41 protein-coding genes, 1 tRNA gene and 6 pseudogenes are annotated in these 41,229 nt (G+C 41.5%); 21 read left to right on the top strand and 27 right to left on the bottom strand.

What is annotated here, in order from left to right:
* Positions 1-1,413: 1,413 nt before the first annotated feature.
* Positions 1,414-1,498, bottom strand: a tRNA-Leu gene (locus tag AC0QT1_RS06965).
* A 209-nt stretch (positions 1,499-1,707) separates the two neighbouring features.
* Between AC0QT1_RS06965 and AC0QT1_RS06960 the strand changes: the two genes are divergently transcribed.
* From AC0QT1_RS06960 to AC0QT1_RS06950, 3 genes are all read left to right on the top strand, one after another.
* Positions 1,708-2,316 carry a YqaA family protein gene (locus tag AC0QT1_RS06960; protein ID WP_473199702.1) on the top strand — a complete coding sequence of 203 codons (609 nt, stop codon included), beginning with the start codon at positions 1,708-1,710 and terminating at the stop codon, positions 2,314-2,316.
* Between the two features lie 12 nt (positions 2,317-2,328).
* Positions 2,329-2,901: a disulfide bond formation protein B gene (locus tag AC0QT1_RS06955; protein ID WP_473201958.1), complete on the top strand. Its 573-nt coding sequence runs from the start codon at positions 2,329-2,331 to the stop codon at positions 2,899-2,901.
* 249 nt (positions 2,902-3,150) lie between these two features.
* Positions 3,151-3,687 (top strand): type II toxin-antitoxin system PemK/MazF family toxin, encoded by a 537-nt coding sequence (locus AC0QT1_RS06950; protein WP_473201960.1) that lies wholly within the window; start codon positions 3,151-3,153, stop codon positions 3,685-3,687.
* Between the two features lie 322 nt (positions 3,688-4,009).
* Here AC0QT1_RS06950 and AC0QT1_RS06945 read toward each other — a convergent pair whose 3' ends face one another.
* On the bottom strand, positions 4,010-4,243 hold the full coding sequence (locus AC0QT1_RS06945; RefSeq protein ID WP_473201957.1) for a hypothetical protein: 234 nt from the start codon (positions 4,241-4,243) through the stop codon (positions 4,010-4,012).
* A 233-nt stretch (positions 4,244-4,476) separates the two neighbouring features.
* Here AC0QT1_RS06945 and AC0QT1_RS06940 point away from each other — a divergent pair, with 233 nt between their 5' ends.
* The 4 genes from AC0QT1_RS06940 (at position 4,477) to AC0QT1_RS06925 (ending at position 6,501) form a co-directional block, all read left to right on the top strand.
* Positions 4,477-5,301 (top strand): VIT1/CCC1 transporter family protein, encoded by an 825-nt coding sequence (locus tag AC0QT1_RS06940; RefSeq protein WP_473201956.1) that lies wholly within the window; start codon positions 4,477-4,479, stop codon positions 5,299-5,301.
* A gap of 164 nt (positions 5,302-5,465) precedes the next feature.
* Complete coding sequence (gene dut, locus AC0QT1_RS06935) at positions 5,466-6,020, top strand: dUTP diphosphatase (RefSeq protein WP_473200004.1); 555 nt, start codon at positions 5,466-5,468, stop codon at positions 6,018-6,020.
* A gap of 33 nt (positions 6,021-6,053) precedes the next feature.
* The gene (locus AC0QT1_RS06930; protein WP_473201955.1) at positions 6,054-6,308 is read left to right on the top strand and encodes a dCTP deaminase/dUTPase family protein; all 255 of its coding nucleotides are present in this window, start codon (positions 6,054-6,056) and stop codon (positions 6,306-6,308) included.
* Positions 6,271-6,501 (top strand): hypothetical protein, encoded by a 231-nt coding sequence (locus AC0QT1_RS06925; protein WP_473200034.1) that lies wholly within the window; start codon positions 6,271-6,273, stop codon positions 6,499-6,501. The genes AC0QT1_RS06930 and AC0QT1_RS06925 overlap by 38 nt, the downstream gene beginning before the upstream one ends.
* 128 nt (positions 6,502-6,629) lie before the next feature.
* Here the strand turns inward: AC0QT1_RS06925 and AC0QT1_RS06920 are convergent, their stop codons facing one another.
* Both AC0QT1_RS06920 and AC0QT1_RS06915 read right to left on the bottom strand, forming a co-directional pair.
* Positions 6,630-7,130: a biopolymer transporter ExbD gene (locus AC0QT1_RS06920; protein ID WP_473201954.1), complete on the bottom strand. Its 501-nt coding sequence runs from the start codon at positions 7,128-7,130 to the stop codon at positions 6,630-6,632.
* Positions 7,127-7,984: a MotA/TolQ/ExbB proton channel family protein gene (locus AC0QT1_RS06915; protein WP_473199708.1), complete on the bottom strand. Its 858-nt coding sequence runs from the start codon at positions 7,982-7,984 to the stop codon at positions 7,127-7,129. Before AC0QT1_RS06915 ends, AC0QT1_RS06920 begins: the two co-directional genes overlap by 4 nt.
* A gap of 648 nt (positions 7,985-8,632) precedes the next feature.
* Between AC0QT1_RS06915 and AC0QT1_RS06910 the strand changes: the two genes are divergently transcribed.
* Positions 8,633-8,959, top strand: coding sequence for an ElaB/YgaM/YqjD family protein (locus AC0QT1_RS06910; RefSeq protein ID WP_473200005.1), 327 nt, complete (start codon positions 8,633-8,635; stop codon positions 8,957-8,959).
* A gap of 3 nt (positions 8,960-8,962) precedes the next feature.
* Entirely contained in the window at positions 8,963-9,406 is a 444-nt protein-coding gene (locus tag AC0QT1_RS06905; protein WP_473199709.1) for a hypothetical protein, read from the top strand.
* A 968-nt stretch (positions 9,407-10,374) separates the two neighbouring features.
* Here the strand turns inward: AC0QT1_RS06905 and glmM are convergent.
* From glmM to AC0QT1_RS06870, 7 genes and pseudogenes are all read right to left on the bottom strand, one after another.
* Positions 10,375-11,754: a phosphoglucosamine mutase gene (gene glmM, locus AC0QT1_RS06900; protein WP_473201953.1), complete on the bottom strand. Its 1,380-nt coding sequence runs from the start codon at positions 11,752-11,754 to the stop codon at positions 10,375-10,377.
* A gap of 517 nt (positions 11,755-12,271) precedes the next feature.
* Positions 12,272-14,470 carry an ATP-dependent zinc metalloprotease FtsH gene (gene ftsH, locus AC0QT1_RS06895; protein ID WP_473199711.1) on the bottom strand — a complete coding sequence of 733 codons (2,199 nt, stop codon included), beginning with the start codon at positions 14,468-14,470 and terminating at the stop codon, positions 12,272-12,274.
* A gap of 117 nt (positions 14,471-14,587) precedes the next feature.
* A pseudogene (locus AC0QT1_RS06890) lies at positions 14,588-15,520 on the bottom strand (PP-loop family protein); the annotation flags it as partial.
* A 165-nt stretch (positions 15,521-15,685) separates the two neighbouring features.
* A pseudogene (gene tilS / locus AC0QT1_RS06885) lies at positions 15,686-16,126 on the bottom strand (tRNA lysidine(34) synthetase TilS); the annotation flags it as partial.
* Positions 16,101-17,945, bottom strand: a complete 1,845-nt coding sequence (locus AC0QT1_RS06880; RefSeq protein ID WP_473201952.1) for a tol-pal system YbgF family protein — start codon at positions 17,943-17,945, stop codon at positions 16,101-16,103. The pseudogene tilS and the gene AC0QT1_RS06880, both read right to left, overlap by 26 nt.
* Before the next feature lie 27 nt (positions 17,946-17,972).
* Entirely contained in the window at positions 17,973-18,491 is a 519-nt protein-coding gene (gene pal, locus AC0QT1_RS06875) for a peptidoglycan-associated lipoprotein Pal (protein WP_473201951.1), read from the bottom strand.
* A 207-nt stretch (positions 18,492-18,698) separates the two neighbouring features.
* Entirely contained in the window at positions 18,699-19,424 is a 726-nt protein-coding gene (locus tag AC0QT1_RS06870; RefSeq protein ID WP_473199714.1) for a DUF1013 domain-containing protein, read from the bottom strand.
* 388 nt (positions 19,425-19,812) lie between these two features.
* Between AC0QT1_RS06870 and AC0QT1_RS06865 the strand changes: the two genes are divergently transcribed.
* The gene (locus AC0QT1_RS06865; protein WP_473199715.1) at positions 19,813-20,559 is read left to right on the top strand and encodes a YebC/PmpR family DNA-binding transcriptional regulator; all 747 of its coding nucleotides are present in this window, start codon (positions 19,813-19,815) and stop codon (positions 20,557-20,559) included.
* 485 nt (positions 20,560-21,044) lie between these two features.
* Here AC0QT1_RS06865 and AC0QT1_RS06860 read toward each other — a convergent pair.
* The 12 genes and pseudogenes from AC0QT1_RS06860 to ruvC form a co-directional block, all read right to left on the bottom strand.
* Positions 21,045-21,283: pseudogene (locus AC0QT1_RS06860) on the bottom strand (integrase); the annotation flags it as partial.
* A gap of 179 nt (positions 21,284-21,462) precedes the next feature.
* Positions 21,463-22,785 carry a Tol-Pal system beta propeller repeat protein TolB gene (gene tolB, locus AC0QT1_RS06855; RefSeq protein WP_473201959.1) on the bottom strand — a complete coding sequence of 441 codons (1,323 nt, stop codon included), beginning with the start codon at positions 22,783-22,785 and terminating at the stop codon, positions 21,463-21,465.
* 43 nt (positions 22,786-22,828) lie between these two features.
* A complete protein-coding gene (locus AC0QT1_RS06850) occupies positions 22,829-24,208 on the bottom strand; it encodes a cell envelope biogenesis protein TolA (protein WP_473201950.1) in 1,380 nt (459 codons plus the stop codon).
* A 75-nt stretch (positions 24,209-24,283) separates the two neighbouring features.
* Positions 24,284-24,733: a protein TolR gene (tolR, locus tag AC0QT1_RS06845; RefSeq protein ID WP_473199717.1), complete on the bottom strand. Its 450-nt coding sequence runs from the start codon at positions 24,731-24,733 to the stop codon at positions 24,284-24,286.
* 11 nt (positions 24,734-24,744) lie between these two features.
* Positions 24,745-25,458: a protein TolQ gene (gene tolQ / locus AC0QT1_RS06840; protein WP_473199718.1), complete on the bottom strand. Its 714-nt coding sequence runs from the start codon at positions 25,456-25,458 to the stop codon at positions 24,745-24,747.
* 152 nt (positions 25,459-25,610) lie between these two features.
* A complete protein-coding gene (ybgC, locus tag AC0QT1_RS06835; protein WP_473201949.1) occupies positions 25,611-26,051 on the bottom strand; it encodes a tol-pal system-associated acyl-CoA thioesterase in 441 nt (146 codons plus the stop codon).
* Positions 26,052-26,249: 198 nt separating this feature from the next.
* The gene (gene ruvB, locus AC0QT1_RS06830) at positions 26,250-27,344 is read right to left on the bottom strand and encodes a Holliday junction branch migration DNA helicase RuvB (protein ID WP_473199720.1); all 1,095 of its coding nucleotides are present in this window, start codon (positions 27,342-27,344) and stop codon (positions 26,250-26,252) included.
* A gap of 13 nt (positions 27,345-27,357) precedes the next feature.
* Positions 27,358-27,975, bottom strand: coding sequence for a Holliday junction branch migration protein RuvA (gene ruvA / locus AC0QT1_RS06825; protein ID WP_473201948.1), 618 nt, complete (start codon positions 27,973-27,975; stop codon positions 27,358-27,360).
* Positions 27,976-27,988: 13 nt separating this feature from the next.
* Positions 27,989-28,111: pseudogene (locus AC0QT1_RS06820) on the bottom strand (crossover junction endodeoxyribonuclease RuvC); the annotation flags it as partial.
* Between the two features lie 64 nt (positions 28,112-28,175).
* On the bottom strand, positions 28,176-28,349 hold the full coding sequence (locus tag AC0QT1_RS06815) for a hypothetical protein (RefSeq protein ID WP_473201947.1): 174 nt from the start codon (positions 28,347-28,349) through the stop codon (positions 28,176-28,178).
* Between the two features lie 13 nt (positions 28,350-28,362).
* A pseudogene (locus AC0QT1_RS06810) lies at positions 28,363-28,485 on the bottom strand (crossover junction endodeoxyribonuclease RuvC); the annotation flags it as partial.
* A gap of 64 nt (positions 28,486-28,549) precedes the next feature.
* Positions 28,550-29,059 carry a crossover junction endodeoxyribonuclease RuvC gene (gene ruvC / locus AC0QT1_RS06805; RefSeq protein ID WP_473199723.1) on the bottom strand — a complete coding sequence of 170 codons (510 nt, stop codon included), beginning with the start codon at positions 29,057-29,059 and terminating at the stop codon, positions 28,550-28,552.
* Positions 29,060-30,374: 1,315 nt separating this feature from the next.
* On the opposite strand from ruvC, the gene AC0QT1_RS06800 reads away from it, so the two are divergent.
* From AC0QT1_RS06800 to AC0QT1_RS06785, 4 genes are all read left to right on the top strand, one after another.
* On the top strand, positions 30,375-30,734 hold the full coding sequence (locus tag AC0QT1_RS06800) for a helix-turn-helix domain-containing protein (RefSeq protein WP_473201946.1): 360 nt from the start codon (positions 30,375-30,377) through the stop codon (positions 30,732-30,734).
* 391 nt (positions 30,735-31,125) lie between these two features.
* On the top strand, positions 31,126-31,485 hold the full coding sequence (locus AC0QT1_RS06795) for a helix-turn-helix domain-containing protein (protein ID WP_473201945.1): 360 nt from the start codon (positions 31,126-31,128) through the stop codon (positions 31,483-31,485).
* A 395-nt stretch (positions 31,486-31,880) separates the two neighbouring features.
* On the top strand, positions 31,881-32,240 hold the full coding sequence (locus AC0QT1_RS06790; protein ID WP_473201944.1) for a helix-turn-helix domain-containing protein: 360 nt from the start codon (positions 31,881-31,883) through the stop codon (positions 32,238-32,240).
* Positions 32,241-32,638: 398 nt separating this feature from the next.
* Positions 32,639-32,998, top strand: coding sequence for a helix-turn-helix domain-containing protein (locus AC0QT1_RS06785; protein WP_473199726.1), 360 nt, complete (start codon positions 32,639-32,641; stop codon positions 32,996-32,998).
* A gap of 103 nt (positions 32,999-33,101) precedes the next feature.
* On the opposite strand, the gene AC0QT1_RS06780 is transcribed toward AC0QT1_RS06785, so the two are convergent.
* Together AC0QT1_RS06780 and AC0QT1_RS06775 are read right to left on the bottom strand one after the other, a co-directional pair.
* Entirely contained in the window at positions 33,102-33,620 is a 519-nt protein-coding gene (locus tag AC0QT1_RS06780) for a DUF1465 family protein (protein WP_473199727.1), read from the bottom strand.
* A 157-nt stretch (positions 33,621-33,777) separates the two neighbouring features.
* A complete protein-coding gene (locus AC0QT1_RS06775) occupies positions 33,778-34,929 on the bottom strand; it encodes an OpgC family protein (RefSeq protein ID WP_473201943.1) in 1,152 nt (383 codons plus the stop codon).
* Positions 34,930-35,036: 107 nt separating this feature from the next.
* Between AC0QT1_RS06775 and AC0QT1_RS06770 the strand changes: the two genes are divergently transcribed.
* The 5 genes and pseudogenes from AC0QT1_RS06770 (at position 35,037) to AC0QT1_RS06750 (ending at position 37,622) form a co-directional block, all read left to right on the top strand.
* Positions 35,037-35,831 carry a thiamine phosphate synthase gene (locus tag AC0QT1_RS06770; RefSeq protein ID WP_473201942.1) on the top strand — a complete coding sequence of 265 codons (795 nt, stop codon included), beginning with the start codon at positions 35,037-35,039 and terminating at the stop codon, positions 35,829-35,831.
* Positions 35,832-35,945: 114 nt separating this feature from the next.
* Positions 35,946-36,401: a TIR domain-containing protein gene (locus tag AC0QT1_RS06765; RefSeq protein ID WP_473201941.1), complete on the top strand. Its 456-nt coding sequence runs from the start codon at positions 35,946-35,948 to the stop codon at positions 36,399-36,401.
* Positions 36,383-36,550 (top strand): annotated as a pseudogene (locus AC0QT1_RS06760) (TIR domain-containing protein); the annotation flags it as partial. The gene AC0QT1_RS06765 and the pseudogene AC0QT1_RS06760, both read left to right, overlap by 19 nt.
* Before the next feature lie 18 nt (positions 36,551-36,568).
* Positions 36,569-36,706 carry a hypothetical protein gene (locus tag AC0QT1_RS06755; RefSeq protein WP_473201940.1) on the top strand — a complete coding sequence of 46 codons (138 nt, stop codon included), beginning with the start codon at positions 36,569-36,571 and terminating at the stop codon, positions 36,704-36,706.
* 514 nt (positions 36,707-37,220) lie between these two features.
* Positions 37,221-37,622 carry a hypothetical protein gene (locus AC0QT1_RS06750; protein WP_473201939.1) on the top strand — a complete coding sequence of 134 codons (402 nt, stop codon included), beginning with the start codon at positions 37,221-37,223 and terminating at the stop codon, positions 37,620-37,622.
* Between the two features lie 341 nt (positions 37,623-37,963).
* Here the strand turns inward: AC0QT1_RS06750 and AC0QT1_RS06745 are convergent, their stop codons facing one another.
* Complete coding sequence (locus AC0QT1_RS06745; RefSeq protein WP_473201938.1) at positions 37,964-38,182, bottom strand: hypothetical protein; 219 nt, start codon at positions 38,180-38,182, stop codon at positions 37,964-37,966.
* 288 nt (positions 38,183-38,470) lie between these two features.
* Between AC0QT1_RS06745 and AC0QT1_RS06740 the strand changes: the two genes are divergently transcribed.
* Positions 38,471-38,830 carry a helix-turn-helix domain-containing protein gene (locus AC0QT1_RS06740; protein ID WP_473201937.1) on the top strand — a complete coding sequence of 120 codons (360 nt, stop codon included), beginning with the start codon at positions 38,471-38,473 and terminating at the stop codon, positions 38,828-38,830.
* Between the two features lie 390 nt (positions 38,831-39,220).
* Positions 39,221-39,580, top strand: a complete 360-nt coding sequence (locus tag AC0QT1_RS06735; protein WP_473201936.1) for a helix-turn-helix domain-containing protein — start codon at positions 39,221-39,223, stop codon at positions 39,578-39,580.
* A 747-nt stretch (positions 39,581-40,327) separates the two neighbouring features.
* On the opposite strand, the gene AC0QT1_RS06730 is transcribed toward AC0QT1_RS06735, so the two are convergent.
* Positions 40,328-41,104 (bottom strand): hypothetical protein, encoded by a 777-nt coding sequence (locus AC0QT1_RS06730; protein ID WP_473201935.1) that lies wholly within the window; start codon positions 41,102-41,104, stop codon positions 40,328-40,330.
* Between the last annotated feature and the right edge of the window lie 125 nt (positions 41,105-41,229).

Here is a 41,229-nt window from a genome sequence, read left to right as displayed (position 1 = left end):
CGCTTGAACGCTTGAACGCTTGAACGCTTGAACGCTTGAACGCTTGAACGCTTGAACGCTTGAAATAAAGAAACTGTGATTTGAAATTTTGTCAAGCTCTGGCTTATTTGCAACGAAGGAGATGGATAAAAAGGAGCATATTGTTATTTTTTTAAATTCATTTTTATGGAATATCTCGGGTGTAAAAACGCCTCATAAATCAGTAAAAGCAATTTTATAAATTTCAAAATGTACAAAGTTTATCTCTGCTTTCCATACTCGTGACCATGAATCAAAATCATAAAAAGAATGAATCGACAAAGATTCCCCCATTTTTCATAACTGTTTCAAAAAAAACTTTTAGCGATAGCTTGCCACTGGATTTTGCTGAATTTGACACGCGACTTTGCAGCAATTTTTTCAAAGATTTTTTTTATTTTTTCAGAGGGTTTTCAAAGGCGGCTTTCTAGCCTTTCACAAACTTTTTAAAAATTTTCAAAGCCTTTTCCTTTTTTATGCATTCATGCAAAATTTTAATTTTTGCCCTTTTTTCTATTTTCAGGTATCAACATTCATTTTGGCAAAACACGCCTTTAATGGTAAAAAATATGAATAAAGACAATAAATTACCACCAATTCCTCTCTCATCTCATCCCTTTCCACCATTTTTCACTTAGTGAAAAATCTCCTAGCAAGTTCTCTTGGTGTACTTTCGCTTCACTCATAGCTTCACTACACAAGAGGATAGGAATGTCCGTAACAATCTTACACAAGGCTATAGCTTTTTCAATTTTATGATTTTTCTTCTCTTCCCCTTCAGGGATGAAATATTTTCATCCCCCCTCTTTCATGAACTGAAACTTTTTCAAGAGAGGTTTCTGTTAATTCTACAATAGGCAATATATTGATTTATAATGATAATTTATCGTTTTGCATGTTGAATGAGAGCCTTGAATATTCTAAGATTCTCTCATTTCAAGTCTGCTTATGTTGAATCAATCAAAACCATCCCCTTACACATTACAAATGGGATTAACGTATGGATAAAAAATAGAGAAGAAAGGAGTAAAAATGCCTCTTATGAATCATCTGAAGAGCAAGGACCGTTGCAAGGTTGGGGGGCTGGTAAATATAAGGATGGGGTCAGCTTGTACCTTCATAAGCGTAAAGAGGCAGTGTTTAAGGGCTTTTATGCTATAGGCTTCACGTGAGAGAAAAACTGGATCAGCCTTCTCCTGAATATCTCGTTCAAATTGACAATTAAGTTGTTTTTTTAATGCAAAAGAAACTGCACTCAAACAGAGTGATATTTTATCGGTATGAAGACACCTTATATCACGGCTGTGAAGAACACGATAGAGCGCGGGAACACATTATAGAAGACTAAGAGGAGAACACTGGGAAGAAAGCGTGAGAGGCGAAGCCTACAGAGAGTGGTGCGGGTGGTCGGACTCGAACCGACACTCCTCTCGGAACCAGATTTTGAGTCTGGCGCGTCTACCAGTTCCACCACACCCGCACATTGTCATAAATACGACCTCATAAAGGGCAGAGTCACCCTTTATTCTTCTGCACTATATGAAGAAGAACAGATTCGTCAACACTAGACTTCTGTTTTTTTAAGAATTCGTCTTATTTTATCCCGTTCCTTGATTTAGCTTTTCACCGCATTTTATTTTTGGAGGATCATTTGTAAAGTCTTTACTTCTAAGAGATATGAAAAGCCTTATGATATTGAACAGATTAAAGCTTTGGACGATTTCTTTAGCAAATCGGCGTACAGCACCGCATTGGCTTGGGTTCATTGCCTTTATTGAGAGTTCTGTTTTTCCCATACCGGTCGATGTTTTGTACATTCCGATGGGCCTTGTTCACCCTAAACGGGTTTACCGCTATGCCCTTATTGCCACTCTCTGTTCAGTTTTTGGAGGAATAGCTGGTTGGTTCATTGGGCATTTTGCCTATGACACCCTCGCCAAACCGATTTTAGAATTTTACGGTAAAGTTGAAAGTTTTCAAACATTAAAAGACAATGCAACCCTGCAATTTCTCATCATTTTACTGATCACTTCAGGTTTTTTACACCTTCCTCCTATTAAGATTGTCACGATTTTGGCCGGTGTTATGGGTGTGCATCTTGAAATTTTCATTCTCACCTGTATTTTTGCTAGGGGTGCACGTTTTTATCTCCTTGCTTGGCTCATTCAGCGTTTTGGACAACAAGCAATGGATTTTTTTTCGCGTCATTTCAAATGGATTATCCTGATTGGTTGTGTTACCCTGCTCGTTGTGTATGGAATTTTTCTCGTTTTTGTCAACAAACAGCTTTTATCTTAAGGGGTATGCTGAATGGCGCGTATTTTTTCTCTTCAACATATTTTGCACCAGCACCTTCATGTTGAACCAAGCAAAAGAGAGCTAAGTTTATGGGCTTTTTTTCTCGCGTTTTGCGTCTCTGCTACGATAGGTTTAGCGCTTGGTTTTGAATATATTGGCGGGTATCTTCCTTGCGATTTATGCCTGATTGAACGTCTTCCCTATTATAGTGCTCTACCATTTTTGCTTTTAGCAATTTTGGGGGTATGTTTTTTTCGCGCATCTTCCTGGATACAATTTTTATTTTTATGTGTTTTTATCTTAATGACCATCAGCTTTGTTTTAGCGGTATATCATACGGGTGTTGAATATGGTTTTTGGCTAGGACCTGCTCATTGCAGTATAAGTACCATAAGGCATACTACAGATGTTAACCAACTGTTCAATCAATTGAACAATATCCATCCTCCTTCTTGCTCTGAAGCATCCATGCGCTTTCTTTTTCTCTCATTTGCCGGTTGGAATGTTGTTGCCAGCCTCATTTACATGCTTTCCAGCCTTTACATTGCTTCAAAAGGGCTGCTTTCAGATGAAAAAAAACTTTAACCGTAAAAGAAACATAAAACCGCCCACATCCCGCACAGCCCTCTGGTTTCAAGCATTCCAGCACCCTACCCTTATCCCATAACACCAACATCGTTCGCCACTCCTCGCATTAAAAGACAGAAATAAGCAGAAATATCCATTTTCTTGTCAGAGCTCTCTATACTTATAAACAACATTTTGATACAAACCCGCGATGGAAAAGCTATAAAACAATTGAGTGAGGGGACCCATCAACATGAATGGTCTGCCATGGCTGAGGATAAGAACACAGCACCTTCTCCCCTATCCCCTATTTCCTTAGATATAAACCACCTTGAAGAACCATGTGTTATGATGGAACATGATCATGATGCATGGTGTGAACATCGATGTGAGCCTACAAGAGCCGGAGATTTAAATGCTCCTTACACAAAACCTCCTCATATAAAACCCCGCATCAAATCGGCGCCCCGCATTAGGCAAGTTTTTTGGTGTGATTTTCCTCATGATTCGATCCTTCCTGAATTTTGGAAAAAACGACCTGTTTTAGTGCTTTCTAAGAATGCAAGATTATATGGAAATGTGACAGTTTTACCTTTTTCGACGAAATCACAACCTAATAATCCTGCGGCTTATCCACTCCAATCTCCCATAGAGAATAAAAAAGCGTGGATTATCTGTAATTATATCACGACAGTTTCCGTAAGCCGTTTAAGTTGCTCACACACGGTTACAAGGTTATCCAGCGAAGAGTTTCATAAAGTTATAGCTCTGATGCTCAAACATTTACCGCATTTACACCATTGACTTTTAAGAAAAATGAGCGTATATGTACCAACATATACGGCATCAGTAATGGTGGCCGCTTCCCCGCAAGGGGAGATAGGAACGGAGGAGTGGGCAACCGCTCCTTTCGTCATTTAAGGCTCTTTTTTCCAGTAAGACATTGTTCTAAACCTTCCTTTAAGGCGTTCTGAAGAGTCTCTTGCAAAATTTTATTTGAGACACTTTTAAGATGCATCTACCGCCTCGTCTTTTGTTTTTCATTTAAGAACAGTGACAATTTCTGTTTAAAGAATTGATACCTTAAAGACGAGCAATCATCCCCAAGCCGTTGAATCAAAATTTTTCAGATTATTTTCTTCTCACACTGAGCGAAAAGGGCTTTCTTAAGCCTTGATAAAAAATCTCTATACTCTATCTTTATCTTTTCGTGTTTTTTGTACAATACCTCTCCTCTTATCCTCCTGCCAAACCTTATATTCCCTGACAACTCTCTTAGCATATCCTTTATGCTGTGTGCACAAAATCCTTCAGCAATCCTTCCCAAAAGCCCACAAACCCTAAGAGCCCTTCTAAGCATAGTCCCCCTAGAATCATTCCTCGACAAACTTGCTGGATTTTGCCTTAATCTTCTCACTGACAATTTTTTATCAGCTTCTTTTATCTTCTTTTTAAACCCTTATTTTTTTCTCTTTACGCACCGACGCTTTTCTTTTCTCAACACTGTCTTTCAGCAATTTTTAAATTTTAGATTGACTTTGGTTTTTTTTATCCTATATCTTAGAACTATTCTAAAGTGCAAAGGACCAGAAAATGTTGAGATCGTTTTTTTCATTTGTACAACGCAAAGCTCTGTCCTTTCGTTCAGCACAAAAAATGATGATTCAAGCGCTCAAAGCAAAAAAGCACCGTGCAGATCTCTATTTAAAATATGCAAACGCTCTCAAACCTCATTCTTCTGAGCAAGCAGCAATTTTTAGAGCAATGGGCATACACGAGCTTGAGAATTATAAGCAACTTCTTTGTCTTTCTTGTAGCAATCGTGCTAGAGCAGTCGGTTCCTTATGTGATCACCCTGCTCTTGTAACAAACAAACATACGCAAGCAGTGCCTCAAAGAGCAGCTGTTCAAAAGAGCACCACGAAAAAAGAGACGAAGAAACCATCAAAAACGCATAGACAAATGCTTCTGACCTGGATTCAACCTGGACTAGCCGGTTTAATGGATGGCTCTGTTTCTACTCTTGCCCCTATTTTTGCAGCTGCTTTTGCCACGGGTGATACGCATCAAACCTTTTTGATCGGGCTTTCTGCTTCAATTGGTGCGGGTCTTTCAATGGGTTTCACAGAAGCCGTCCATGATGATGGCAAATTATCGGGTCGCGGTTCTCCCCTTAAAAGAGGTCTTGCAAGCGGCATTATGACAACCCTTGGGGGATTAGGTCATACGCTTCCTTATTTGATCAACTCTTTTTATATAGCGACAATTATTGCATTTATCATTGTTTTTTTCGAACTCTGGGCGATAGTCTGGATTCAGAATAGATTTATGTCGACACCTTTTTGGCGTGCATCATTACAGGTTATCATTGGCGGCGCTCTTGTTTTTGCAACAGGCATCTTCATTGGCAGCATTTAAAATAAACAGCATGGAAAACGAGCATTTACCACCTAAAACAAGCAGCGAAAACTATTGCCCCATCTATAGGTTTTTCGCTGCTTGTCTCATAAGAAATCTTTTGTTACAATTGTGTTTATTTTTTACACTTTGGAGATACCTTTTTGGAAATGCCTCATCTACCTATGCCTTCCGTGCCCCTGAACACCCACAAGAGTCCCTCTGCATCGAAGAGAGTTCCTCCTGCTTCACCACAAATCAGCTTATCGGTCCAACGTCTTGAGCATGGGCAAGATTTAGAGCTTCCCTGCTATGCCACAGCGGGCTCTGCTGGTCTTGATTTACGCGCAGCTCTTGGTGAAGAAGAAACGGTGGTTCTTGCACCAGGGCAGCGAGCTCTTATTCCAACGGGTCTTATCTTCCACCTTCAGCCTGGTTTTGAAGCCCAGATACGTCCGCGCTCTGGTTTAGCCTTAAAGCACGGCATCACATGCTTAAACACACCTGGAACAATTGACAGTGATTACCGTGGTGAAGTAAAAGTTCTCCTCATCAACTTAGGGCAAGAAGACTTCTCCATCCAGCGAGGCATGCGCATTGCACAAACGATCATTGCGCCGGTTGTACAGGTTAATGTTTGCGAAATTGAAACCGAAAAAGCAAATGCCCAAAACAATACAGCACACCAAAGCACCACAAGCAGAGGAGCAGGTGGTTTTGGTTCAACGGGGCAAATTTAAACAGCCTTCCTTGGGGAGCAACCGTTTTTTGCATTGCGAGAACGCACCCTTATTCCAAGGAATCTCCTCTTCCACTCGTCACACCTGATTTTAGAGCCCAAAGAACATCCACGCTCTGGTTTAACCTTAAAGCATGCCACCCCATGCTTAAACACACCTGGAACAATTGACAGTGATTACCGTGGTGAAGTAAAAGTTCTCCTCATCAGTCTAGAGCAAGGAGACTTCTCCCTCCAGTGTAGCATGGGCATTGCACAAACGGTATATCGCACCGGTTGTTCAAGGTAGTAATATTCATGCACTTAAAGTCGTGCAAAGTGATGTTTACGAATTGAAACCGAAAAAGCAAATGCCCAAAACAATACAGCAAATCAAAGCACCACAAGCAGAGGAGCGGATGATTTTGGTTCAACGGGGCAAATTTAAACAGCCTTCATTGGAAAGAAACCGTTTTTTGCATTGCAAGAGAGCACGCCCTTAAGAAACAAGCCGCACACCTTGCTCTTATCAGCAGTTTTTTACTTTACAGAAGGAACTGTTTCCATCACAGAACTGTTCGTATTTACCCTATCACTTGTGACCACCGCTCTCGCATTATCTGTCATGTGTTCACCCCCCCGTATCAGAAGCCCCTGCTCCTGTCTTACTTACTTCCCCTCCTTTTGCCTCTTGTGCCGCACCATTGGAAGATTTTTGCAATCCCATAAGCCCAACTTTAGTATAGCCAGCAATCCGTATTTGATTAAGCAAATCGACCACAGCTCCATAATCGATTTCACTATCGGCTTTGATCAAGATCTTTGTCTCTCGATTTTGCTTTGTTTCCTTCAACAAAGTTTCTGTAAATGCTGTTTGGCTAATAAGGTTATTACCCACATAAAGAGATCGGTCTTTTTGCAAAGTGACATAAAGAGGCTCATCGGGTTGCACCACCGAGGGTGCTTGCGTTATAGAGGGAAGTTGAACCGGAATAACAGATGTTGCCAAAGGTGCCGCAACCATAAAAACAATTAGTAGCACCAGCACAACATCAATAAAAGGAGTTACATTAATCTCGTTGTGCAACCCGCACTCATCGGTTTCCCAATTCTCATTAAAACCCGCTTTCATTTTTTATGACTTTTCTGTTGACGATGTCTATCAAGTTCACGGCTCAAGAGCCTTTCAAGAGCAGCGGCGATATCGCCCAAATCATTGCGATAACCACTCAAAGCACGCATAAGGCTATTATACATAACCACGGCTGGAATAGCCACAAAAAGCCCGATAGCTGTTGCTAAGAGGGCTTCAGCAATTCCAGGAGCAACGACATCGAGCCGTGTGGTTTGAGACTGAGCAATCCCGATAAAAGAATTCATGATTCCCCAAACAGTTGCGAAAAGACCAACAAAGGGAGCAATTGCCCCAATCGTTGCCAGAACGGCACTTCCACATGCAACACGCCTCGTTGCCGCCAACAAGCAGCGTGACAAAATCGAATGAACTCTTTCCTTTACGCCCTCATTCATCCCGCGTACATCTTCACTATAGCGATCAATGTCCTCAGAGAAAAAGAGCTCTTCATACGCAACGGGCGCTTCTTGCCTTACATGAGCTCTTTCACCAGAGCCAAGCCCTTCAGAGCCGGTAAAACGAACCTGTTGTGTAGAAAGATACACTTCTTTCAGAACTTCCTTAAGGAAGACCACACCGGCGCCTTTGCTTTCTTTTAAGCTTGCAGCCAAACGCGTGAGAGTTTGCGCATTAAGAATCAATTGAAGTTCATGACGCACTCTTCGTTTTGCCAAAGAGATCTCAACAATTTTGACAAAAGCAATGGTCCAAGAGGCAAGAGATGCCAACAACAAAAGAACAATAACGGTTTTTACAACAAAATCAGCCGCCATAAACATAGAAAAAGGGGAAAGATCATGGACGACAAACAAAGCAGACGAACTCTCTAAGGGGACTGTTTCAGATTCCATTTCTCTCTCACATCCTTATGGATTTCACTTAATCTTACAGCTGTGGCATCACCCCCCGCAGCACCACCCTTCCACAATGCCACGTCCCTTTTAATATCACTCTGCTTTTACTCTAAAAAACAAAACTTGATAAATCAAGTATAGTTTTATTTCAGACAACAACTCTTTCAAGAGGACTATTGCAAGAAATTTTTCTTGCTACAAATTAACATAAATTTATCTAAAAAATAAGTTTATTGCGCAATAATACTTGAAGAGGCAAATGGCTCTTCTCGCTTGAACAGATGAACTTTTCTTACAACAAGTGAAACAACATCTGTAGCAAGAAAATATTATAAATATTTTTTTCATAAGCAGAAAGAGAGCAGCCTTCAAGAGATTTTGACCATTGCTCCAATGATTGCCAGAATGGCACGACCACATGCAACACGCCGCCATGAATTTTTCTCTAAAGATTTCACGGGTAGAGCTGCTTTTCTAAGCAAGCAAAATTTATTCTATACAAAACGCTTTTAAATGACACGACAAATGGAACTAAAAAATCGGTTCGACGTTACAAAAGCAGTGAAAATTTTTACTCCAAAGCAAATGATCACTATGAACACACAAAAACTGAATAATGATGAATCAACAGAGGGAATGAGCATCATGGCAAACAACAAAACAACAGAGGATCACAAAATGGCAACAGAAAAAAAACCACAGGGACACTTAGAAAAGTTACGCAATGACGTTTCAGAAGTCACCTCATCCTTGGCAGATCTTGGTGCAAACAAATTGAGTGCCGCCAAAGACAAAGCCGAACAACTGTATAACGCAGCGAAAGGAAGCAGTGAAGACATTCTCTCTCAAGCAAAAGAGAAAATTGGTGATTTTGAACAAACCGTGAATCAATATGTTCGTAAAAACCCGAATAAAAGCGTTCTATTTGCAGCGGGTATTGGTTTTATTCTTTCTCAATTATTGCGTCGTTAAGCAATGCGTAAGTTTATCGCTCCACTTTTAAACCATCTTGTTGGCGGCGGGCTCAAAAGTACCGTCAAGCAAGTACGCCTTCAAGCAATTTGCGGCGGTATTTTAGGCATTTCCTTATTTATGTCGTTGCTCTTTCTTTGTCTTATTGGTTTTCTTGCTTTATGTTCGGTTATGACACCGCTTGCAGCAGCCAGTACCCTGTTTTTCATTTGGCTTTTTCTTGCGGGTTTAGGGATCGTTATTAGCCGCATTTTGAAAACTTATCAGCGCTATGAACAACAAAAGAAATCAGAAGAGCAACGCCATCAACTTATGACAGATACAACACTTTCCAGTCTTGCACTTTTAAGCCAACATCTCCCTTTTGCTAAATTGAGAGTTCCGCTTCTTGGCCTTGCCACTTATTTCCTGTGGAAAAAGAATAAGAAAGACCGCTTTTCAAATTAAGATGTGCAATTGTGCATTTCTATCCCCCCCCCGGTGTTTTCTCTCAAATGAGAGAAAACACCTTTTTATTTCTCAAACACCTTTTTATTCCCTTTACCAATATTAGTGCAACATTCATTGCTAAGAATGCATCCTTCCCGCCCCTTATTACCATTGAACACAACCATCCTTCTCTTTTTCAAGCAAGCACCCTCATTCCTTACCCCCCAATGATGCAAAAACTCTCCCATCAAAACGGTTCAGAATGGGTATTTCATAGCTTTTAAAAGTTTTTACCCACACGCCCCCACTTACAACGTAAAAGCCGAATGATTTTGTGTGCCTCACGAGAAAAAGACTGAAAAGGAAAGATCCTTACGCTATTTTGGGGCTCACTCAAATTACAAAAAATAAATTATCCTTATCTTGCCCTATAAAAACAAAAAACCGCATCCCTTTCTCTGAACAGTAAAATGCTTTATACCCTCGTAACCACGCGTGAATAATTTAAGAATTTTCTACAAGAAAATAGTCAAGGAAAATCTCAACAATCCTATAAAAGCTTAAGCTGATTTTTCAACGTATCCCCCTTATCAAATCTCTCACAAGAGCTAAATGCCTCTCAAGAGTTAAATTTTCTGCTCCACCCCTTTTAAAAGCTTCTCATGAAGAGTGAACATCGACCCCTCTCTATATCACAACAGCCTCTATAACTTCTCATTGATTGCCTTCAAGCATCATATAAAGTTCCGCTTCAGAAGCTTCTCTTTACGCAATGCCTTTGCAAAATCCCTCTTTCTCTCAAGAGACTGTTTTCAAACCCGTTCTTCAACCTTGTTTTTATTGATTGCCTTTAAATCTCATGAAAACCACCAGCGCATTTTGAGAAACAAGCGCCAACCCTCTTTTTTTGCTAAAAATATTGGCTTACCAAGGGTGTCACTTGCCAAGAACATTCCCTAATTGTAGCACAAATTTTATAAAGAGATTCACGCCTTCACAAGGGAAGCTTCGACTTTTGAAAGCACATCATGGTGTGCAATAACATCCATCATTTCTGAAACAACAGCCTCTATAACTTCTCGTTCATCCCCTTCAGCCATAATGCGGATAACCGGCTCTGTTCCAGAAGCACGGATGATCAATCGTGCATCTTTTCCCAACTGTTGCGTTGCTTGATCGATTGCCGTTTTGACCGGCTCTTTTTTCAACACATTTTTATTTTTAATCACGACATTTTTTAAGATTTGCGGCACAGGCTCAAACTGTTTACACAATTGGCTTATGGGAGTTTGGCTTTCTTGCATACAAGCTAAGATTTGCAAAGCAGCCACCAGCCCATCACCAGTTGTGCCAAAATCACTAAGCACAATATGCCCAGAAGATTCACCACCGACATTATATCCCCTTTCGCGCATTGCTTCGACAACATAACGATCACCAACATTTGTTCGCACAAGATCCAAACATTTGCTGTTCAAGAAACGCTCGAGTCCAAGATTTGACATAATTGTTGTGACAACACCATTACACTGTAAGCGCCCAGTTTTATGCCAATGTTCAGCAATCACAGCGATCAGCTGATCTCCATCAATGGTTTGTGCTTTTTCATCGACAAACAAAACACGATCACCATCACCATCAAGAGCAATCCCCACATCGGCCCGCACTTCATGAACCTTCTTTTTTAAAGAAGTCAAATCGGTTGATCCACATTTTTGATTAATATTGGTCCCATTTGGCGTATCATTAATAGCAAAGACCTCAGCTCCCAATTCCCACAAAGCCCGTGGAGCAGCTTTATAAGCAGCGCCATTTGCGCAATCGACAACGATACGCACAGCATCGAGACGCACATCACGGGGCAAAGTTCGTTTTGCATATTCGATATAACGATAAATATCGCCCTCGACTCGTTTCGCATAACCAATTTCAGCACAACCAGCGAGGGATTTTGAAAGATCTGTATCGATCAATTGCTCAATTTTTTCTTCCATCTCATCGGAAAGCTTAAAACCATCAGGACCAAAAAGTTTAATTCCATTATCATAGAAGGGATTATGAGAAGCAGAGATCATCACACCAAGATCAGCCCGCAGAGAACGACAAAGCATAGCAACCGCCGGTGTTGGCACAGGCCCCAACAAGAAGGCCTCCATTCCCGCAGCGGTGAACCCTGAAACCAAAGCATTTTCCAACATATAACCAGATAACCTCGTATCCTTACCAATCACCACACGACGCGACTGATGTTGTGAGCGAAACAATACCCCCACAGCCATTCCCACTTTCATGGCAAAATCTGCTGTCATGGGAAAAGAATTGGCTTTTCCCCGAATTCCATCAGTTCCAAAATATTTTTGTGCCATCCCTTTTTCCTTTACACACACTTCTTGCCCAGCATTGCTCACAGACCCCCGCTGATACACGACCCCTCATGTGATGACATTCTTTGCATTTCTTCATTTTTAGATTTTCAAAAAATCACACCACACACAAAACGCCCAGAACAAATCTCTGCTTCCAGTACCAACCCCATAGACTTCACCAATGCTGCATTGAGATGCTCATCAAGCAATCTTATGCTCTCCCCTCACCCAAGTGCCCGCTTTAAACAAAAACACAATTTTTTCTAAAAAAAGCAATCACCCTAGAACACCGGCCCTCACCACACAAACCACAAGCCTACAATCCTCCAAACGCGAGAATGTTTCCAATCACAAAGATCGCAACCCTCCTAAACACACATCTCTCCGCACACACCGTAAATCGACAGCCCTACAACAGCTCTGATCACAGAATTTTTAAACATGCTTTGAAGGCGCAAGTTCTACCCGCGCCCTCGTCAAAGAATTTTACTTAATATTCTTTCCAAAACATCGTGACTCAAGCGTCGTTAGAAGGCTCTCCTTTATCACGCTCCTTAGCATTTGGTATCTTTTCAGCGCTCATTTTGCTTTTCGAGCGACTTGCTGTTTTAGTGGAAGTTTTTGCGTTTTGTGTTTTTTTCTCAGCCCCACGAGGTTGCGCCCCTTTAATTCCAGACTCATCGGCTTGAACACGAGGAGACTTTGCTATTTGCGCTGCAACTTTTGTCTCTGCTTTTCCGCCCTTTCCGCCTTTTCCTTTATCGGCATCACTTCTCTCAGCATCGCTCTCATCAGCATTTGTTTTCTCTGCTGTTGATGCAGTTGCCCTATGAGACTCTTCTTTAACTGTTCCAGTTTTAGGCACAGAGGAAATACGCGGAGTGTTGCCTTCCTCTTTTTGTGTTCGTGAAGGAGGTTTTCCAGCAATAACTTCTTTAATTTCCGCTCCTGTTAAAGTTTCATATTCCAACAAGCCTTGTGCCAGAGCGAACCATTCTTTCTTTTTTTCTTTCAGAATTTTTGTCGCACTTTTATAAGCATCATCAATAAGCTTACGCACTTCAGCATCAATCATGCGTGCTGTTTCCTCAGAGACATTTTGTGTTCGTGCCACAGAATGGCCTAAAAAGACTTCATCTTGATTATCACCATAGGCAACATTCCCAAGCAGATCAGAAAATCCCCACCGTGTAATCATCGCCCGCGCTAATTTTGTTGCTTGTTCAATATCAGAGGAAGCACCTGAAGTAATATTTTCTTTTCCGAATTTTAATTCCTCAGCGACGCGTCCCCCCATCATGATAGCCAAACGGGAAATCATCCAGCGATAACTCATAGAATAGCGATCCCCTTCAGGCAATTGCATCACCATTCCCAAAGCCCTTCCCCTTGGCACGATTGTTGCTTTATGAACAGGATCAGCAACAGGAACGGTAAGCGCCACGATAGCATGCCCCGCTTCGTGATAAGCTGTAAGTTCTTTTTCTTCTTGTGTCATCGCGGATGAGCGCCGTTCAGCCCCCATCATCACTTTATCTTTTGCATCTTCAAACTCTTGCATAGTGACGACTCTTTTATTACGGCTAGCAGCCATGAGAGCAGCCTCATTGACAAGGTTCATCAAATCAGCCCCGGAAAACCCTGGTGTTCCCCTTGCCAAAACTTTCAGATCCACATTAGGCGCTAAAGGGACATTGCGCACATGCACTTTTAAGATCTGTTCACGCCCAGAAATATCCGGATTTGGTACAACGACTTGCCGATCAAAGCGCCCTGGTCTTAACAAAGCAGGGTCGAGTACATCAGGACGGTTTGTTGCAGCAATGAGAATAATGCTTTCATTGGGCTCAAAGCCATCCATTTCGACAAGCAACTGATTTAAAGTTTGCTCGCGTTCATCATTTCCGCCTCCCAATCCAGCACCACGATGGCGTCCAACGGCGTCGATTTCATCGATAAAGATAATACAGGGGGCATTTTTTTTCGCCTGTTCGAACATATCGCGCACGCGGCTTGCACCAACCCCCACGAACATTTCGACAAAATCGGATCCTGAAATAGTAAAGAATGGCACATTAGCTTCCCCTGCCACAGAGCGCGCAAGCAAAGTTTTACCGGTTCCTGGAGGACCAACAAGCAAGACACCCCTTGGGATACGCCCGCCCAAACGTTGAAATTTTTGTGGTTCGCGTAAAAATTCAACAATTTCCTGAAGGTCCTGCTTTGCTTCTTCAACGCCAGCAACATCTTGAAAGGTCACGCGCCCTTGCGCTTCATTGAGCAATTTTGCTTTTGATTTTCCAAATCCCATAGCCCCACGTGATCCATTTTGCATTTGTCGCATAAAGAAGACCCACGCACCAACAATAATAACCACAGGCAACAAGGAAAAGAGAAGATTGAGGAAAATACTATTACCGGAGCTCTCAGGAATAGCTTTGACATTAACATTTTTGTTTTCCAATTTTTGGATCAAACCTGGATCTCGTGGAGCGTAGGTTGAAACAACTCTATGCTCGATGGTTTGTCCTGTTAACTTTTGCCCTTGAATGGTTACAGATTTCAGTTCATTATTCTCAACCTTTTTCAAAAATTCGGAATAAGAGACCTCTCCTCCTCCAGAACGTTGGCTATCTCCATTATAGAGAGAAAACAACACAATCAAAATTAAGGCAATAACTCCCCAAATGAGGAGAGAGCGGTAATTGGAATTCATATTCGGCTCACACTTAATCAAATCTAGATTTTAAATTATTCCCCTTTAACATATAACCTTGCAAGTCCCTTGCCAAGGTATGAGGAGATGTTTATTGTCTTTTAGAGTGATTTTTCTTTATCTTTTCACCTCAAGATTAAAAAAAGGTTCCACAACATTGACAAGAGGGGCATCTTCGCGGGATAAAAGCCAATTGAAGGGCGCCATAATCCGCTTGATGCTGACATTTGGTTGAAAAAGCACTTGAGAAGTCAACTCTGGAACATCGCACCCTTTGTCATTTGAGAGCATCGGCAATGATTGTAAAGAGGGGAAATGGGGATTTTCAAGATCAATATTGCTTTTTTGCAACAAAGATTTTAGCTGTTTTAAATCTGCTGCTCCAACCTTTATGGGATCTTCTCCACGATTGGTAATCTGATAGCGCCCATCCCATAGAGAAGTTTTTCCAGGCTCCACAACGGCTTCTTTCATATTTCGGGATTCGCGCCAAAGAGCAATACCACTTCTGTTATATTCAATGACAGATCCAGCATAAGTAAAGCGCTGCTTTTCTGATGCTGAGAAACAGAGTTTTTGCATAAGAATTATCAATTTTTGCGCAGGAAGCAAATAAAATCCCCCGCCCATCAACACGGCAAAGAGCCCCACCACAAAGGAAAAACTTGGATGTTGTTGTAAAAATGGCGCGGGCTTTGCAATAAAACAACGCCCATAGGCGACAGCGATATCCAGAGCTAAAATGAGATCGGCAACAATTCTTGCCTGTTGACGGCGTTTAAGTGCGGCATTCTGAACCCTTTGTACAATCACGGCGAGTCTTTTCTGCTGAAGAGATTGACGCACACGCACGCGTTCAAAATTGCGATCTTCATTGGTTGGATCATCAATCCAAACTTTGCCCTTGAGGCGCAAATAAGCACGCAGAGTTTCGCGCTTTACACCAAGGAGCGGACGGATCAAGCGTATTTCTCGACAAAGCAATGCCTCACGTGGGATACAAGACAACCCCCGCGCAGACATCAATCCGTCGTTTTTTTCAGCAATATCAGCAATAAGGGCTCTCCTTTGTGCACACTTTTCCCCAATTTCTCTAGAAAATATGCCACCACGCATGTCATCAAAGGCTTCACTTGCTAAAATACCGGAAGATCCTCTCGCATAATCGCCACCCTGTCGATCAACAAAAGCTGGTTGTTGCCACTCCGCTATATCCTTCTGAAGACGTTTTGAGCGCATTTGATAGGTTTCAACCTGATCATTGAGCGTATGCCCTGTCATAATAAGGGCTGCACCCTGTTTTTGCGCTTCTTGAAACAGGAGGTTATAACGTGCAATACGAGCACTTGACGCAATCTGTGTCTTTGGTTTTTTGCCTTCCCACCGCACAATCCTATGTTTAATGCGATGGGTACGGCAAATTTCTGCAACGGTTAAAGCTTCACGAGCTGATTCTTTCCGTAATTGATGATCAACAGTAACAGCGATAACTTCCGGAGCAACACAGAGCGTTTTTAAATGGTCTCTGACTAAAAACAGTAAAGCGAGAGAATCACTCCCTCCTGAGACAGCAAGGATTACCTTTTGACACTGGATAAAATCCGATGTTTTAAAGAGATTTCCCGCTATGCTAATGCACACCGTGACCGACCTCATTTCTTTTTACAGGTTTACAAAAGACAGACTCTAACGTTTTATGATGATTTGCTTTTTTCGCTACAACGGCACAAACCTCTTCATTTTTGTCAAGAGACACCATACTCAATGCTAATTTCAACAAAATTTCAGAAGTATAGAGCTTCTTTTTATCTTTATGCCATGCGATGAGATAAGTTTGGGCTGCTTCATGATAGCGTTTTTGTCCTAACAAAGCTTCTGCTAACCAGAACAAAGCATCATCCCTCAAAGGATCTTTTTTATAACGCTGTTGAAAATCACAAAAGACCTTTTCAGCATCAACATAGTGAGCAGAACGAAGAGAATCATAGCCTTTTTTATACAACGCTTTAGAAGAAAGACGAGAGGAATCCTCACCCTGCTGTGATTCGACACCCTTTTCTTCTTGATGGTTCTGCTCTAAACGGTTTTCCTGTAAACGATCCTCTGTTTCCTTTGCATCTTTATGGACTTCCTTCAGATGCTCACCCATTTTTCTCACAGGATCATAGATTTTCTGTAAAGGGTCTTTATGATCATGACTCTCCCCATCAGCAACACTGCTCTGCACATCTTTGGTGGTGGTGGAACTCCCTTTATGAACCATTTCTTCTTTTACAGTCGGCACGTTTTCATCCAAAGCAGCGCTCTCAAACGCACAAGAATACACAGAAGAGCCTTCTTTATCAAAAAGCTGGTGGAATTGCTTTTGAACATTTTTCAAACTGTTATGCTCAAGCACCATTCGTATATTATGCAAGAGTTTATCCAAATCATAATCCTTAAACAGCGCCTTTTGATTTTCTAAAATAAACTCTCGACTTTGAATCATTCCCTGAAAAGAAGGAGTAGCATTTGCATTCACCGCCTTATCAGCAGCATCAGCACCAGCTTTCTTCACCGCATCCATAGCTTTATCAGCAACAGGCGCAGCCTTTTCCACCGCACCCATAGCCTTATCAGCAACAGCAGCATCCGCCTTTTCCACCGCATCCGCGGCTTTATCAGCAACAGGCGCAGCCTTTTCCACCGCACCCATAGCCTTATCGGCAACAGCAGCACCCGCCTTTTCCATCGCATCCGCGGCTTTATCAGCAACAGCAGCACCCGCCTTTTCCACCGCACCCATAGCCTTATCAGCAGCGGCATCAGCTTTCTTCACCGCATCCGCAGCCTTATCGGCAACAGCACCAACCTTTTCCACCGCATCCACCGCCTTATCAGCAGCATCAGCACCAGCTTTCTTCACCGCATCCATAGCTTTATCAGCAATAGGCGCAGCCTTTTCCATCGCATCCATAGCCTTATCAGCAACAGGCGCAGCCTTTTCCACCGCACCCATAGCCTTATCAGCAACAGGCGCAACCTTTTCTACCGCACCCATAGCCTTATCAGCAACAGCAGCACCCGCCTTTTCCACCGCATCCATAGCCTTATCAGCAACAGCAGCACCCGCCTTTTCCACCGCATCCGCGGCTTTATCAGCAGCATCAGCACCCGCCTTTTCCACCGCACCCATAGCCTTATCAGCAGCGGCATCAGCTTTCTTCACCGCATCCGCAGCCTTATCAGCAACAGCAGCACCCGCCTTTTCCACCGCATCCGCGGCTTTATCAGCAACAGGCGCAACCTTTTCTACCGCACCCATAGCCTTATCAGCAGCATCAGTACCAGCTTTCTTCACCGCATCAGTAGCAGAATCCTCTTTAGAATATTGGGAAAACCACCGCGCTGCACTTTGAACAGATGAAGCAGAACAAGCGATAAAAACGGACATATAGAGAGCCGTTTTCCAATTCCTTTTGCTACATATCAACATAATTTTCTCCCCTTAAGAATCTAATTTTTAATTGTTCATGGTATTAAGCGTTGTAACAGCACGACGATTTTGGTTCCAACAGGAGATATCATCACACACTGCAACAGGTCTTTCTTTTCCATAAGAAATTGTTTGAATGCGTTGCGCAGACACACCAAGAGAAATCAAATAATCACGCACGGCAACAGCACGACGTTGTCCCAGTGCCAAATTATATTCACGCGTCCCACGTTCATCAGCATGGCCTTCAATCATAATAGCATGATAAGGATAACGCAGTAACCATTCTGCTTGGCGCATTAAAATGCGTTCAGCATCAGGTTCAATTGAAGAAGAATCGAGACTAAAGAAAACGCGATCTCCAACGTTAACGGTAAACTCCTGTCCTGAACCCGCAGGAGCTTGATTAAAACCAGCTTCATTGAAATAAGGGTTATTCAGACTGTTCGGGGCACCGACATTTCTTTTGCCACAACCAACCAGCGCCAATGAAATCAAAAAGAGGGCAGCGAAGGGATGAAAGCTAATATTTTTGGTAGAGCGCATACACTAATTCTCCTTAATGAATAAAAATGAAAAGAGATCTCCTTTCAAAAGCACTTTAAGAATAATCATTAATTCCTAATGAAGAAGAAATTTTCTCTCATTTTTTACCACTTATCATTTTTTAATTTTTGCGGTTTTTCTTCACCCACAGACTTTCAAGACGAATGTAAAACCATGCTCACCCTTAAATTTTGCGCATCCTCTTGTTTACGTGTCTTCCTGCTGGTTTTTCTTGAGTGCATTGAGCTTTGCAAAAACTTTATCGGCATCAAAACTTTTGTTAGGATCCTCTTCCCTATGATAGTCTCCATATCCTTCCCCTTGATTGTCCCCATGACCTTGATTGATGGCAGCATTTTCTGTTACCGATGCTGGAAGCAAAGAGGGATCTTCTGCTGCTGAGACAGGGCGATTTTTTGCGGCACGATGGAGTTCTAAATCCAAATCAATTTGTGAACAGAGCCCCAATCCTACAGGATCGAGAGGAACCAAATTAGCGCTATTCCAATGGGTTCTAAGGCGAATTTGTTCAATTGTCCCCTTTGTTGTCCCAATCAAGCGTGCAATTTGCGCATCTTTCAATTCGGGATGGTTCACCACCAACCATAAGATCCCATTTGGACGATCTTGTCGCCGAGAAAGAGGGATATAGCGCGCACCTTTGCGTTTTTTTTCTGGAATGCGCACTCTAGACTCGGAGATTTTTAAGCGCGCATTTTTATCAGCTTCCACCCGTGCAATTTCACTGCGCGTCAATTGCCCAGAATTAATGGGATTGAGACCTTTAATACCATGAGCCGCTTCACCATCGGCAATAGCCTTCACTTCTAACACATGCAATTTACAAAATTCTGCAATCTGATCAAAAGAAAGAGCCGTGTTATCAACCAGCCAAACAGCTGTTGCTTTGGGCATCAAAAGTTGCGTTGCCATCTCTATAATATCCTCTCACTTCGCCTCTTTATGGAGTTCTTGAGGCAGATTATCGCTCCTTGCGGAGCACTAGATCTTTTTCTTACACATTGGTTTTCTTTACCCACTCTTAAATGAAAGCGAGGCATGGAATAAACCACTTTTGCCATGAAATACTCTGTTATAACCTGATTTTTAATGAACGACAAGACATCTGTCTTTTTATGATCCTTAACAGAGTCTCTTTACCTTTAAAGCGAATTTTCTTATAAAGGATTTATTCGAACATTTCAGCTTATGTTGCGGCATCTTTATTCTGGTAGGATATATATTTTATTGCCTTAAATTCAAGGATAATCTCCCTGAACCAACCTCACTAGAAAAAAGCCCTCAAATTGGAAAGAAAACTATGGCAGGTCATTCACAATTTAAAAATATTATGCACCGTAAAGGACGTCAAGATGCAATGCGCTCGAAAATATTTTCTAAGCTTGCACGTGAAATTACCGTTGCAGCCAAACAAGGTGCTCCAGACCCAGCCATGAATCCACGCTTAAGGCTTGCTGTCCAGAATGCTAAGGCACAATCGATGCCAAAAGACAATATTGAACGTGCAATTAAGAAAGCTTCAGGAGGCGATGTTGAACATTATGATGAAGTGCGCTACGAAGGGTATGGTCCAGGGGGTGTTGCTGTTATTGTTGAAGCTTTAACAGATAACCGCAATCGCACCGCTTCCAACGTGCGGGCTGCTTTCACCAAATCGGGTGGAGCTCTAGGGGAGACAGGTTCGGTGAGTTTCATGTTTAATCGAATTGGTGAAATCATCTATAAGCGCGAAGCAGGAACAGCAGACAGCATCATGGATGCCGCCATTGAAGCTGGTGCTGAAGATGTACAATCAGAGGAAATGGAGCACCATATTACCTGCGCATTTGAAGATATTGGTGAAGTTTCTAAAATGCTTGAAGCAAAACTTGGTGAAGCAGAATCAATCAAAACGATTTGGAAAGCCACCACCCTTGCACCCATCGATGAAGAAAAAGCTTTATCAGTGTTACGCCTTATCTCGACATTAGAAGAAGATGATGACGTGCAAAATGTTTATGCTAATTTCGATGTCAGCGATGAGATTTTAGCAAAACTCTCTGGTTAATTTTCTCTCTGGTGAATTTCTATGCGGTCATCCGGCACGCAAACACTGCCCCTACACCAAAATGCCCGCACACAAAAATGCTCATGTACAAAAATGCCCACACGCAAAGAGAGTTGTGCACACTCTCTTTGCTCTGAGAGCCTCACTTAGACTTTTGCGAACAATGAACTGAACTTTCACGCAAAGTGTAGCCTCCCTATCATTTTACCCAACACATACAAAGCCCCACTTTAAAAGCAGAGCCTTTCATAAAAACGAATATTGCCACCAAAACACATAAAAGCTCTCTATCAATTAAAAAAACTCTTTGTTAAGAAAAAACTTGGCTTTATCCTCCAAACACCCTTCTCATCGACAGTCCATGGCAGAGTGAATATGAAACTTACAACATTTCCCAACAAATTCATTGTCAAGACAACACACTTGCTCTCTTAAACAGCCTCATCAATTCTGATCCCAGAGTTTCATGAACGTTTACACTGTTTGTCTTGCAAAACAGAACGCCATTGTATTGCACATTGACGAGCTTTTTTAAAAGAGACATTTCTTAAAGCACCCAAACCCATTTCACAATGCCGCCCGTGAATGGTAGAGCAGTAAAGCTATTGTGCACCACCATCTTTACACTTATGAAGGAGCAAACCGGCACCCTCATACTCTTTAAGTTTTACCAGCCGCCACTGTTGCAACAGCCCTTGCTATTCAGACGATTCATAAGAGGCATTTTACTCCTTTCTTTAGAGTTTTTTCCCACATGCCAGCTATGACGAGCAAATAAATGATTTTGATTGATATAAAATGAAAGGAGGTGAGAATCTTACAATATTCGGAGGTCTCATTCAACAGGCAAAACGATAAATTATCGTTATAAATCAATGCGTTGCCTTTATTAAGCGAACATTGTTATCGTAGATTAAGCAATGGCGACCATGCTGGATCAGAAGCATCATTGGGCGTATGGACTTGGCGTTCATTGCGTCCAGTAATATCAATGGTATAAAGTTTAGGTCCCATTCCTGGATTTTTACGAAAGAACATCAAAACGCGACCATTAGGAGCCCAAGTTGGCCCTTCATTATGAAAACCTGTCGTTAAAATTCTTTCTCCTTGTCCATCCGGATGCATAACCCCGATAGAGAATTGTCCATTTAATTGTTTTGTAAAGGCAATATAATCACCACGCGGCGACCAAATGGGTGTAGAATAGCTTCCCTCGTTTGAGGAAATACGCTGAACATTGCTTCCATCCGCATTCATTGTATAAATTTGTGGTTTTCCGCTGCGGTCAGACGAAAAGACAATTTTTGTCCCATCTGGTGAATAAGAAGCTGATGTATCGATAGCAGCAGTGTCTGTAAGGCGCGTTGTTGTGCGTGTCCGCAAATCCATAGTGTAAAGATTTGCACTCCCATCATTTTGCAACAAACTCATGATAACTTTCCGTCCATCAGAAGAAAAGCGCGGAGCAATTGTCATATTATCAAAGGCCCCGATTAACTCATTTTGTCCTGTTTCAATTTGTTGAAGATAAACATGGGGCACTTTCTTACGCTTGTAGGCCATATAGGTAATTTCTTGCCGTTTTGGTGAAAAACGCGGTGTAAGCATCAACTCATGACCATCAGAAAGATAGAGCAAATTTGCTCCATCTTGATCCATCATCGTTAAGCGTTTAACCCGTGCATTTTGAGGACCTGTCTCATCGATAAAAACGATCCTTGTATCAAAATAACCACTTTCACCGGTCATCTCGCTATAAATTTCATCGGCGATCATATGGGCAACACGCCGCCAATATTCTGAAGCCGTATAAAAGCGCCGCCCTTTGAGTTGCCGCTGCCCAAAGACATCCCACAAACGAAAATCGACTCTCAATCGCCCATCGGTTTCTCTTATAACCTGTCCGGAGACCAAACCTTGTGCTTTTATTTTTTTCCACTCAGCAAAATGAGGTTGCTTATAGGGATTGGAGATTTTTTCCAAAAAAGATTCCTTCTCAAGAGAGTGAAAAAGCCCTGAGCGTTCAAGATCGGCTGAAATCACAGAAGTTATTTTTCCCCCTATTGAATCGTTAGAAATAAAATCTGCGATGGCAATAGGAATAGGGTTAAAGTCAGCACTAGAAATAGTGCCTTTCAATTGTGCATAAGCGCATGAAAAACTGGAAAGCCACAAGCCACAAGTGACAATAAACCAAGAAAAAAATTTATGTCTCGTTATAGTCATCATGGAATCTATCCTTTCGTTAAGAGAAAAACTTCTCTGTCTTTCATTGTGTTATTTCTTGAAGGGGATCAACATTAAAATCAAACCCTTGCCCCCACAAATCATATTGATCACGGGGCAGATCTACGTAAGGTTGACAGGAAAAAACGGCTGCATACACTTGTCTTATCATAATGGCTTGCTGACTTTGTGCACCACTTAACGGATCAATAATGGGATCTCCTACAACCATTCCTTCACGATTTAGATAAAATCGCAAACGCACCACTGGGCGGTTTTTTAAATCACCCCCAAGAGCCACCAGTTTAAGTTTCTGTTGAATACATCCCCCAACAATACTGACCAGTGTTTGTGCCATTTTTGTGATATCATTGATATTTTTTCTTGCCCCCAAAGCTTCTGGTGTCGTGGAACGTTTTGCCCCCCCTCCTTGCGTACGTACACGATTAAGCAGATTATTTTCTTCCATTGCCAAAATATCTTCAATGGATTTTTCCCTTCGTTGATGACTTTTCTTTTTCTCTTCTTTCACATTGTGTGGAGCAGATTTTTCATCAGACTTCGGTTTAAAATGAGGAAGAGGAAATGTATCTGGCAGCGTAATTTGAGGTGTTTTTGGGCGATCTACAGTTTGTTCTATAGAGTCCTTGGGTATTGCTGGAGCTGGTTCTTGTGGCAAGGTTATCTTTTCATTTTTGTGCACCTCCACAGGCGCCTCAGGCATAGCTTTTGGCTCATTCTCCTGAGGCATCTCCACCGGCACCTCAGGCATAGCCTTTGGCTCATCCTCCTGAGGCATCTCCACAGGCGCCTCAGGCATAGCCTTTGGCTCATCCTCCTGAGGCATCTCCACAGGCACCTCAGGCATAGCCTTTGGCTCCTCCTCCTGAGGCATCTCCACAGGCACCTCAGGTATAGCCCTTGGCTCATTCTCCTGAGGCATCTCCACAGGCGCCTCAGGCATAACTCTTGACGAATCCTCTTGGGCGGGCTCTGTTTTTGGCAATACTTCTGTTTTTGTTTGTGAGAATTCGTGTTCTATCAATTCTGGTGAAGGTTTTTCCGGCACGCTCGCTTCTCCTGCTGGTGGAGATGTTGTTTCAACAAGACGTGGTTTTTCATCTGGTTTAAAAGGCGCAAGACTATCTTGTTGTCCTTCTCCAAAATGAAGTGCTTCTTCCTTTTCTTGTGGTTTGGTTGTTGGTTTTATTGCTGGAATTGCCCGCACAGGAGCATCGATAGCCCCTTGTTGCGAGGAAAACTCTTGCATTAAAGGCGCAAGGGTAATCGGAATTGCTTCCAATTGTTGTGGCAAAGGGACCAAACTGATGAAATGAACACTCGCTCCACTGAGCAAAATCACATGGATTGCAAGGGACAAAGCCAAGCCTCGTTTCATACTATGATAAGAGTCTTTGTTCATCTTCCTACCTTGCGTTTTTTATTTTTAAAGACTGTTTGTTGCATTACAGACAACGTGTAACAGTTCCTCATCATCTCATTGTGCCAAACTAGCCAAAGCCACTTGTGAAAAACCTGCCCTTTGAAGATCGGCGAGCAACTTTAACACTTGTTGATATTCAACCGTTTTAGCGGCACGGACAAAAAGACGTTTATTCTTTTGAGCAGGTTCGTCCTCCAATTTTGCTTTGAGTTGTGCAATCAGTGCTTCAGCTGTTTCATAATAGTCTTGATTAATGGCGAAGCGCCCTTGCGCATCCAATGAAACCGTAAGGGGGGTGTCTTGCATTTGCACCGGCCCAGCTTGACTATGAGGCAGATCAAGGGGCACCCCGTTAACCAGAAGGGGTGCAGAGACCATAAAAATAATCAACAGCACCAGCATAACATCAACAAAGGGCGTAACATTAATCTCACTCATCAATTGACTATGCGAATGATGGCGTCTGCGTGTCTTTTTTTGAGAAGAAGCAACAGAAATTCCCATGAAACACCCCCTTAGAATGATGAATGCGATGTCAGTGTTTCATCGATACGCCGTGAGACAATTGTCGAAAATTCATCAGCAAAGTTTTCTATTTGTGTAATAATCCTCGCGCTTTCATGAACCAATTTATTATAGGCAATTACCGCTGGAATTGCGGCAAACAAACCGATCGCTGTTGCCAAAAGTGCTTCTGCAATGCCTGGTGCAACGATTGCCAATGAGGTGTTTTGAGACGCTGAAATAGAAAGAAAGGAGCTCATAATACCAATGACTGTTCCAAAAAGACCAATAAAAGGTCCCGCCGATCCAAGTGTCGCTAAAAAGCCTAATTTTGATTCTATCTTTGCACTTTCACGTCCCAGCGTGAGATCCATAGCCTTATCAATCCTACTCTGCAAACTTATCGATGTATGAAGCCCCTTTTCAAGAGATTTTTTCCATTCCACCATTGCAGCCATAAAAACTGCGGAGATACTGCTCGTGCGTCGACTTTTACATTCTGCATAAAGCTCTTCCAGCGCCTTACCTGACCAAAAGACACGTTCAAATTGTTTTATGTCACGCCGTATTCTTCGATAGGTCAAGATTTTATCAAAAATAATTGCCCAACTCCATACAGAAGCGAGCAGCAACCCAATCATAACTGCTTTAACAACGACACCCGCTTGCATAAACAAATGCAATATTCCAATCATCTCTGGATTCGTTAATTCTACATGCGGCATTCTTTTTGTCCCTCTCAATGAAAGATTCATTTGTTAAAATTGAATAAAGCAGATTGTTTTATAGTTTCTAAATTTCAGAAAAAATTTTTATTGTCTCTTCAATCAAAGTGCCACTATTCAATATAACCTTAATTATTGAACAGAGTACAGTTTTAAACAAGCATTGTTGAGAAAAGCTCTTTAGGCAACCGTCGTGGTTTTCCTATCTCATTAATGAGAGCAATTTCAACCTTTGCTGTAACCAACAAAACATCATCACGCAGAAGGACCTGTTCCATAAAAAAGCGTGCCCCCTGACGGCGATTGATCCGTGTTTTAATGGTTAAAAGATTATCGATTTGCGCCGGTCGTAAAAAATTGATTTCCATATGACGGACGACAAAGAACAGTTTTTCCCCCTCAATCCCTGCTGCTAACATCTTGCTATTAAAACCTGTCTCTCGTAGAAATTCTGAACGTCCTCGTTCAAAAAACTCCAAATAGCGTGCATGATAAACCACGCCAGAAAAATCTGTATCAGCAACATACACGCGGACCTGAAAATCCTGAAAAGGATTTGTATGATCATTTGTAAAAGAAGATATTTCTATCATTTGCACCATCCCATTCTTTTGAAGAGTAAATTTTCTTTATATCGCCAATTGACTGTATTTTTGTGTTAAAATCGTGAAAGTGAAAGCACAAAATTCTTAAAAGTTCCAAGCTTATTCTCTCAACATTCTCTCACAGGCCATAGACAGACAAGAGCGTGTTCTTTATGAGAAACACTTGACTTTTTACAACGGGATGTTTTAGTCCTCTTCTTCATCCCACAAGGTTTTTTGCAGTGCTGGATTATTGTGTCTATCAGACAATTGAGAGCGTTTTTGTGTTGACGGTGTAGAAACCGGAGCAGACAATCCTAAATGACCCCAAGCTTGTTGCGTCAGGATTCGCCCTCGCGCTGTACGTTGAATAAACCCCTGTTGGAGCAGATAGGGTTCAATAATATCTTCAATAGCGTCCCGCGGTTCTGAGAGAGCCGCAGCGATCGTTTCAATGCCCACCGGACCACCTAAAAAAGTTTCCGCAATCAGCAGCAAATAGCGACGATCAAGCGGATCGAGCCCCAAATAATCAACTTCAAGACGAGACAGCGCTTCATCAGCCACGTGACGATCAATTTCCCCCGCTCCTTTCACCAGAGCAAAGTCACAAACTCGCCGCAACAACCGCCCAGCGATACGGGGTGTCCCCCGTGCACGACGGGCAATTTCATGGGCACCATCATCACTAATCTTTACGGTAAAAAGCCGTGCATTGCGTTTAACGATATATTCCAATTCCTCTATAGTATAAAAATTGAGACGAATTGGGATACCGAAACGATCGCGTAATGGAGTGGTTAACAGCCCCAAACGGGTTGTTGCAGCCACCAAGGTAAATTTAGCAAGATCAATTTTAACCGAACGAGCAGCTGGTCCTTCACCAATGATAAGATCCAGTTGATAATCTTCCATAGCTGGATAAAGAATTTCTTCAATTGCCGGACTTAAACGATGAATTTCATCAATAAAAAGGACATCACGTTCTTCTAGATTGGTCAAAAGAGCCGCCAAATCTCCTGCTTTAGCAATCACCGGCCCTGAGGTAGAGCGAAAATTAACGCCCAATTCTTTAGCCATAATTTGTGAAAGGGTTGTTTTTCCCAATCCTGGAGGACCAACAAACAGAACATGGTCGAGCGCTTCTTGGCGAGCCTTTGCTGCTTCGATAAAGATTTTCAAATTGGCCCGTGCCGCTTCCTGACCAATAAAGTCATCGAGCACTTGTGGTCTTAAGGAACGATCTGGATCGTTAGGAAGGGGGATAGCCCCCAAAAGGCGTTGATCTTGATCTTTATGCATTGTTACCTTTTACTCAAGAGGAAGGAGAAAGCAGTTTAAGGCTATGGCGAATAAGCACAGCAGAGGAAACATCTTCCCCTTCAAGAGCCTTCCTTGCTGAAGCAAGAGCACGGGCTGCTTGATCGCGATCAAAACCGAGATTAATCAAAGCAGAGAGTGCTTCATTGGTTGGTTGGTGAGCCCTTTCCAAGTGAGGAATAGGAGCAGAATGGAAAGTATTATCATTGAAGGGAAGAGCCTTACTTTTAAGTTCACTCACAATTCTTTCACTCACTTTTTTACCAACGCCAGGAGCGCGACTAATCATAGCAATATCACTTAATGCAATTGCTTGTGCGAGTTCATCGGGTGATAAAGTTCCCAAAATTGCCAAAGCAACCTTTGCCCCCACACCCGGAACATTTTGCAACAAGCAAAACCACTCTTGTTCCGCTCTTGTAGAAAAACCAAACAGACGAATTGCTTCTTCACGCACATGGGTTTCGATAAAGAGACTGATACTCTCACCAAGAGCTGGTAAAGCAGGACGCAATCGATTTGATACAAAAACAACATAGCCCACACCCTGAACATTGACAAGGATATGATCTTCAAAGATATGTTCAAGGATCCCTTTTAATTTACCAATCACACTCTAACCCCTATCATACCATAATCCGTAAACGATGCGAGAGACTTCCACGATGCACCCTATGGCAAAGCGCAAGAGCATCAGCCACATCATTGCACGCAAATTCAGCACGAGGAAGCAGAATTTTCACCACCATAACGCCCATCATAAGGCAAGCATCAAAAAGACCTTTGCATTCACCAATCATGCCCCAACCTCCATCATGCTGTAACTCTCAAACGATGCGAGAAACTCCCACGATGCACCCTATGGCAAAGCGCAAGAGCATCAGCCACATCATTGCACGCAAATTCAGCACGCGGAAACAGAGTTTTCACCACCATAACGCCCATCATAAGGCAAGCATCAAAAAGACCTTTGCATTCACCAATCATACCCCAACCTCCATCATGCTGTAACTCTCAAACGATGCGAGAAACTCCCACGATGCACCCTATGGCAAAGCGCAAGAGCATCAGCCACATCATTGCACGCAAATTCAGCACGCGGAAGCAGAATTTTCACCACCATAACGCCCATCATAAGGCAAGCATCAAAAAGACCTTTGCATTCACCAATCATGCCCCAACCTCCATCATGCGGAGGTCCGTAAACGATGCGAGAGGCTTCCACGATGCATACTATGGCAAAGCGCAAGAGCAAGAGCATCAGCCGCATCATTGCTGTCAAATTCAGCACGAGGAAGCAGAATTTTCACCATCATATGAATTTGTTCTTTAGCACCATGGCCAACACCAATAACGGATTTTTTTACCTTATTTGGAGCATATTCAAAAACCGGCAGATTTGCTTGTGCTGGCACGAGCAGAGCAACAGCGCGCGCCTGTCCAAGTTTTAAAGTTGCCGTCGCATCTTTATTAACAAACACGTGTTCCACGGCGGCTTCATGGGGCATAAATTGATGGACAATCTCTGAAAGTCCCTTATGAAGCTGGCAGAGTCTAGAAGCAAGATCACACCGCACATGAGAAGAAACCGTCCCCGCTGCGATGAATTGCAGACGATTTCCCAACAGATCGATGACGCCCCATCCTGTATGCCGTAGTCCGGGATCAATACCTATAATACGAATCGTCTCTGCCATAAGTTGCGACTTTATACAGTTTTTCCGTGTTTGAACAGAGGTCCTCAAAACAAAGAGAAAATCGAAAAAATACGGTTTTCTTTAGCGATACACAAAGCCCCCATAGTCACAAGACCCTACAGACACAAAAGACCCCATAGGCGCCTGTCAACACTCCACAGGTGCCCTTAACAAAGCAAGCTCTCCTGCTTCAAGGCGAATTATTTCCACCATAAGTTCCAAATCTCTCTCTTTTCCCCCATGGAAACAAAGAGCCCCCATGGAAACAAAGGGAAAGAAACGGAAAGATCAACAAAACAGGGTAAAGCTCTATCCTTGAACAGAGGTGCACAAAACAAATAGGAAATCAAAAAACACGCTTTCTTGAGCGATGCACATACCCCCCCATAGGCGCCTTTTAAAACCCCACCAGTACCTTTCAATAAAGGAAGCAACCAGATTTTCTTATAAATTGTTTCTACTCTTAAATTCCAATTCTGTATACTTTCCACGAAAAGCAGCCCCCCAAGAAAACACCATGTGTTGCACATTCACACACTTTTCCAAAAAAAACATCTCTTAAAGAGAGCACCCAAACCCATTTCGCGGTAGCACCTGTAAAGGGTATGCGAATAAATCCACTGTAAATCGATTATGCACTACCATTTTATACTTTGATGGCACAATCCAGCAGCAGCATTCCATTGACCATCCCTGAAATGTTGCGAAAGCTCTCGCATGAAGAGGATTCATAAGAGGCATTTTTACTTTTTTCTCAAATGATTTCATTCACACGTTCATCCCACTTGTAACATGCAAGGGGATGGTTTCGTGTGATTCAACATAAAACAGATTTGAAATGAGAGCATTTTAAGGTATTTAAGGGCTCTCATTCAACAGGAAAAGTGATAAATTATCATTATAAACCAACATCTTATTACACAAAAAAGAGGTTAGGCAGCAAAGTGAACAAAGGAACGTCCCAATAAATATAAAGAGAGGGAATGTATTTCGAAAGCCAAGCGTAACGCTGAAAATAGAACCCCTCGTGACAAAACGATACATTACAGAAACTTTTTCACTTTTATTGTAAATCCTGTGAAATTCCTTTATGACTAAAAAGGTCGTTTTGGTCGTATACGCAACGGTCAATAGAGTGTTGGAAGCTCTAAGCTCCAACATAAAATTTCCCCCGCTTTGCGGGTGTCCCGGGATTCCGGGAGATTTTGCTATGTCCAGGTGCTTTTAGCACTAAAAGCAAAAGGCTGATCGAGGTCAGTGTTTTAGACTCCCGGAATACCAATGCGAGGGCGCTCGCAACCGGTGGGGGCATAAAATGCAAACCAAAAACCTTTTTCGCGACATTTTTATCGGCAAAAAAATCCGCTTCAGAAGAAAAATATTAAAAATGTCTCAGAAAGAACTAGGACACTCTTTAAATCTAAGCGCGCAACAAATTCAAAAATATGAAACCGGCCTCAATCGTGTAAGCGCTGGGCGCTTAAAAGAAATTGCCAATATTCTCAACGTACCCCTTTCCTTTTTTTACGCTGATCTCTTAACGAAGCAAGAACCCCCATACCATCATGATGAGATCATCTCGAGCAAAGAAGAATATCTGCTTTTAAAAAGCTTCAGAGTGCTGAACTCTGTAAAGCAAAAAGCAATTTTACAGCTCATCTCTGATCAGAAATAAAATCTTGAAGACGCAAGATCAATGCACAAAAAGACCGCTGTTTTCTCATCCTCTTCGATTGGATAAGCAGCGCAGTACCTCTCTCTTGAGAAGTCGCTCTCATGACAAAACCATACAGAACAGAAACTTTTTCATTTTTATTGTAAATCCTTTGAAATTCCTTTATGACTAAAAAGGTAGTTTTGGTCGCCTACGCAACGACCAATACGGGTTTGAAAGCCCGAAACCCTAGCGTAAAAATGGACCCACTTTGTGGGTATCCCGGGATTCCGGGAGTTTTTGCTATGTCCAGGTGCTGTCAAGCACTAAAAGCAAAAAGCTGACTAGGGTTCAGTTCTTTCAACTCCCGGAATACCAATGCGAGGGCGCTCGCACCCGGTGGGGGAATGAAATGCAAACCAAAGACCTTCTTAACGACATTTTTATCGGCAAAAAAATCCGCTTTAAGCGAAAAATGTTAAAAATGTCTCAAAAAGAATTGGGGCAATCTTTAAATCTAAGCGCGCAACAAATTCAAAAATATGAAACCGGCCTCAATCGTGTAAGCGCTGGGCGCTTAAAAGAAATTGCCAATATTCTCAACGTACCCCTTTCCTTTTTTTACGCTGATCTCTTAACGAAGCAAGAACCCCCATACCATCATGATGAGATCATCTCGAGCAAAGAAGAATATCTGCTTTTAAAAAGCTTCAGAGTGCTGAACTCTGTAAAGCAAAAAGCAATTTTACAGCTCATCTCTGATCAGAAATAAAATCTTGAAGACGCAAGATCAATGCACAAAAAGACCGCTGTTTTCTCATCCTCTTCGATTGGATAAGCAGCGCAGTACCTCTCTCTTGAGAAGTCGCTCTCATGACAAAACCATACAGAACAGAAACTTTTTCATTTTTATTGTAAATCCTTTGAAATTCCTTTATGACTAAAAAGGTCATTTTGGTCGTATACGCAACGATCAATAGAGTGTTGGAAGCTCTAAGACTCAAACATAAAAATTGATCCCGCTTTGCGGGTGTCCCGGGATTCCGGGAGCTTTTGCTATGTCCAGGTGCTTATCAAGCACTAAAAGCAAAAGGCTGATTTGAGTTCAGTGCTTCCAACCTCCCGGAATACCAACGCGAGGGCGCTCGCACCCGGTGGGGGCATGAAATGCAAACCAAAGACCTTTTTCGCGACATTTTTATCGGCAAAAAAATCCGTTTTAGGCGAAAAATGTTGAAAATGTCTCAAAAAGAATTGGGGCAATCTTTAAATCTAAGCGCGCAACAAATCCAAAAATATGAAACGGGCCTCAATCGTGTAAGCGCTGGTCGTTTGCAGGAAATTGCTGAGAAGCTCAATGTGCCTCTGTCCTTTTTTTACGCTGAGATCTTAACGAAGCAAGAACCCCCATACCATCATGATGAGATCATCTCGAGCAAAGAAGAATATCTGCTTTTAAAAAGCTTCAGAGTTCTGAATTCTGTAAAACAAAGAGCAATTTTACAGCTCATCTCTGATCAGAAATAAAATCTTGAAGAAGCAAGATCAACACGCAAAAAGACCGCTGTTTTCTCATCCTCTTCGATTGGATAAGCAGCGCAGCGCCTCTCATGTAAGAAGTCGCTCTCATGACAAAACTCTACAGGACAGAAACTTTTTCATTTTTATTGTAAATCCCCTAAAAGTACTTTATTATTTAACCATGTGATTTTGATCGAATACGCAACGATCAATAGGGCCTTGAAAACCCTAAAATCCGAGCACGAAAATAAACCCATTACCATGGGTATCCCGGGATTCCGGGAGATTTTGCTATGTCCAGGTGCTTATCAAGCACTAAAAGCAAAAGGGCTGACTCGGATTCAGTGTTTTCAAGCTCCCGGAATACCAACGCGAGGGCGCTCGCAACCGGTGGGGGGCATGAAATGCAAACCAAAGACCTTTTTCACGACATTTGTATCGGCAAAAAAATCCGCTTTAAGCGAAAAATGTTAAAAATGTCTCAGAAAGAACTAGGAAACCACTTAAGGATAAGCGCGCAACAAATCCAAAAATATGAAACAGGTCTCAATCGTGTAAGCGCTGGGCGCTTAAAAGAAATTGCCAATATTCTCAACGTACCCCTGTCCTTTTTTTACGCTGATCTCTTAACAAAGCAACAGCCCCCATACCATCATGATGAAATCATCTCGAGCAAAGAGGAATATCTGCTTTTAAAAAGCTTCAGAGTTCTGAATTCTGTAAAGCAAAGAGCAATTTTACAGCTCATCTCTGATCAGAAATAAAATCTTGAAGAGGCAAGATCAATGCACAAAAGTGCTACTGCTTTTCTCACAAGTTTTGATGTGATGCGAAATACAAAAAACGCGGTACAAAATTTTCTAAGAACTAAGAACGGCGAAATGCTGTTTTAAGCAATTCGATTTGTTTTCCTACTGGATTATCTTCTTCTACGATATGGGGAAGTTCACCCTCTTTATCGGCACGCATATATTGCATACGCGCTTCGAGACGCAGTGAACGAGCAACAAAATGGCGGAAAACTTCTGGCAACTCTTGCCAATGGGCACTTTCCAATTCCAGTGTCGGTGTATGAAGCGAGACTTTTGCAATTTCTTTCTGTATTTGTTCTGCTGTCATTTCCCCTTCGCGTTCGGCCCGAAGAAGGAGCAGCTGAGAGGCAATTTGCATCAACCGTGTACTGAGAAACATTGCTTCTTTTGCATAGAGTGCAGAAATTTCAGCTGAAAGAGACCGTGCAGCAAATTTTCCTTCTGTATCAATATAAGTTGCCGTTTCTTCGATCAATGTCATCGTCTCCTCATAGAGACGATTAAAGGCATTTTCGAAAGCACTATGCTCAATCATAATAATGGGTTCATCATCGGAATGTTTGTGTGCACTCACGCTTTACATACTCCAAATATCAGCACAAAGAATTATGAGACTCAACGAAATAAGAATGAAAAAGTTTCTTTTGTTGCTGTTGTAAATCGTTTGTCTAGAGTACCTCTTTTGCCCCCCTTGCGCAATAAACTTCTTAAGCTAAGGTTAACGCCCCCTCTTATCGCGTTACAGCCGGATCGGTTTCCTTAGCAAAGAACTGCTGGAGGGAATAACGTTTCTCATAATAATAGGCGACCCCCAATTGCACCATAATACCGCTTATAATGAGCAGTGTATCGGAAAAAAACGTTCCTGTCATCCCTGTTTTTAAAATTTGTCCAACCATAGCAAAAACAGTACCTGTCACGAAGACAGGAAGGCTGTGTTTTCCTAAGATCGCTAAAGGATTTTGAGGAGAGACCTGAAAGCATTGACTAAAGCGCGGCAAGCAGAGGATCAATGTCGCTAAGGCCACAACATGGAGCAGGCGCGGTAAACTTAAAAAGGTTTTATTAAAATCAATCAACGGAGAAGACCAACCAAACCACCCCAAAACGCCCCACCAATTGAAACGCACCCAGAACAGTGAAAGCAAAAGATATGCGGCGGAAAGAACAATCCAAAAGGGCTGAAGGGGGATTTTTTTTCCCTGTTTCAAAGCCAAAGTACTCACCAAGCCTATAACAAACAACAATTGCCAAGACAAAGGGTTTAAAAACCACTTTCCCGCTAAAGGATAGGAAGGGGGAGCGATTTGATAAAATCCGCAAATGAGATAGAGCATAAACGAGCAAAAAAGCAGCAGTCCTTTTCTTTTACAGCCCCAATAAAGCAGAAAGGGTGCCGCAAGCATCAAAACAATATAGAGCGGCAGAATATTATTGTAGCCTAATTGATGCCCAAAGCTTAAGATGCTAAAAAATGCAACGAAAGGCTGTGTAAAAAAGAGTTCCATATTGTTCATCGATAACAATTTTTCGACACGCCACAATAAAAAGCCCCCAAAAAAGAGGCTCAACGTTGCAAAAGTGGTAAAAAGATAAGCTCCATAGAGTTGCAAAGCTCGGCGCCAATATTTGCGGACAATAAAGAAAAAAGACTTCTGAGAGAGGCGCGCATGAAAACTTAACCCAAGAGCAACGCCTGACAGCAAAACAAAGACTTCAGCAGAGTCAGAAAAACCAAAGTTTCTATGTGTAATATATTCGTAGACAGTCCCGGGAATATGGTTGATGAAAATTGTCAATAAAGCTAAAGAACGAAAGACATCGATGCGTGTATCGCGATAAGAAGGATGTGCCTTATGATCAAAAACGCCCTTATATCCCATCAATGGACCCCCATAAACAAGAAAGTGATCTTTTTTAGCAAAGCGCGCCTATAGGATGAAATTTTATTTTCAAAAGTCAAGTTCATTTTAAAAATCAAGGACTTTGTATGACAAAACAACAAAACCAACCGCCTCAATCTGCTCCTCAAATGCACTCTAGCTCTCAAAGGCATTCTGATCTTCAAACAGCATCGGCTTCTCAAACAGCATCTCATCCTCAATCTGCCCCTCAAACGCACTCTGATCCTCATACAGCCTCTGCTCCTCAAACGGACGTTCATCCCCAATTGGTATTGACATTAGATGTTCGACGGACTGTCGACCCTACCCTTTTGCGTCAACTTTTGCGAAGCAAACACACATCAGCCAAATCTTTTGCCTGCGTCATTCTTTATGACTCTGAGGGTGATGATGTTTTTTTACAAAAACAAGCACAACTCTATGGAGAAGATATTCAACAAACGGATACCGCCCTTCTCATTGCGGGTGACAGCCGCATTGCGAGCAGAACAAAGGCGGATGGCTTACACATAGAGGGTGATTTGAACGCTCTTGAAACCCTTGAAAATCAGAAACGGGAGCAAAAAATCATCGGTTTTGGCAATATACGCAACCGCCATAGCGCCATGCTTGCTGGAGAATCCGGTGTCGACTATCTCCTATTTGGAAAACTTGGAGCTGATAAAAAACCACACGCACACCCACGCAATCTTCAATTGGGACAATGGTGGGCAGAAATTATGGAGATCCCCGCCATTATTCAAGCAGGCAGTGACTTTGCAACTTTTGATGAAGTGTTAAACACCGCCTGTGAATTTATCGCCATTGAAGAAATCCTTTTTTCCCACAACAACCCCTTGATAATCCTTGAAATGATGGCAAAAAAATGTAAAAACCCATGACTGTGATACGGGGGAAACCTTCATAAGAAAACATGAGCAAAACAGTGGTAAAAAATCCCACTCTCACCTCTGTACTTTGTAAATGACACACACAATGATAAAAAGGGGCATAAAATGAAACACAGAGGAACACTTGAAGAGCTAAAAAACATCATTCTCAAAACTGGATATGAAATCACAGAAACGAAGCACACACACCCCTCCAATGTCCTAGTGTATCAGATAAAAACCTCCGACGAAGGAGTCATAAACTGGTATGAAAGCACCAGAAGAATCTGGCTCCAAGGTGACAAAGACACGCAGAAGAAGCTAAAAGAAGCGTTGGCTAAACATTTGCCTCACCATATAGAAGAACAATCTCTAACCGCTTCTTCAAAGACTCCTTCCAATGCCTCGCCTTCCTCTTCTCCAGAAGTTTTTATCGTCCACGGTCATGATAAGGGTTCCTTAAAAGATCTTGAAAATTTTCTTCTCAAGCTTGACCTCAAACCATACATCTTACAAAATACCAGCGGTAATGGTTTAACCATCATTGAAAATTTGAAAAAAAAATTTGTGACAGTTCTATAAGCTTTGGTATTGTACTCCTCACCCATGATGACATAGGCTATGCTAAAATTGATGATTCCCAAAAAGCACAACCTCGTGCGCGCCAGAATGTTATTCTAGAAATGGGCATGTTAATCTCCGAGCTTCCTCTTAATAAGATTGCTATTCTACAAAAAAAAGGCGTTGAAATGCCTTCAGATGTTAGTGGAGTTTACTACCTTTCTTTTAAAGAAGAGGTAAAAGACACATTTTCCAAACTTATTACGCGCTTAGAAGAAGCTGATGTACCTTATAATAAAAATAAAATTACTCACGCATTAAATTGAACTTAAATAATGCTTTCCTTTAGTTTTTAAAGCACACTTCGTTTATCGATAATTTGCTTAAAGCAAGTAATATCCAATGAACAAAACAGCGAGACTATCCCAAAAATTCCGGAGGCTCTACTTTTCTCGTTCTTTTAGATTCAACGCAAAACACATCACTTCTCTGTTTTAAGAAACTGTAAATTACAGAAACTTTTTCATTCCTATTGCAATCCCCTAAAAGTACTTTAAGGACGCTGATTAGGTGTAAGCGCGCAATAAATTCAAGAATATGCAACAGGATTAAATCATCTACATGCGGGGCGTTTGAAAGAATTTGTCTCTTAAGCATAAACTTCCATTACTCTTGAAGATAAGCATTTTTTAAACGCGTGAAGGCTGAATTCATTCCCGCTTGATTAGAAACTGATATTTTGTTACGTGTGACAAACAGCGGAATTGCTCTTAATTTAGAGGAGCTTTCCAATTTAGAAGACTTCCCAAGAGGAAGTGATAATTATTAGGGGGGATTAAAATGTTGAAATATTTAGTGTTGCCACCGCTTGTGTTGGCAGCCGGTTGTGCATCTGTTAATGGAATTTCATCCAGTTATGTTGGTCAAGGTATTAAGCCGAGTGCTGCGAAATTTATTGCTGATGATTTTGTTAAAACTATCAAATATTTACCACCAGCAACAACGACGCTTATTATAAAGAAAAACAATCCAGCAGATAACTTTACCCCCTTATTTGTCGATCTATTGCGGCGGAAAGGATACCATGTGATCTATACGGATCAACCCAAACAACAAAAAAACATGGGTATAATTTTAACTTACACGCTAACACCACAGAATGATGGACGTATATTTTCTGTTCTTTATTATGTGGAAGACGAAACAGACCGTTATTATACACGTATGTATGATAATAAATAAATCCCCTCTTCGAGGTGCAAGTTTTATTTATTTGAGACAGTAAAACTTAAAAACTGTTTTTAAAGAATAGAGATTTGCACCTCAAAAAGCTCTTCTTTTCTAGACAAACCGTTTGAGTTTCATTGGTCACTGCTCAAAAGACTTTATTCCTTAAAATGACTTTATGGACTAAGAAGTTTTTTTGATCACCTACGCTAACAACCCATGGGGCTGGTAAAGCCCCAAAGCCCCGATAGATGAATTTGCCCCGCTTTGCAAATGTCTTAAAATTCCGGGAGATTTTGCTCTGTCCAGGTGCTTATTAAGCACTAAAAGCAAAATGCTGCTCGAACCCAGTCTTTTTACTCCCGGAATACCAATGCGAGGGCGCTCGCACCAGGTTTGGAAAATGAAATGCAAGGCAAAAACCTTCTCAACAACGTTTTTATCGGCAAAAAAAAATCCGCTTCAGAAGAAAATATTAAACAAACAAGATCAACACGCAAAAGTGCCACTGCTTTTCTCATCATTTTCGCTTTGATAAACAGCGCAGCGCCTCTCTCTTGAGAAGCCGCTCTCATGACAAAACCATACAGAACAGAAACTTTTTCATTTCTATTGCAATCCCCTAAAATTACTTTATTATTTGGAAGGTGTTTTGGTCGTCTACGCAACGATCAATATGGGTTTGAAAGCCCTAGAGTCTGAACGTAAAAAAATTAATCCGTTTCACGGATTCCCGGAATTCCGGGAGATTTTGCTATGTCCAGGTGCTTTTAGCACTAAAAGCAAAATGCTGATTCAGACTTCAGTTCTTTCAACTCCCGGAATACCAATGCGAGGGCGCTCGCACCCGGTGGGGGAATGAAATGCAAGGCAAAGACCTTCTCAACGACATTTTTATCGGCAAAAAAATCCGTTTTAGGCGAAAAATGTTAAAAATGTCTCAAAAAGAATTGGGGCAATCTTTAAAGTTAAGCGCGCAACAAATTCAAAAATATGAAACAGGATTAAATCGTGTAAGCGCTGGACGCTTAAAAGAAATTGCTGAGAAGCTCAATGTGCCCCTGTCCTTTTTTTATGCTGATCTCTTAACAAAGCAAGAGCCCCCATACCATCATGATGAAATCATCTCGAGCAAAGAGGAATATCTGCTTTTAAAAAGCTTCAGAGTGCTGAACTCTGTAAAGCAAAAAGCAATTTTACAGCTCCTCTCTGATCAGAAATAAAATCTTGAAGAAGCAAGATCAACACGCAAAAGTGCCACTGCTTTTCTCACTATCTTCGATTGGATAAACAGCGCAGCGCCTCTCATGTAAAAAGTCGCTCTCATTATAAAACTCTACATTACAGAAACTTTTTCATTTTTATTGTAAATCCCCTAAAAGTACTTTATCATTCAAAGGATGTTTTGGTCGTCTACGCAACGACCAATAGGGAAAACAAGCCCGAAACCCTAGCGTAAAAATGGACCCACTTTGTGGGTAGCCCGGAATTCCGGGAGATTTTGCTATGTCCAGGTGCTGTCAAGCACTAAAAGCAAAAAGCTGACTAGGGTTCAGTACTTGTTACTCCCGGAATACCAATGCGAGGGCGCTCGCAACCGGTGGGGGAATGAAATGCAAGGCAAAGACCTTCTTAACGACGTTTTTATCGGCAAAAAAATCCGTTTTAGGCGAAAAATGTTGAAAATGTCTCAAAAAGAATTGGGGCAATCTTTAAAGTTAAGCGCGCAACAAATTCAAAAATATGAAACGGGACTCAATCGTGTAAGCGCCGGACGCTTGAAGGAAATTGCTGAGAAACTCAATGTGCCGCTGTCCTTTTTTTATGCAGATCTCTTAACAAAGCAAGAGCCCCCATACCATCATGATGAAATCATCTCGAGCAAAGAGGAATATCTGCTTTTAAAAAGCTTCAGAGTGCTGAACTCTGTAAAGCAAAAAGCAATTTTACAGCTCCTCTCTGATCAGAAATAAAATCTTGAAGAAGCAAGATCAATGCACAAAAGTGCTACCCCTTTTCTCATCCTCTTCGCTTTGATAAACAGCGCAGTACCTCTCTCTTGAGAAGTCGCTCTCATGACACAACTCTACAGGACAGAAACTTTTTCATTTCTATTGCAATCCCCTAAAATTACTTTATTATTTTGGTCGCCTACTCCCCATAATGAAGAAAAACACAATAAAATCAGTATATTAAGTGCATTTATTTTATTTGAATCCACTTAAGAATCCACACTTTTATGCATGATTCAATTGATCATTTTTTATAAACAATAGCCATCTATAAACAGAGCATAAAAAGCAAATCATGATGCCAATGTTATAACACTTGAGAGCATTCAAATGAAATGCAAAGCAGTTATCAGTCATAACAGCTCATAAATTTTACAAGACGTTTTTATCATAAATAAATCGCATTGTTAAAACGATATGCTTTTAATGATAGAATGTAAAACACGTATCAAAAGCTGTTTTGATAATACGGTTTAAAAATAAGAATCTAAATTTGGATTGTGTAATTTTAGTCACCTCAAAAATGAGGGTACTTTTTTTCATAAGTAGAGAGAAGTTAAGATACGAATATCATTGCCTATGAGAGATTTTTTAAATGAATATTTTATCATTTAAACTCATAAATAAGGCAATGACATTAATAGTTAAAACTTAACTTCTAAAACACCTTAATATTTTTAGATTATTTATAGCTTAATTGCTGTATTTTCAATATCTATATATATTACTAAAAATTATAGCATCGCCATAAATTTTAGTTTCTTTATACAGCTTGGCTCTGCCATAAACTTTAGCGTCTCCATAAACTTTAGCTTTCTCAAAGATCTGAGCTTTGCCATAAACTTTAGCATTGCCATAAACTTCAGCTTTGCCATAAATTTCAGCTTTCTCAAAGACCTGAGCATTACCATAAACACAGGCATTGCCATAAATTTTAGCTTTATCAGAGAGATTGGTATTACCAAAAACATTGGCATTATCACAAATATGGGCAGAACCATAAATTTTAGCATCGCCATCAACATATGCATTGCCATAAACACGGGTAGAACCCCCAATTTTAACATTACCAAAAACTCTAGCTGTATCAAACACTTTGGCATTGCCATGAATTGCGACGGTATCCCCGCGCCCTTTTCCAAACACCTTAGCTTTACCATAAACTTTAGCATTGTCATCAACTTTAGCATTGCCATAAATTTCAGCTTTATCAAAGACCTGAGCTTTACCATAAACTTTAGCTTCATCAAAGATTTTGGCATCCCCGTAAACTTTGGCATTCCCAAAAACAGCGGCATTAACAGATATCCAACAATCACCATCATGAGATAGATTTTTCTCTTTTTCTATCCAGCCACCCAAATCACCTGCTTTAACATCACCAAAGTCTTTAATAGCTTGAATACGATAAACTACGTGTCTTCCAATTGTCCTTATATCATCTGTAAATTTATATTTCTTTTGTATGGTTGTGAACCAAAGCATTGGGAAAAATCTCCTTAATAAAATTTTGTAGAAAAGATGTCCCCACGCTAGATAAATTCTAATCTGATTCTGATTTTTTTCTAATAGTTATCATTGAGAACGAGATGTTTTTTTTGAGAAAGCAT

The sequence above is a fragment of the Bartonella sp. P12B genome (assembly GCF_055796185.1).
The sequence above is the reverse complement of the archived record's forward strand: the minus strand, read 5'-3'. Positions and strand labels throughout refer to the sequence as shown.

Excerpts from the sequence above, each read along its gene's own strand:
- AC0QT1_RS06955 (WP_473201958.1), top strand. The coding sequence starts at position 2,329 with ATGGCGCGTATTTTTTCTCTTCAACATATTTTGCACCAGCACCTTCAT.
- AC0QT1_RS06865 (WP_473199715.1), top strand. The coding sequence starts at position 19,813 with ATGGCAGGTCATTCACAATTTAAAAATATTATGCACCGTAAAGGACGT.
- AC0QT1_RS06735 (WP_473201936.1), top strand. The coding sequence starts at position 39,221 with ATGCAAGGCAAAGACCTTCTTAACGACGTTTTTATCGGCAAAAAAATC.
- AC0QT1_RS06880 (WP_473201952.1), bottom strand. The coding sequence starts at position 17,945 with ATGTTGATATGTAGCAAAAGGAATTGGAAAACGGCTCTCTATATGTCC.
- AC0QT1_RS06775 (WP_473201943.1), bottom strand. The coding sequence starts at position 34,929 with ATGGGATATAAGGGCGTTTTTGATCATAAGGCACATCCTTCTTATCGC.
- AC0QT1_RS06750 (WP_473201939.1), top strand. The coding sequence starts at position 37,221 with ATGTTGAAATATTTAGTGTTGCCACCGCTTGTGTTGGCAGCCGGTTGT.
- AC0QT1_RS06960 (WP_473199702.1), top strand. The coding sequence starts at position 1,708 with ATGATATTGAACAGATTAAAGCTTTGGACGATTTCTTTAGCAAATCGG.
- AC0QT1_RS06730 (WP_473201935.1), bottom strand. The coding sequence starts at position 41,104 with ATGCTTTGGTTCACAACCATACAAAAGAAATATAAATTTACAGATGAT.
- dut (WP_473200004.1), top strand. The coding sequence starts at position 5,466 with ATGCCTTCCGTGCCCCTGAACACCCACAAGAGTCCCTCTGCATCGAAG.
- ftsH (WP_473199711.1), bottom strand. The coding sequence starts at position 14,470 with ATGAATTCCAATTACCGCTCTCTCCTCATTTGGGGAGTTATTGCCTTA.
- AC0QT1_RS06915 (WP_473199708.1), bottom strand. The coding sequence starts at position 7,984 with ATGGAATCTGAAACAGTCCCCTTAGAGAGTTCGTCTGCTTTGTTTGTC.
- AC0QT1_RS06905 (WP_473199709.1), top strand. The coding sequence starts at position 8,963 with ATGCGTAAGTTTATCGCTCCACTTTTAAACCATCTTGTTGGCGGCGGG.
- ruvB (WP_473199720.1), bottom strand. The coding sequence starts at position 27,344 with ATGCATAAAGATCAAGATCAACGCCTTTTGGGGGCTATCCCCCTTCCT.
- glmM (WP_473201953.1), bottom strand. The coding sequence starts at position 11,754 with ATGGCACAAAAATATTTTGGAACTGATGGAATTCGGGGAAAAGCCAAT.
- AC0QT1_RS06920 (WP_473201954.1), bottom strand. The coding sequence starts at position 7,130 with ATGAAAGCGGGTTTTAATGAGAATTGGGAAACCGATGAGTGCGGGTTG.
- AC0QT1_RS06950 (WP_473201960.1), top strand. The coding sequence starts at position 3,151 with ATGGCTGAGGATAAGAACACAGCACCTTCTCCCCTATCCCCTATTTCC.
- ruvC (WP_473199723.1), bottom strand. The coding sequence starts at position 29,059 with ATGGCAGAGACGATTCGTATTATAGGTATTGATCCCGGACTACGGCAT.
- AC0QT1_RS06790 (WP_473201944.1), top strand. The coding sequence starts at position 31,881 with ATGCAAACCAAAGACCTTTTTCGCGACATTTTTATCGGCAAAAAAATC.
- AC0QT1_RS06945 (WP_473201957.1), bottom strand. The coding sequence starts at position 4,243 with ATGCTTAGAAGGGCTCTTAGGGTTTGTGGGCTTTTGGGAAGGATTGCT.
- AC0QT1_RS06870 (WP_473199714.1), bottom strand. The coding sequence starts at position 19,424 with ATGGCAACGCAACTTTTGATGCCCAAAGCAACAGCTGTTTGGCTGGTT.
- AC0QT1_RS06850 (WP_473201950.1), bottom strand. The coding sequence starts at position 24,208 with ATGAACAAAGACTCTTATCATAGTATGAAACGAGGCTTGGCTTTGTCC.
- AC0QT1_RS06770 (WP_473201942.1), top strand. The coding sequence starts at position 35,037 with ATGACAAAACAACAAAACCAACCGCCTCAATCTGCTCCTCAAATGCAC.
- tolR (WP_473199717.1), bottom strand. The coding sequence starts at position 24,733 with ATGGGAATTTCTGTTGCTTCTTCTCAAAAAAAGACACGCAGACGCCAT.
- AC0QT1_RS06745 (WP_473201938.1), bottom strand. The coding sequence starts at position 38,182 with ATGAGAGCGGCTTCTCAAGAGAGAGGCGCTGCGCTGTTTATCAAAGCG.
- AC0QT1_RS06940 (WP_473201956.1), top strand. The coding sequence starts at position 4,477 with ATGTTGAGATCGTTTTTTTCATTTGTACAACGCAAAGCTCTGTCCTTT.
- AC0QT1_RS06795 (WP_473201945.1), top strand. The coding sequence starts at position 31,126 with ATGCAAACCAAAGACCTTCTTAACGACATTTTTATCGGCAAAAAAATC.
- AC0QT1_RS06740 (WP_473201937.1), top strand. The coding sequence starts at position 38,471 with ATGCAAGGCAAAGACCTTCTCAACGACATTTTTATCGGCAAAAAAATC.
- ybgC (WP_473201949.1), bottom strand. The coding sequence starts at position 26,051 with ATGATAGAAATATCTTCTTTTACAAATGATCATACAAATCCTTTTCAG.
- AC0QT1_RS06785 (WP_473199726.1), top strand. The coding sequence starts at position 32,639 with ATGCAAACCAAAGACCTTTTTCACGACATTTGTATCGGCAAAAAAATC.
- AC0QT1_RS06765 (WP_473201941.1), top strand. The coding sequence starts at position 35,946 with ATGAAACACAGAGGAACACTTGAAGAGCTAAAAAACATCATTCTCAAA.
- AC0QT1_RS06910 (WP_473200005.1), top strand. The coding sequence starts at position 8,633 with ATGGCAAACAACAAAACAACAGAGGATCACAAAATGGCAACAGAAAAA.
- AC0QT1_RS06815 (WP_473201947.1), bottom strand. The coding sequence starts at position 28,349 with ATGATTGGTGAATGCAAAGGTCTTTTTGATGCTTGCCTTATGATGGGC.
- AC0QT1_RS06800 (WP_473201946.1), top strand. The coding sequence starts at position 30,375 with ATGCAAACCAAAAACCTTTTTCGCGACATTTTTATCGGCAAAAAAATC.
- tolB (WP_473201959.1), bottom strand. The coding sequence starts at position 22,785 with ATGACTATAACGAGACATAAATTTTTTTCTTGGTTTATTGTCACTTGT.
- tolQ (WP_473199718.1), bottom strand. The coding sequence starts at position 25,458 with ATGCCGCATGTAGAATTAACGAATCCAGAGATGATTGGAATATTGCAT.
- AC0QT1_RS06755 (WP_473201940.1), top strand. The coding sequence starts at position 36,569 with ATGCCTTCAGATGTTAGTGGAGTTTACTACCTTTCTTTTAAAGAAGAG.
- pal (WP_473201951.1), bottom strand. The coding sequence starts at position 18,491 with ATGCGCTCTACCAAAAATATTAGCTTTCATCCCTTCGCTGCCCTCTTT.